The following is a 57030-nucleotide window of genomic DNA, read 5'->3' as shown; positions in this document are numbered from 1 at the left end:
TCATCAACGCCGCATCGCCCATGTTGGGCTCTGCGCCGTAGATCGGTGCGGCAAGCGCGCCCGCAAGCCCCGCCAGCGCCGCGCCGATGGCGAAAGCGACGGGAAAGGTCTTCCACGGGGTGACCCCCTGCAGCCGGGCGACCTCCGACGATTGCGCCACCATGCGCATCGCCAGCCCCAGCCGGCTGTGCTTGAGCAGCCACCAGGTCGCAAACACCAACACCAGCGCAACCCCGGCGGAGAAGAGCTGATCCTTCGGGATAAAGGTGCCGCCGAGATCGAAGGACCCCGAGAAGGGTCGGTCGATCGGCTGGCTGTCGACGCCCCAGATAATCGTCACCGCGCCCTTGATGGTGATCGCGAGCGCCAGAGCGACGATCATACCTCCGGTCTCATCACCGAGGAAACGCTGGAACAGGAAGCGTTCCGAAAGAACGCCAAGTCCTCCGGCGACGACTGCCGCCAGAGGAAGGGCCAGGCCGTAGCTCAGCCCGAGATCGTGTTGCGCGACGAAGACGGTGTAGGCACCGACCAGCAGGAACTCGCCATGGGCAAAGTTGACCACGCGCATGATGCCAAAGATGAGTGTGAACCCGAGGGCCGTCAGCATGTAGCTGGCGGACGACATTCCGGCGACAACGAGAAATTGCTGGAACATGTGCCTGTACCGTCTCTGTCGTTCAGTCGAGCGTGGCTTCGCCGATGACGACGCCGGCGCCGTCCTGGATCTCGACCATGACCACCGAACGATAGATCTGATGATCGACGCCATAGGCCTCGCCGCCGCCCCAGTTCAGCGTCCCGACCGAGCCTTCGAAGGGCACACTCGCCTCGAGCGCTGCAACAACTGCATCGCTGTCGATGCTGCCGGCGCTCTCGATGGCGGAGAACAGCATGTTCGCCGCATCGTAGAACATGACCACGTAGTCGTTCATCTCCGCCTTGTGGAGCTGGGAGAATTCGCCGCCGAGCCGGTTCCATGTCTCGGTACCGGGCGCGGCCATTATCGTGCCCACGACGCCCTCGGCATTCTCGGCCCCGGCCGCTTTCACGATCTCCTCGACGTCATAGCCGCCGAATTTGGTGAAACCGCCGGTATAACCCAGTTCCCGCGCCTGACGGATGATCAGGCCGGCGGTCCGCGGCGGCGCGGTGTCGAGCTCGATTGTGTCCGGGTTCTGCGCCAGCATCTTGGTCAGCATGGCGCGAAAATCGGTCTGGCTGCGCTCGAAATACTCAGCCGAGACCACCTCGAACCCGCCTTTTTCGTAGGCGTCGGCTTGGATCCGCTGGCTGTTCCAGCCGGTCTCGTCATTGGCGGCGATCAGCGCGACGCGGGTGGCATCTGGCCGGTATTCCTTGAGCCAGGCCACGGTCGAAGGCGCGAATTCCTGCGTCGTCGGGCCGCTGCGGAAGATATAATCGCTGTCCTTCAGAACATCCGCCGCCCAGGCGCCGGTGAACAGCAGAACGCCATTGCGCTCGGTCAGCGGTTTGATCGCCAACAGCGAGGCCGAGCCGATCGGGCCGAAGACGAAGCGCACATCGTCCGGCCCCATCAGCCGGTTGATCGCGGTGACGGCCTCGGCGGCCTTGTATTGGTCGTCATAGGAGACGATGTTGAGTTCATAGGTGGTGTCGCCCACCTTCAGCCCGCCGCGCGCGTTGACTTCCACCGCGGCGATTTCCACGCCGCCGGCCATGCCCAGCCCCCAGGCTGCGCCGCCGCCGGTGAGCGGACCGATGACGCCGATGTTCATCGTTTCCTGGGCCTGCGCCATGCCGAACGAGATGGCGAGTGCCAGTGTTGCGGCACCCGCTAGCACGGTTCTGCGTCCAAATTTCATCATGTGGGTTTCCTCCAGTTTACTTTCTTCAGTATTTCCTCAGTGGCGCGTGCTCTTCCGAGCCGGGTCGCCTCGACATGTTTGGTTCCCGTTCCGAATCCGCACGCACCGCCGGAGCGGCCAGCACCGTCATCCTTTCGCCAGGAAGCGTGCGGCGACATTCTCCCCCCAGGCGCCGATACTCAGCGACGGCGGCGCCGCCGTCGGCAGCGGAAAGACCGCCGCATCAACCACGTGCAGGCCGGGCACGCCATGGACCATTCCGTCGGCGCCAACAACGCCGCCTTCCGCAGCCCGGCCAACACACGCCCCGCCCATAGGATGCACCGTCGAAGGGTTGCTGCTGGCATAGATCTTGCGCCCCGAGAGGCGCGCAATATGCTGCATCGCCTCGAAATTCTGCGCATAGACCGGGCTTCCCGCGGGGTCGAACCGGACCCGGAAGCGCCGCCCCTCGAAGCACACCACGCCGTCCATCGCATCTGTGCCCATGCTGCTCACGACCATACCGCGTTTCAGCCGCTCGCGCAGGGCGCGCGGCAGTGGATAGGCGCTCACGCTGGGCATGTTGTTTCGCCCGACCCCGGCCTGGGGCAGCGCCGGGTCGCGTAAGCGGATCGCGCCCTTGCTCGGCATGCCTTCGGTGTTGTCGACCGCGGGATCGTTGAGATCCCAGAACCCGCGGATATCGCCGTTGCCGCTGAAGCGATGGCCAAGGTGCGGCATGCCCCAGAGCCCGCCATGACGATCACGGCTTTCCAGCAGCAGGCGCAGCGTGTTCATTGTGCCGGCCCCGACAAAAACATGATCGGCCTCGATTGATGCAGGCCGGTTGGTCTTGTGGTCGAGGTAGTCGACCCGGAAGCGACGTGTGTCGCGCCCTTTAAGGGCGGTGATCGCGCGAGCCTCGCTGAGCGAGCGCACCTCCAGGCCGTGCTTCATCGCTGGCGCGAGATAGATGAAATCCATGCTCGATTTCGACCCGGATGGCGCGCCCAGGAAACCGTGATCTCCGGAAGAGTAGTCGGTCTCCCAGCGACTTATCCCATGCTCCGTCTGCACCAGCTGCGGCCTGGCCGGGTCGCGCGGGAACAGGAACCCCACGCGGGTCTCATCCTTCGGCACAACCGGTTCGAAATCCGGATGGTTGGCGTAGACATGCGCCGAGGTATGCGGCGGAATGTTGTCGGGCCCCGCGCGACCCGACCCGACCCGGGCGAGAAATGCGGCATAATGCGGGGCCATGGTGGTCTCGTTGAGATCATCGCAATGGCCGTCCCAGAAGTCGGGCGGCGCGGGTCGGCGGTGCAGGGCGGAATAAACATGACTGCCGCCGCCCACGCCCGAGGAACACACGATCTCCATCCCACGCGAGAAATAAACCTCGAACATCCCCTTGCGGTTCACCCGGGTGCGGCCCCAGGGCAGTAGCGGGTGATAGAAGGAACGCAGGGAATGGGTGAAGAGCCGCAGGCCGCGCGGAAACGGCGTGGTGTCGGCGATCCCGATTGAGCGCGTGGGGACCGTGTCCCACCATGGACCGCGTTCGAGCAGCGTCACCCGCGCGCCGCCCTCCGCCAGACGCGCGGCCGTGACGGAACCGCCAAATCCACTGCCGATGACGACCACTTCGGTCCCAGCCGACCCCATCTTCGTTTTCCTCCCCAGGCGCGTGAGCGCATTCGCAACCCGTCGGGTCTTTCCTCCGCGAGCACGGGAAAGTTGGCAAAGGGGGCCCAAAGTGTCAAATTCATTTCTGGACCAGTCAATAAGCAAATGTTATGTTCCTTGTATGAAGCTTAACCCCCGCCAGATCGAAGCCTTCCGCCTGGTCTTTCAGACCGGGAACATGACCACCGCGGCGCAGATGATGGCCATCACACAACCGGCCGTCAGCCGGTTGATCCGCGATCTGGAAGCGACGCTGGAGTTGGAGTTCTTCACGCGCACCGGCGCGGGGATCAGCGCCACTGCGGATGCGATCAACTTTTTCGGCGAGGTCGAGCGCAGCTTCGTCGGCCTGCAGCAGCTCGAACATGCCGCCCAGGCGATCCGCCAGAAACGCGAGGGTCTATTGCATGTCGCCGTCACCGGAGCCTTCGGTGTGCTTTGCCTGCCCCAGGCCCTGGCTTCGGTGCGCACGAAGAATCCCGATCTGCGCATCCGGCTGACGGTGTCGCGCTCCTCGGAAATTCTGGATCTGGTGGCAACCCGGCGCTGCCACCTCGGCATTACAGCCCTTCCGCCCAATGTCGCCGGGATCGACCACGAGGATTTGCCCCGGATGCCGATCGTGTGTCTTTTGCCGCGCGGCCACCCGCTGACTCGGAACGAGGTGCTTCGGCCCCAGGACCTTGCCGGCGAGACAATTTACGGCCCGCCCGAGAACACGCGCCTGCATCAGCAAATCGCCCAGGCCTTTTCCCTTGAAAACGTTCCATATAATATTGTCGGCGACTGCACTCTGGGCGCGTCGATCTGTCAATTCGTCGCCTCGGGAGCGGGGGTTGCGATCCTCGATTCGCTCGCCGCACGCAGCGTCGGCCTGGAGCATATCGCGCTCCGTCCGCTCATCCCCCGGATCGACTGGGAACCCAAATTGCTTTTCCCCGCCGGCAGCCCGCATTCGCACTCCCTGAGCCTGCTGATGCGCGAAATCCGCCACCGTCTCGATGAAATCGGCGCATCCGCAATCCCGGGCTGAGGCGCCTTATTCCCGACGAGGCAGCGGTGTAATGGCGTCGTTCACGCTGAGTGTGCCCGCGTCATTGTCGACGACCACGTAGTTTTCGTAATAGGTCAGCTTCGGCGGTGCGCCGAAGCGCTCTTCGATCTTGCGCGCCCAGTCGTCCGTGTACCAGGCATCGGCGGCGGCGCGCGATTTCCACAGATAGACGCCTCCGCCACCGGCTTCGCCGTTGAGAAAATACTTGCACTTGAGGCCCGGCAGTCCGGCATAGATCGGCACGGAGGTCTGTGCCGACTTGACGGCTTCTTCCTCGCTCCGCTGGAGCCCCGGTATTTGTACGATCGCGATCAGCATGACATCCTCCTTTGGCCGTTCGCCGTTTTCATTTTTCATTCACATCATAATATTATTTTATTGTTACTGCGCCATGATGCGAATGTAATATTCTGCCACTCATTCTGCGCGGCCGACCTGCGACGGCACCCGGAAACCTTCTGTGGTCGCCGCCAATCGCAAAATCTGCAGTTCAAGGAGGGGTGATGCAGATGACGGCCCGCTATCAGAAATGGGCGTCAACATGTTTCTGGCTACAAAGCCAGCAGACCATGACTGGCGGTGTCAGGTTAACCGCAGCTGAAAGATTTGCGGATATCTAGCGGTCATGAGCCACAGTTCTGTCAGCTACAAGCGCCATCGTTTCCCATCATCTGTGATCGCCCATGCGGTCTGGCTGTATTTCCGGTTTCCAATGAGCCTGCGTCTGATAGAGGAGATGCTGTTGGAGCGCGGTATCGACGTTTCCTATGAGTCGATCCGCTGCTGGGCAAAGAAGTTCGGGCCAGTCGATGCTCGCCGCTTGCGCCGCAAAGCGCCGAACCCAACGGATGTATGGCATCTGGACGAGGTCGCGGTGACAATCGGCGGCCGCAAACACTGGCTCTGGCGGGCCGACCAGGACGGCTATGTGCTCGACGGGCACCGTAAACTTAACACCCGATAGGCTCTGGTTTGCCCGGTTGCTCGACTTGTCGACTAAATCCGAGCGATTTCCGCCCATATGCTCATGGCTGAGGCGCGCAGTTCGCGATGGTGGCTGGTGGAAATGTCGTGGCGAGGGATGTGGAAGAGGTTGGCGATCGGATCGTGAATGGAAACGAAGCGTTGCAGATGTCGTTTTGACTTGAAGCGCTTCATGATCCGCTCTCGCCGTCGGACTGGCTGGTGGGAATTCTCCGCCCGATTTTTCAGGCCCTTATGCGAGCGGTGCTCGACGCCGTGCATGATTTTCTGCTTTGCGGCTGCATAGGAGCGAAGCTTGTCGGTGATCATCACGCGCGGCGATCGTCCCTGGCCTTTCAAAAGCTTGCGCATCAGGCGCTTGGCCGCCTTGGTGTCGCGGCGGCTTTGCACCAGGACCTCCAGGACGAAACCGTCCTGATCCACGGCGCGCCATAGCCAATGATTATTGCCCCGGATCGAGATAACGGCCTCACCTAGGTGCCACTTATCACCAAGCCGCCCGGATGACCGGCGACGGATCTCGTTGGCGAAGGTCCGGCCAAACTTCTCCGCCCACAGTCTGACAGTCCGATGCGAGACAATGATGCCACGCGCCGCCAACAAATCCTCTACCATCCGCAGGCTCAGGGGAAAGCGGAAATAGAGCCACACCGCATGGGCGATGATTTCGGGTGGAAAACGATGGCGGCGGTAAAGAGGATCTCGGTCAGTCATGGCCGAGCATCCCACATTCAGGTCCAAGCTTCGTTAAGTTGACGATGCCCCATCCGCTGACCCTTCACAAGTCGATCACCCCCGATCTGATCGCGGAATGGCCGCTGATCGGCCTCAGCCCCGAGGACCGGGCGCGGCAGCGCTTTGACGAGACCATGAAGAAAGCCGGGCACGAGCCAAAATATGTGATCGAGACCCCGAACGCCGCCACCATCTGCGCACTGGCGCAGGAGGGCGACGCCGTGGGACTGGTGAACCCGCTGGTCATCGGCGAAGCGGAAAGCAGAACCGTCGCGCTCCGCCCCTTCGCGCCCGAGGTGATGTTCCGCGTCTACCTTCTCTTTCCCGCCGACATCCAGAAGTCCACCCTCGTCCGCGGCTTCACGGCCGAGCTTTTCCGACTGCGAAACAGGTACGAGACGCCAATCGCATAGGAAAGCGGAAAGCAGCCTTTCCAGCTACATTGCACATTCTGTTGAGCTGCTTCAGGTCGTGACCGTCGAGCCGTGCATTCATGGCGGCCAGCCATTATTGCCGTCCAACTTCGTAAATATCTCCGTCTGTCCTGCGAGTTGTGCGGCTCCCCAAGCATGGTTTCACGGCCGACGTCGCACGAATACGCGGTTGCTGTCCGTTCAGGCAGGATTTACATGCTTCACCCGATCATCATTGCTCTGGCTGCTTTCTTTGCCGGCAACCGGCTTCTCCTGCCCGGCGGCGGGTAGAACAACAACCTTTGCGCCGTCCGGGACGCGGCGATAGAGGTCCATAACGTCCTGGTTCATCATGCGGATACAACCCGACGACATTGCCTGGCCGATCGACCACGGCTCGTTGGTTCCGTGGATGCGATAAAGCGTGTCCTTGCCGTCCTCGAACAGATAGAGCGCGCGGGCGCCGAGCGGGTTCGTTGGTCCGCCTTCCATGCCACCCGCCCACTTCTTATAGGTGTCGGGATCGCGCTTGATCATGTCCTGCGTCGGCGTCCATTTCGGCCATTCGCGCTTGTAGGCGACATTCGCCGTGCCGGACCATGCCATGCCCGCACGTCCTACACCCACGCCATAACGCATGGCCTTGCTGTCCGCCATGACGAGATAGAGGAACCGGTTTTCGGGATCGACGACGAGCGTGCCTGGTTGTTCGCCGGTCGGATCGTCGACAAGCTGACGCCGGAATTCGGGATCGAACTGTTTCAGATTGACAGCCGGCACATTGAACGGCTCGTCGGTGACGGCGGCGTAGCGCGCGTCCTCAAGCACCGGCTTCGGCGCTGGCGGCTGCGGGGGAGCGCCGGTCGACGCACAGGCCGAGAGCCCTGCGACAACGACGATCGGAAGCAACCTGACTGATAGATACCTCATTCGACGCGTTCTCCCGCGGTGTGACGCCGTCTGGCCTCCGCCACCGTTTCCTTGAAGCCGTCATAGTCGAGCGTCGTCGTCATCATCGGGCCGATCAGATAGGTCGGCGTCGAAATCAGGCCGAGCGCATCGCCCTGCTCCATCGTGCGCCCCAGAAGTGCGGCGATCTCGGCGTGGTGGCCGGTCACATCGTCCTGCAATCGCTGCATGTCCACGCTGGTGTCGCGCACGGCTTCGAGCATCTGCGCCTCGGTGACCTTGTGACCCGGCACGCTCATCAGGGCATGATGAACCTCTTCATACTTGCCCTGATAACCGGCGGCGAGCGCCAGTTGGGCGCCATAGACGGAGGCTTCGGAAAGCACCGGCCAGTCCTTGTAGACGAGCCTGATATTGCCATCCTCCTCGACGATGCGGTCGAGGTCCGGGGCCGATTTCTTGCAGAAGGGGCAGTTGTAATCGAGGAAGGCGACGATGGTAACGTCGCCGTCGGGATTGCCCGCCTCGGGCGCGTCGGGATCGTGCAGAATGGCGTTGACGTCGATATTCTGGGCCAGTGCGGGCATGCCGCTGGCAAGGGTGAACGCCGCCAGCGCGGCAGTGGCCAGGAAGGTCCTGCGCTTCATGTCTGTCTCCTTGATTGGTCCTCAGGCGCCGGCCCGGGACAGGTTTTGTGAAATGGTTTCAGGGGTTATGGCGCCGGTGATCCGCGAATTGCCGATCTCCCGGCCGTCGCGATCCACCAGAAAAAGCGTCGGCGGACCAACGACGGAAAACCGGTCCATCAGCGCCCGCGCATCGCCATTCTGGCGGGTGACGTCGACCGTGATCATGGAAACGTCCTGAAGCCGCGCGGCAATCGCCGGTTCGGCCATGATCTTCTCGTTGGACTTGCAGATCGTGCACCAGTCCGCAGTGAACGAGACCAGCACCGGCGTTTGGCCGGAGCGGGCAAGCGCTTCGTCAAACGCGGTTGACGCGGTGACCCGCGTTTCAGCGACCTGATGGCTGGGTTGCGGAGCGCCTGCCAGAAACGCCAACGGCTTGAGCGGGTCGCCCTCGCCTGCGGCCGCGCCGACAAGCATGACGGCGCCGGCAATGAACATCACAAGGCCGCCGGCCTTGGCTGCGCGTTGCCCCCAGCCGCTTCCGGCGGAAATTCGGTCGAAGGCGCCGACGAAGACGGCAAGACCGATGGCCGTCGCGCCCCAAAGGGCAAGCGCGGCGGGCGGCGGCAGAAGCCGCGCGACGAGCATTACGGCCACGCCGAGAAACACGACGCCAAAGACCTGTCGGATCGCCACAAGCCAGGGGCCGGATTTCGGGAGGATACGCGCGCCGAAAGTGCCGAAAGCGACCAGCGGCAGCCCCATGCCGAGACCGAGCGCAAAGAGCGCGACGGCGCCCTTGGCGGCCTCGCCCGTGTTGATGGCATAAAGCATGGCCGCCGCCAGCGGCGGGGTAACGCAGGGCCCAACGATGAGCGCGGAGCCGAAGCCCAAAACCGCGGCCCCCGCCATGGAGCCGCCACGCCCGCGACCGGCAAGACGGGATGTGAGCGCTGACGGCAGCTGAAGCTCGAAGAGGCCGAACATGCCAAGCGCCAGCACGATGAACACGGCCGCCGAAAGGCCGAGTGCCCAGGGTGTCTGGAGTGCCGCCTGCAGATTGGCGCCCGACAGACCGGCGACCAGTCCGACCAGACCGTAGGCGGCGGCCATAGCCAGCACATAAGAAAACGACAGGATGAACCCGCGTCCGGCGGAAAGCTTTGTACCCGCGCCGGCCAGAGTGGCCGACAGGATAGGGATCATCGGGAAAACGCACGGGGTCAGCGACAACAACAGGCCGAAGCCGAGAAAACCCGCCGCCATCAAAAACACATTGCCGTTGAAATAGGATGCTGCCCGCCCGGTCTCGTCCGGCCCGGTGTCCGCAGCATTCGTGTCCGAAACGGCGGGGCGAGCGGGTGAAGCCGTTTGCCAAGGGCCGGATCGGCTGGCGTCGGCACTCAGCCGGTTGCCGCTTCCCGATATCGAAAGGCTCGCCAGGTCGAGCGTCTTTTCGACCGGCGGATAGCAGATGCCCTGTTCGGCGCAGCCCTGATAGCGCACCGTTAGCCTGTCGGCGTCAAGTCCTTGCGGGAGAGCGGCCCGGACATGGTTGTGGTAGACGTCCACACGGCCGAAATTCGGATCGTCCTTTTGGACGCCCTCGGGCAAGGCGAGTGGAACCAGCTTCGCGCCCTCGCTCACCTTGAGGCTGTCGCGATAGAGATAGGTGCCCGGCGCTATCATCCAGTCGAGCGTTACCGCGCCGCTGCCGTCGCGGGCGGCCTGAAGCCGGAATACGTCGTCGGCGGGCGGCGGCATCTGCGCGAAGGCTGTGTACGCCATGCCGACAAGCAGCAGGACGGCGACGAAACAGGAGAACGGAAACCGGATCATTGCAGCCATTTGCGATTCCTGATTATCAAAGCAGCGCGTCAGATCGTCCCGCCAGCTTAAGTCAGCCTTAAGCTGGCGGGAAAACAACGGCCACGTTCAAACGGAAAGAAAGTCCATGCGCATACTCGTGATTGAGGATGATCCGGTTCTGGCTGATGGCCTTGCTGTCGGCCTCAGGCTCAACGGCGACACAGTCGACGCCGTAGCGACCTGCGCCGACGGCGTTGCGGCCATTGAAACCGGCACTTTCGATGCGATCATCCTCGACCTGATGCTGCCGGACGGCTCCGGGCTCGACCTGCTGGCAGAGGTAAGACAGGCCGGAAACCGGACGCCCGTGCTGATGCTGACCGCGCTCGACGAAACAGCGGACCGGATTCGCGGTCTCGATGTCGGTGCCGATGACTATATCGGCAAGCCCTTCGATCTGGACGAACTCGCGGCGCGCCTGCGCGCGGTCATGCGCCGGGGCCATGGGCAGGTCGAGCCGGTTCTGAACGCCAATGGCGTGGCGCTCGACCCTTCGAAAATGCTGGCGACCGTCGAAGGACGGGAGATCGTCCTGTCACGCCGCGAATTCGCGATCCTGATGGCGCTGATGGAGCGCCCTGGCGTTATCCGTTCACGGCAGGCGCTTGAAGACCGCCTGTATGGCTGGCAGGAAGAAGTCGAAAGCAATGCCATCGAAGTCCACATCCACAATCTGCGCGCCAAGATCGGCAAAACCAGCATCGAAACCGTGCGCGGGCTTGGCTACCGCATGAGGCCAGACCGATGAACTCCCTGCGTCGCCGTCTTTTCATTCTGCTTGTCGTCGCTTCCGGCGTCATCTGGGTGGCGGCTGTGATCTGGATTTCGAGCTGGAGCCGTTTCGAGGTTCAGCATGTGCTCGATACCCGGCTCCAGGAAGCCGCACGCATGGTTCACTCGCTGGTTTCCAGCAGCGATATCGACGCTGCGCGGAAAAACGGAACATTCGCCTCGGTCGACTACGACAAACAGTTGTCATGCCAGATCTGGTCGCTCGACGGCGACCTCATGGCCCGCTCCAGCGGCGCGCCGGATGAAAGCATCGCGCTCAACGAAGATGGGTTCGGCGATCGCGAGGTGAATGGCGAGGCATGGCGCGTTTATACCATCATCGACCCCGAAAAAGGCGTGCGGGTGGTCGTCGGTGACCGCGTCGGCCTTCGAGACCGGCTGGTCCGCGACCTTATTGCGGGGCTGCTGATCCCGGCGGCGCTGGTGCTTCCGGTGTTCGGGTTTCTCATCTGGTTCAGCCTCGGTCGCGGTCTTCGTCCGCTGAACCGGATGGCCGGCGACATCACCGCCCGCGACGCTGAGGATATGCGCGCGATTGACGCCGAAGACGCCCCGTCCGAGGTCCGGCCTCTGGTCGATGCGCTCAACGGCCTTTTCGGCAAGGTGGATGCCGCACGCAGACATGAGCGCGAGCTGACGGCCTTTGCGGCCCATGAACTGAAAACGCCGCTTGCGGGCTTGCGCATGCAGGCACAGGTGGCGCGTGCGGCCAAAGACGACGCGATGCGCGATCAGGCTCTCCGGCAAATTCTTGTTTCAGTCGACCGCACCGACCGTCTGGTCCGCCAATTGCTGACACTGGCCCGCCTTGAGGCCCGCTCGGAAAAGCTCAGCCGGGAACCGGTGATTATCGGCGAGGTGCTGCGCGATGTGATCGCGGGCCTGACCAAAGGAGGCAATACGACTATCGACCCGGCGCTGGACCAGCTCAGCGCCAAGACAAATGCCGAAACACTGCATCTTATCCTCAGAAACCTGCAGGAAAATGCGGTCCAGCACGCCGGTTCGAACGGCGCGGTGCACTGGCGCATGACGCCTGAAGGAAACGGACTGGCCATTGAAGATAACGGTCCGGGTGTGCGGGAAGAAGACCTTGAGCTCTTGACCCGCCGGTTTTATCGCGGCCACGACAACAAGGCATCCGGCACGGGTCTCGGCTTGACAATTGCCGCCATGGCGGCAAAACGGCTCGGCGCGTCTTTGACTTTCGAAAACATGGCGGACGGACAGGGCTTCCGCGTCTCGGTCGAACCGCTTTGATTTTGCAGCGCAATCCCCATTGCAAAAATGGCGCTACCTTTTCAGGCCGCGCCACTTCAAATTAGGTCATATTGCTGGTTCTTATCGGACCGAAAGCGGCGCCGTGAAGGTCTTTCCTTCGACATCGGTCAGCGTCAGCACCATATCGCGTTGATATCGGCTCCTGCCGAGACAGCGAAATCCAGTGACGCCTGACTGCCGAGCTGGCAGCGAACGCTGTAGGCAAGCGCCTTGCAGGTCGAATAAGGCGCAAAGCTGTTATCCGCGATCTTGAGGACTTCCTTGTTCAGACGCGCGTAGACGCCATAGTCGAAAACCGGCTGATCGGCATTGTTCTTGTCCCCAAGCGTGGCACGGACAATGTGCCCCCCATGCGTTTCGGGGCCGCGGTCCATGTAGACGCGCACCGAAGCGGTATCGTCGGTCAGCACGCCCTCGCTCATCGTGACGCGGGGATGCAGGTTGTCGAAGCGCTTGCCGAGGGGGCTGTAGATGCCATCGAAGAAGAAACCATAGAAGAACACCGTGAAGACGAAGGACAGAACCCCAATACCGCACAGCTCGCAAGAACGGCTTTGGTCAGGAAGGTCAGAGCCACGCGACGCAGCCGGCAAAAGACCACCGCGCCGGGCCATTTTGCAAAATGACGGCGTGGCGAACCTGCTGTTATGGTATGTCCGGACATAATCGCGTCCACGATCACGAGAGCACCTGGCCTGATGCCAGGTTCATGGACATTGAGATAAGACCCTGACCAAGAAACTGGAGAATGGATTTGAGTGACGTGGTCCGATTTGATGCACAGCGTCGTAGGTCTTGAAGGGATATGAACCGAAGACCCCTCCATTAAAAAAAGATCATGAAGTGGTGGCCATTTCAGAGCGCCAATTTTGCGCCGAACGGTACTGCCGGCCTTATCGCCTCGAGAAATTCGGGCGTTCCGGCGGCGAATTTGAAACGTGTGTCCAGGCCAGCCGCGGTCCAGTCGATCGTGCTGTCGATTCCCAGGGGCTTCAAGATAGCCAGAGCCGCCATCAGGTCCCAGCTAGATTCGCCCATCCCGATATAGCCATCGACCTCTCCGCAGGCGAGTTGCATCAGCGATATCGTCGCCGAGCCGCAGCATTTGAACATCATCCGCGCCTCACGCATGACGAAGTCGAGCACTTCGAGACGTTGCGCCACCGGTATGATCGGATGGAAGCCGACATTCGTTGCCGCCTTGCCCCAGTCCACGCCCTGACGAGCACGCAGCGGAGAACCGTTGAGCGTGGCCCCGCGATCAACGCTGCCGACATAGGTTTCGCCCCGAACCGGCGCATGGATCACTCCGAACTTCGGAGTGCCGTCTTCGTAAAGACCGATGGACACCGCCCATTGGTCTCCGCCACGAACAAAATTGAAGGTGCCATCGATCGGATCCACAACCCAGGTACGGCCGGACGTGCCAGCGATGTTGCTGCCTTCCTCGCCGAAGACGCCATCATCCGGAAACTGCTGCCGCAAGGCGTCGATCAGAAAAAGCTCAACGCCCTTGTCCGCTTCTGTGACCAGGTCAAGGTGACCTTTCGCCTCAACGGGCAGCGCGGCGAGGTTCCTGAAATGGCGCATGGCTATTTCACCCGCCTCGATGGCGATGCCTTCAGCTTCGGAATACATGGTCAAACTTTCCTCGGAGAATTAGAGGCTGACGAAACGGCGATGCACGGCAACGCCCGTCTCGGAAAGCCGATGAATGAAATAGGAATAGGGTTCCGCGACAGTGCCAGGCTCAGGCGCGCCGGGTCTCAGGTCGAGCGCAACCTGAAACGCAGGGCTGCCGGCAACGGCGCAGAATGCCCCGTTCCAGAATGCCTGGTAAGGCCGGTGGATATGCCCTGCGAGAATCGAGAGTTTCCCGGCGCAAGAGGCCACGATCTCCGCAAATCTCTCTGCTCCCTCACCGAGGGCCATTTCATCGAGCCCTGTAATGCCCGACGGGAAGGGAGGATGGTGGAGGAGGACGATGGTTCGCATGCCACTTGCGTGTCGAAGAGCATCCTCGAACCAATCAAGGCTCTCCGATGCAAGGCGCCCCTCCACCCTGCCCTCGATCAGCGTGTCGAGAGCGATGATTCGGAGCCCGGCAAACTCGGCCTCGTAATTTAGAAAACCGGTAGCGGGAAACGGAAGGCGCGAGCGGAACGCCGCGCGCATGGTTTCTCGTCGGTCATGATTGCCCGGCACGACGAAGATCGGGACCTTCAGAGGCGCCAGGATATCTTCGAGCAACTCATAATCTTCCGCTGTCCCGCAATCGGTCAGGTCGCCGGTCAGCATGACGGCATCAACCGCGGGCGTGAAGGCGGCAAGGTCAGCAACCACCTTGCGGGCAGCTTCAGGGGCATCGCGCCGCACAAGGCTTGTTTCCGGGCTATCCGCAAACACATGGAAATCGGAGAGATGGGCGATGAGCAAAGTTAGACCCTCGGATTAGCGGATGCCAGCGCGCATGAAGCTCTGGACGAACTGGCGCTGGAATAGCAGGAATGCGATCAACAGAGGCGCTACCGAAAGGACGGTTGCGGCCGTCACGAGGCTCCAGTCGACGCCCTGCTCAACCGTTGCGAAGACCTGAAGGCCGACGGTTATTGGGCGGGTCTCGACCGAATTGGTGACGACCAGAGGCCACAGGAAATTATTCCAGTGATAGCTCACGGTTACCAGTCCAAAGGCGACGTAGATCGGTTTTGCCAGAGGCACGAACACCCTGAGCAGCACCTGCGCGACGTTGGCGCCCTCAAGTCTTGCAGCCTCCTCCAGTTCCTTGGGAATGCTCATGAATGTCTGCCGGAACAGGAATATGCCGAAGGCGGATGCGAAATACGGCATACCTATGCCGACAAGCGTATCAAGCTGCCCCAGCGCGCCCACGGTCCGGTAGTTTTCGATCAGCAGCGCTTCCGGCATGATCATCAACTGAAGCAGGACCAGGTAGAACAGGATGCGCGAACCGCGGAACGGAAAACAGACGAATGCGTAGGCCGCGAGCGTGCAGATCACGAACTGGACGCACAGGATTATGGTCACCAGCAGGAACGTGTTCCAGAAGTAGCGGCCGAAGGGAGCGACCGAAAGCACGCGCCTGAAATTTTCGAGCGTCCACGGAGCGGTGATGTCGTAGCTGGTCGCATAGGTCGGTGGATGAAAGGCTGTCCAGCAGGCATAGGCGAGCGGCAGGATCCAGATCAGGGCGAGCAGCCAGAGGCCGACATTGGTGAGCAGGGAAAGTGCCTTGTCAGAATCTTTCATCGGTAGTGGATCCTCTTGTCCGCGTAGCCGAACTGGAACAGCGCGATGGCAGCGAGAATGACCAGCAGAACGACCGTCAGGGCCGCCGCGTAGTTGGTATCCCAGTAGGCGAATCCGACCTCGTAAATGTAGTAGAGCAGCAACGTCGTCGCATTGTTCGGGCCACCCTTGGTCATGGCGATGACATGGTCGACCATCCGGAACGCATTGATCACCGCGTTGATGAGAATGAACAGCGTCGTCGGCATCAGCAGGGGAAACACCACGCGGCGAAAACTCTGCCAGCCGTTCGCGCCCTCAAGCTTTGCGGCCTCAAGCAGCGTGGGTGATACCTGCTGCAGCGCCGCAAGATAGAAGATCATGAAGAAGCCGGCTTCCTTCCAGATTGTGATGACGATGAGGGCGGGAAGTGCGGTTTCGGGCGAGCCAAGAAAGTTGTTTCCACCGCCGCCGAACAGGCCGAGAAATTTATCCACCAGACCGTAATCCGGTGCGTAGAAGAACAGCCAGATATTGGCGACCGCCACCATCGGGAGCACCGTCGGGGTAAAAAAGGCAATCCGGGCGAACGTCACGCCCTTGAGCTTTGAATTGACAAGCATGGCCATGATCAGAGCGAGCGCCATGGAAAGTGGAATGGTCAGTCCGGCATAGATGGCGTTATTGGTCAGCGCCTTCCAGAATACCGGGTCGGAGAGCATGTACTGGTACTGATCGGCGCCGACGAAAGCCGAGGGTCGGCGTCCGCGCGGCGTCGAGAAGAAACTGTTGTAGAGCGTCAGCAGAATTGGCTGGAAGGTGAAGACCCAAAGGAAGATTGTTGCCGGCAGCAACAATACCCCCCCGTATAATGCGTTGCGTGATAGTTTCACCTTCACCTCCCAGTATCTGCTGTCCGCCGCCTTAGCGATATGGCTTCAGGATGCGGTCGATCTCCGCCTGAGCATCGCTGAGCGCCTGTTCGGGCGTTTTCGCGCCTGTCAGGGCAGCCGAGAGCGCGTCGTTCAGCACCTTTGTCGTGCGCGCATTCTCATGGGTGGAGAATTCGGGGACCGACACCGGGATCTGATCGCGGGCCACCAATGCTGCGGGAACCTCCTCGGTGTAGGCCATCAGCGCATCGGTCTTCCACGACCCGTCGCGCGGAGCGACATAGCCGGTCTGGATGCTCCAGTCGGCCAGGATCTCGTCCGAGGTCAGGAACTTGACGAACTCGAAAGCGGCCTTCTGCTGTTCCTCGCTCACATCCTTGAAGATGTAGAGATTGCCGCCGCCCAGCACCGAGGCAGGTTCCGGATTGCCGGGGTACGGCGCAAGGCCGAAATCGAAGGTGGCGTTGTTGCGCAGATTGGTCAGGTTGCCTGTCGACGTCCAGATCATCGCCAGCCGGCCCTCGAGGAAGTCAGACGGGGTCGTTCCCCATTCCTGAATGCCGTCCGGATGAACGCCGTATTTCTTGCTGAGATCCACCCAGAACTGCAAAGCCTCGACGACCTTCGGATCGGTCAGGTAGGTTTCTGTGCCGTCTTCATTGGCGAGCCTTGCGCCGTTCTGTGCGGCAAGCGCCCCGAACAACCACTGTGCGGAGCCCACATTGCCCGGAATGCCGACGCCCCACTGACCGGGCTCGCCCTGGTCCGTGATGGCCTTGCCGTATTCGACCATCTCATCCCAGGTTTTCGGATATTTCTCAGGATCAAGGCCGGCTTTTTCGAATGCTTCCTTGTTCCAGTAGAGCACCGCGGTCGACCGCTGGAACGGAACCGCCCACAGATGACCGTCGACCTCGGCGCTTGCAAGGAATGCCGGCATGAAGCCATCGATCCAGGCTTGATCATCGTCCGTGACGAAAGTGTCGATCGGGACGATGACATCTTCATCGATCAGGGTGAATATGTCGGTTGCAAGCAGCACCGCCACCGCTGGCGGATTGCCGCTGCGCGCCGCCGTCAGCGACTTTGTCGTCGTGTCGTTGTAGTTGCCGGAATAGACCGGCACGATGTCGATGTCGGGATTTGCCTCCTCGAACTTCGCGACATAGCCGTCAATGACCTTGGTCAGCGCACCGCCGACCTGAACGGGGTAGTAGAAATCGACCTCTGTCGCTGCGCTCGCACTGCTTGCCAGCGCTACTGACGAGATACCGGCGATCATGGTGCCGGCGATATACCTGTTGACGTGTTTCATGCTCTCTCCTCCTTTGAAAGTCTCTTCTGAAAGTCTGTTGGCGCGTGGTTCAAACGCGCTCGACGACCTTATTCTCGACGCGCTGGCCGGATGTTGTTTCAAACAGATGCGCCGCCTCCCGCGGCCATGAGATATGCACCGTTTCGTTTTCGCCAAAGCGCGCATGGCCAGGTACGCGCACCAGCGCCGCCTGTTGGCCAATCGCGCATGTGACCACGGAATCGGCGCCGAAATATTCGGTGTTGACGACACGGGCGGCATGCCCTTCGCCGCCGATCACCATATGCTCGGGACGTACGCCGAGCGTCAGGCCCGCACGCGCATCCGCCATGGCAGGGTCGACAAGATCTCTCGCATCCGGGGCATCGAGGTCGATCAGGTTCATGGGCGGCGTGCCGATGAAGCTGGCGACGAAGGTCGTGGCCGGCCGTTCGTAAAGAGCGTCGGGCGTTCCCGACTGCTCCATGCGGCCTTCGCGCATCAGGATAACGCGGTCGGCCATGCTCATGGCTTCGGACTGATCATGCGTGACGAAAATCATCGTGATCCCGAGCCGGCGTTGCAGAGAGCGGATCTCGTTGCGCATTTCCGTTCGCAGCTTTGCATCGAGATTGGAAAGCGGTTCGTCGAGGAGGCAGACCGGCGTCCTCGAAATCAGTGCCCGGCCCAGTGCCACGCGCTGTTGCTGACCACCGGAAAGCTGGCTCGGCTTGCGGTCAAGCAGATGGCCGAGCCCGAGGATTTCCACCGTCTCCTTCAGGCGCTCTTGACGCTCGGCGCGCGGAACATGCCGCACGGAAAGACCGAACGTGATGTTTTCGGCGACAGTGAGATGCGGGAACAGGGCATAGGACTGGAATACCATCGACAGATTGCGTCTGGCGGAGGGCGCGTCGGTAACATCCCGTCCCTTGATGGTAATCCGGCCGCTGCTTGTCTGTTCCAGTCCGGCAATCAGCCGCAGCGTTGTCGATTTCCCGCAACCGGACGGACCGAGCAGCGCCACAAACTCGGCATCGCCGGTCTCGAAGCTGACATTGTCGACTGCGACGAACGTTCCCCAGTTCTTGACCAGGTTCTCAACCTTTATAGCGGACATGTTTCCTCCCTCTTTCGCCTCAGGCGAAAATGAACTTCCTTCTGATGTCCGGGCTCGCCTTGGCGACCGAAGGACGTGTGGCCTCGTCGGTGACGAAGTGGTCGATCCGGTCCGCCGAGGCGATGACGGAGAGTGCTGCGCGGTCGAATTTCGAATGGTCCGCGACCACGATCGAGGTCTGCGACATGTCGATCATGGCCTGCTGCACGCAACCGATCTGCGGGTTCAGCGTACACAGGATGCGGCGCTCCAGATCGACGGCCGAAACGCTCAGTATGCACTTGTCGACATGGAAGGAGCGCACCATCTGGGCTGCCATCGGGCCGCCCAGCGAATGGTTGATGTCGATATATTCCCCCCCGATCATATGGACGTTGCGGGCACCGCCGGCGACCAGCGTTGCAAGGACATCACTGCCATTGGTGACAAAAGTGAGTGACGCGTTGGAGGCTAGAAGCCGCGCCACCCTCAGCGAGGTCGTGCCGCTGTCGATCATCACGGCATCGCCCTCGACGATCAGTTCGGCTGCCGCCTCCGCGATCCGCCCCTTTTCCTCCGCGTTTGTGGTTTCGCGCACCGAGGCGACATAGTCACGGGTCACCTGATTGATGACCGTCGCCCCGCCATGGGTGCGCTTGAGGTGACCACGGCCCTCAAGCTCGCTGAGATCGCGCCGGATCGTGGCGATGGAAACGCCCAGTGCATCCTTCAACGCATTTGCGTCGAGATAGAGGTCGGATCGCAGCTTCTCGAGCAGGCGGGCCTGGCGCTGGGCGGCGGAACGGAAGCCGCTTTCGTCATCGTCGTTATCGAATTCAACGCTCATATCATTTTCTCTATGATCGATTTCGATCACATTACGATTGAAAACGATCTTGTCAATCGGCAATCGCAAGTTTATCGTCAATTTTGCGCGAATATTCTCGGATATTCTGAGCGATAAGTGCCAATTTCATGCGCAAACCCACTGATGATGATCGAAGGCGATCATTCGCACTGTTAGCGACATGTACTGCGCGGGAGAATGAAACGTGACGATTCTCGGATTTCTGATCCAGTTGATGAGCGGCGCAATGCTGCTTCTGTTTTCCGTGCGCTTCATGCGGATCGGTATCGAGCGACTGTGGAGCGCCCAGATAAGGCAAGGCCTCAGCGACACCTCGTCAATCGGCGGCAACCTCATCAAGGGGGCAGGACTTGGTTTCGTCATGCAGGGCGCGACGGTGGTCATGTTGATGGCGGCAGGCCTTGCGGGCACCGGCGCGATACCGCTTGTTTCCGCAACCGTGCTTGCGCTTGGCGCAGACATGGGATCGGCGCTTGCTGTGCGTTTTCTGCAGTTGCCGGTTTCTGCACTCGGCCCGTTTGCGGTACTCATGGGCGCGACCGCCTATCTGAGGGCCAAAAACCCGCAATTTCGCAATCTGGGTCGCGTCTTGCTGGGGCTGGGTCTCGTGTTTCTGTCGCTTTCGATCATCCGCAACACCGTGGAGCCGATCAGCGCGATGGAGGGAACCGCTGCGCTCGTCGGCTACCTCAACAAGGATGTCATCACTGCCGTGATTGCCGGCATCGTGCTCACATTCGTGATGCATTCAAGTGTTGCCGCTGTCCTGACAGCCATCGCCTTCGCGGCCCACGCGGCGTTCGCGCCGACAGCGGCGCTTGGCTTCGTTCTCGGATGCAATATCGGCAGCGCGCTGCTACCGCTGTGGTTGCTCCAGGGCGAAGCCGCGGGCGCCAGAGCCGTCGCCGCCGTGGTCGCGATACTGCGGACGGGCCTTGCCGTCGTGCTCGTCGCCCTTCTCGCCATCCTGAAGAACCGCATCGATGCATTCGTCGTGCTGCCCGCCGACGAGACCATGCTCGCAGGCCATCTGGTTTTCAATTTCGCACTGCTGTTTCTGGCACCGGGTTGCGCGCGCCTTTGCCGTGTTTTCGAACGTCGGTCGGGCGTAAATGCAAGCTCCTCATCGCTACCGCCGAAAGCCACGAGCGATATCAGGCTGGCGCTACCGGCATTGAAACGCATGCTCTCGGATATGCTCGACATCGCAACCGCCATGCTGAACGAGGTGACGTCAAATAGATCGGAAGTGACAACGATGCAGGCGCTCGAAACCCGCATGAATGCGGGCCTTGCCGCAATCCGCGACGTCTATGCCCACTATCCCGGCGCCGACGCCAAAGCGATGACGGACATGGAGCAAATCCTTGATTTCGCCATACGCGTGGAGCGCTGCGGGGACGTGTTGTCCGGCAAGCTCCACCGGCTGCACCTCGCCCAGATGCAATCGGGAGCCCGCTTTTCTGACGAGGGGAAGGAGGAAATCGCGGGCCTGGTCGAAGCGGTGCGCGAAACGATACTGATCGCACATGACGCAGCATGGACGGGGGACGCCGCGACCGCCGAACGGCTCGTGCTGCAAAAGCAGAATGTCGCCAGCCTTGAGGCCGCAAGCCGCGGAAGGCATCTCGCGCGTTTGCGCAGCGGAAACCTTGCAAGCCTTGCTTCAAGCGACGAGCATCTGGAGACAATCGCCGCCTTGAAGGAAGTCAACAGCAAATTCGCCACCATCGGTTATGCTGTGCTGGAGCGAAGCGGCGGACTCACGAAAACCCGTCTGAAAAACACAGACCAGATGCCCGCTTCTTAACTACCCGGCGGCGCGCGCCCGCGAAGAGGCGGAAGTTAGATCGATGGATCTACCGCTCCCGCGAACATTCCAGGAAGCGAACGCTGACCAAGCCGTGGCAAAGAAGCCGTAATTGTCAACGGCGGCGTAAAAACCGGCCACGGGGCGGAGCAAAAGTCGGCCACTTTGGACGCCGGTATGAGGCCCGCGGGAGGGCGTAGCCCGAGCGGGGGCCTCATACCGGCGTAGCGATTTTTGAAGGGTTTCAGCTGGCCTTTCGGGCACGGCTTTGGGCGAGACGATAGCTGTCGCCATTCATTTCGAGAATGTTGACATGGTGCGTGACGCGGTCGAGCAGAGCGCCGGTCAGGCGCTCGGATCCCATGATTTCGGTCCATTCATCAAAGGGCAAATTGCTGGTGATCAGGGTGGCGCCCCGCTCATAACGTTGCGAGATCAACTCGAACAGCAGTTCCGCGCCAGTCTTGGAGAGCGGCACGAAGCCGAGTTCGTCGATGATCAGCAGCTTGTACCCTGCCATCTGCTTTTGGAAACGTAAGAGACGCCGCTCGTCACGGGCCTCCATCATCTCACTGACCATGGCTGCGGCTGTGGTGAAGCCAACGGACAGGCCCTTCTGGCAGGCTGAAAGGCCGAGGGCGAGCGCTATGTGCGTCTTCCCGGTTCCGCTGGGGCCGAGAGCGATGACGTTCTCGCGACGCTCGATCCATTCGCAGCGGGCCAGCTCCAGCACCTGCATCTTGTTGAGCTTCGGGATGGCGGCAAAGTCGAAACTGTCGAGGCTTTTGACGACCGGGAATTTGGCTGCCTTGATACGCCGCTCGACCTTGCGGCGATCCCGTTCGATCATCTCCCGCTCGGCAAGCCGGGTGAGGTATCCGATATGATCGACGCCTTCGGTGGCGCAAAGCCGGGCCAGTTTCTGATACTCCCGCTGGAAGGTCGGCAGCTTCAGGCTCTTGAGGTCGTGGGCAAGCAGGATCTCGGGTGCTTCGGTGCTCATGCCGCTTCTCCCTTCCCCGATGACAGCAGGCCCATATACGCCTTCGCCGATGTCGTCTCGACGGTTGCTCTCGGCAGGTAGGGATAGATCGACAGATCCAGTCGAGGCGGCCGGCGCTCCACCCGGCAAAGAATCAGATGTTTGACGGCGTCGAAGCCGATCGCGCCGAGATGAATGGCCTGCTTCACCGCCGCATGCAGGTCGGCCATATCGAAGCTTTCCAGCAGACGAAGAACCTGTACGTATTCCCGCCTGCCATGTTTTGCCATGCGGCCTTCCATCAGACGGCACAGTGTGGCGAATTCCTCCGGCAGATCCCAGCCCTGCAAAGGGGCTGCCTGATCCAGCGCATTGATCTTCCGCTCGATCAGCGGCAGGTAATGCACAGGGTCGAAGATGACATCCTCCCGGTCCCAACTCCGGGGATGGCGGGCAATGATCTCGCCGCGGCAGCCGATCACCACCTTGTCGACATAGCCTCGAACCCAAACGTCCTGATGACCGTAGGCGACAGGCACGGAATAGTCGTTGGTTTTGTAGCGAACGAGAGACTGGGCCGTCACCCTGGCGCTGGCTTGGTCGCAGGCGTCAAATGGCGACGCTGGCAAGGACTGCATGGCAGCCAGATCGCGCTGCAGCCGTTCACCGATCGTCTCGCTCTCACCGCGCAGCCTGTCACGTTGGCGCTTCCGGCACTGTTCTTCCAGAAAGGCATTGAACGCATCCCACGTCGGAAACTGCGGGATGGGGACCATGAAGTTACGCCGGGCATAGCCTACGAGGCCCTCGACGTTACCCTTGTCATTGCCCTTGCCGGGCCGGCCATAGCGATCCCGGATCAGGTAGTGGGACAGGAACCCGCTGAACAGTGTTGCCCGCTTGCGCGTGCCATCAGGCAGGATCCTCGCCACAAGGCAGCGGTCGTTGTCATAGACGATCGATTGCGGCACGGCCCCGAAGAACGCAAACGCATGGACGTGGCCATCGACCCAGGCCTCGGCCACCGCCGCAGGATAAGCCCGCACATAGCAGCCGTCGCTATGCGGAAGGTCGAGCACAAAGAACCGGGCTTTCTGCTCGACACCGCCGATCACCACCGTCGCCTCACCGAAATCCGCCTGCGCATGGCCGGGCGGATGAGAAAGCGGCACGAACACTTCCTGACGGCGCTGTTCCCGCTCCCGGACATAGTCCTTGATAATCGTATAGCCGCCGGTGAACCCGCACTCATCACGAAGCCGGTCGAAAACACGCTTGGCCGTATGGCGCTGTTTGCGCGGCACGTGTCTGTCTTCATCCAACCAGTGGTCGATCGTCGAAACGAACGCGTCCAGCTTCGGCCGCCGGACTGGTGATTGTCGCTGATAGCCAGGAGGCGTCGAATACGACAGCATCTTCGCTACGCTGTCGCGGGATATGTTGAAATGCCTGGCTGCCTGACGCCGGCTCATCCCTTCCGAGACGGCCAGACGAACCTTCAGATAAAGTTCCACGGTGTAGATCCTCTGTCCCTCCTGCGCTCATTGCAGAAGGAAGATAGGTGGCCGGATTTTACTCCGCCCGCGACCGAATTATTCCGCCGCTTCCGTGGCCGACTTTTGCACCGCCGTTCTCACTATGACAAATGGTTCGGAACGTTTCACGATGGAAGCGAAGAGTCCGAAAAGCAGATGATTGCACGATTCAAGCAGAAAGCCGCCAGGGCGCACGCCAGAAGCTAAGCGTGTAAATTGGCATAGGGGTTCGTCGCCGGTCGACACGATAAGTCTTTGAAAGGTCTAAAGTGTGTGGGGACCCGGTACCACGCCGAATGACATCCACCGATCGGTCGCCGAACTCGAGGCCGACATCATCGCATTCATCAACGCACATAACGAAAACCCAAAGCCTTACCGTTGGGTAAAATCCGCCGACGAAATCCTCGCATCCGTTCAACGCTGCTGCCGAAAAACACTGACAGGAACTTCAGATTCAGGTGACTAGACAATGCTTGAATTCACACCGCCAACGACCCTCCGGGCTATCCGGCGAAACTCCCGCCCTGCGGCAAAATCCATCAGCGAACTCCGGTACCATAGCCCGCTCCTGAACGCCTGAACCACCGGGGCGCCCGCGAGCGCATTTATGCCAAACTTCGAAAGAAAGGCTTTGGCCGCTATCGGAAAAGTGGTCAGGGCGTCACTGCTTTCGACGAGCAGTATTCCCGAGGTCCAGCTGCTGGTAATAATCGAGGGTTTCGGTGGGGCGATGCCATCTCGCCGAAACATGTCCGACAGGCTGGCACGATAGTCTTCTCGTGGCTCGAATGCCATCCAATCGAATTTTAGAAAGTCTGCGGCGCTGATGGTTGACTGCCGCGACAGCGGGTGGCCGAGACGACCGAAAATTGTTGTTTCGACATTGGCAAGATGCTCTTTCTCGACAAGCGCGCTCTCGACCGTGACGTCAGTGCCGCATATTGCGATATCCAACTGACCCGACAGGAGCAAATCGACCAGCCGCTCCTTGGCATGGACATGAATTTCGAGCCGGACGTGAGAAAATTCGCACCGAAAATCGGAGAGTATTCGCTGAAGGTAAAGCACAGACCAGATCGGTCCGGCTCCAATTCTGAGTACTGGCGACCCGGTCTTGTTGGCCTGTTCGATCAGCTGTTTCAGAAGCTGGTACTCGGCACTGAACACCCATTTCTCCCAATGACCGGTACCGCAATATCGAAAACGGATAACACCCCGTTCCGGATTGCATTTCCCCCTGAGACCGAACCGTATCATGTGATACTAATGGATAAAACGAGTATCACTCCTATCGTAAACGGAATGCCGTGTCCTTCGCGACAGAAGCTGTGGGAGAGGGATTCGAACGGAGCCTCATCGTCCGCCCGGCAGGCAAAAGTGGCTCCGCCTTTCACCGAAATGCGGGGCCACCTGGTCTATCCATCTCAAGACATTTTTTTCGCTGGCGGGTGGCCTCAGCCGAGTTCCGCCGCGCGCGCAAGCGCCTTGTACATGCCGATCCGCATCAGGAAATCCCGGCGCTTTGTTGCATCTTCCATGCGTTCGCGCATGGCATCGCGATAGACGGTACGGTCGGATTCCGTTTTTGCCTCAAGGTCGCGCTTGTTCTGGATCGTGTTGACCTGAACATGCTCCTCGGTAACCTTGCGGCGCTGGAGGTCGTAGCGCGAAAGCGTTTCCTCGCCCGCCTCGCCGTTCCACACCGCAATCATCCGGCCGGTCAGGTTGACGGCGTCATGAATGCCGCCATTCATGCCCATCCCGCCCAGCGGATTGTTGATATGGGCGGCATCGCCCGCAAGGAAGATGCGGCCACGCTGGAAGGTGTCGGCAACGCGCTGGTGCACCCGGTAAAGCGTGCGGTGCTCTACCGGAAGCGCGGTTCCGGCTTCGGGCAGTACCCTGCGCAGCAATCCGTCGCCATAGGCCGGCGCAAGCGCCTCCTCATCAGCCATCTCCTGCGGAACCGGGAACATCACCCGCCAGGCGCCGGGAATTTCGAGGAAGAAGTTCCACTGCTCGGGATCGGCGACATAGGTGACGGTATCGAGATCTGGGATCAGCGCCCTGAGATCGGCAGGCGTCGTCAAGACGAGAAAACGCTCCGCCCAGGTGAAGCCCTCGAAACCGATGCCGAGGCTCTGCCGCACCACCGAGCTTGCGCCATCGGCCCCGATCAGCCAGCGGCCGCGCCGGGTTGTCGCCGCATCGCCCTCGCCAAGCGTCACGATCACGCCGTCAGGTCCCTGCCCGATCGCCGTTACCGGACTGTCGAAACGGATCTCGAAATCCTTCTCGTCCTTCAGCTTGTCGTAAAGCGCCTCGCAAAGCCGCCACTGCTCGCATTGCAGGCGGTAGGGATGGTTCGTCAGATCGGCGATCTCGCCGAAATCGAAACGTCCCAGAAGCCCGTCGGCGCGCGACCGGTACTGCACATAGGGCGCAACAAGACCGGCCTCGATCAGCCGCTCGCTGACGCCGAACTCATCCAGCATATCGAGTGTCGGCGGATGAAAGGTGGATGCCCGCGACTGTTTGGAAAGCGCGCTGCCCGCCTCGAAAACGGTGACGGGAATGCCCGCGCCAACGAGCCGCGCGGCCGCGACCATGCCAACCGGCCCTGCGCCGGCGATGAGAATTCTATTTTCGCTCATGTCTTCCTCGTGGACTCAGTTGGAAAGGATGGGGGCCAGATACTGCGCCAGACCAAGAATGCGGGCGTCCTGCCCGCGTGCACCTGCGACCGAAAGACCGACCGGAGCGCCGGAGCCTGTTGCAAACAGCGGCAGCGACGCCGCGCAGCCGTCCAAAATGTTGATGGCCGTCGGGTTGCGCAGCATCAGGAGGTTGGCTGCGCCATAGGCCGCATCGTCGCTGGCAAGCGCTTCGATCAGCGGCGCAACGACCGGCACTGTCGGCATCAGCAGACCGTCGACGCCGGTCAGTTCCTGCTCCAGAAAGGTAATATAGGCCTTGCGGCTCGCATCAAGCCGGGTCGCGCTGTCGGCGGGCAATGCGCCAGCGGCGATAATGCGGGCGGCAACGCGCGGGTCGAATTCATCGCGCCGGGCTGCAAGGCGCGCGCTCTGGGCGGCAAAGGCTTCAATCCCCGGATAGGCCCCGGCTTTCGCCATTTCCGGCAGCATGTCGAACGCCTCGACATGACGGCGGACCAGCGTGACGCCTGCCGCCGAAAGCCGTGAAAGCGCATCCTCGAATGTGCGCGCGACCGTATCGTCCATGCCATCGGTGACATAATTTTCCGGCACCAGAAAACGGGGCGGCGCTCCCGTCCAGACAGCGGCAACCTCCGTGCCGCTCAAAACGGCGTAAAGCAGGGCGCAATCTTCGATGGTCCGCGCGATCGGGCCGATGGAATCGAGCGTCGGCGACAGCGGATAGACACCCTCGCGCGACACCGCCGCCTGTGTCGGCTTGAAACCGGCCAGACCGCAAAGGGCGGCGGGAATGCGCACCGAGCCGCCGGTATCGCTACCAAGCCCGGCCGCGCACATGCCATCGGCAACAGAAACGGCCGCGCCGGAGGAGGAGCCGCCGGGAATATAGCGCGCGGCCCGGTCCCAGGGATTGGCGGGCGTGCCGTAATGGGGGTTGAGGCCAAGACCGGAAAAGGCAAGCTCGGTCATATTGGTGCGCCCGACGATGACCGCACCGGCGGCGCGCAACCGGGCAACCGGCTCGGCATCGGCTCTGGCCGGGGCCTCGTCCGCCAGCACCTTCGAACCGGCGCGGGTGACACGGCCTTCAATGTCGAACAGGTCCTTGACCGATACCGGAACGCCTTCCAGCGACCGGGCGTTTCCCGCCGCGCGGCGTCTGTCGGATTCGGCAGCGGCGGCCATGGCCTCGCTGGCAAAGACCTCGGTGAATGCGCGCGCCCCCTCCCCGGAAGGATCGGCGATCCGCTCCAGCGCGGTGCGGACCAGCTTTTCGCTGGTCGTCTGTCCGGCGGCAAGCGCTTCGAGGCAATGGATGACACCCTGGCTCAACATCTCAGATCACTTTTAAAATGGTTCGTCGGAAGGATTTGATATGGTCTTCGGCCGCCCGGCGGGCGGCTTCGGGATCGCGCGCGCCGATGGCCCGGAGGATTGCCTTATGCTCCTTGTGAACGCCTTCGGCGTGGGGAATATCGCTCAGGGAAAGAAACCAGAAACGCGCCGAACGATTTTGAAACTGGTCGAGAACGTCATAGAGAACCCGGTTTCCGGCAATGCGGTTGGCCCAGGAGTGAAACGCGCCGTCGAGCTTCATCAGCGCCTCGGTCCGACCCTCGCCAACAAGCTCGGCCTCGGCTTCGGCCAGAATCCGTCGCGGCTCCTCAAGCTCGGCCTCGCGCACCCGCTCGGCGGCCCGCGCCGCGCAATAGGGTTCCGTCACCAGCCGGGCCTCGATCAGTTCGGCGATCTCGTCCTGAAGCACGGGGCGCACCCGCACGCCCTTGCGCGGCAGGATATCGACAAGCTCCTCCTGCGCGAGACGGTGCAGGGCGTGGTGAACCGGCGTGCGCCCGATGCCCAGTTCCTCGGAAAGCTGAACTTCGTTAAGGCTGGCGCCGGGAGCGAAAGCCGTGGTGACGATGCCGTGCTTGATGCTGGCATAGGCCTGCTCCACCAGCGAGGCGGGTTTTGCCTCACGATCCGGCCGTTCTGCGCCGTTTGCGGGAGAAGCCATGCCTCAGTCCTGATAATAGTGGATTTCGAACAGGACGCAGCCATTTTCGGACTTGAACGGCCCGTGATAGGCGCCGGGCGGCCGCGAGGCGTAGGTGGGACCGGCGAAGGATTCGCCGCCATTGCCGTTTTCATCATTGCCGACGGTCAGATCGCCGGAAACCAGAAACACTTCCTCGAAATACTCATGCACGAAGGGCGCCGTGGTGTAGACGCCGGGAGCAAAGCGCAGCAGGCGCGAACGGTTGCCGCGGCCGTTTTCCTCATCCAGCGCGCCGGACAGGATCTTCTGCTGGATGCCCTCGGGATAGCCCGGCGGCACTTCCCAGCCCTCGTCCATGGAGACGCGGTAAAATTCCAGATGCGGTTTGGTGGTCATTCTGCTCATCGTTTTTCCTTTCGGTCTCCGGCGGCAAGGCCGGTATTTACGCGCATTCTGCCGCCCGCTCAGTCGGCAATCTCAAGCGCGCGCACGTGAAGTTCGTGGCGCAATGTTCGGCCAAGCACCGGATCGGACAGTTCAAGAGCCATCTTTTCGGCGAAGTAGAAATCACCGATGATCGGAACCGTCCCGCAAAACATCACATCGCCCTCGCCGAACCGGCCGCCGTCGTCTTCATATTGGCGCAGCAATTCATCCGGCGTCATCAGCGAATCGAGCGTGCCTTCCTGATAAAGCCGCCATTCGCCGTCGCGCCAGACCTTAGAGCGCAGGATCAGCTTGTCCCAATGGCCGCGCAGATCGTCAAGGCTCCACAGATCGGGACCGACCGGCTTGCCGCAGATCTGCTTCGACAGGGTGACGCCGACGGCTTCGAGCTTGCGGTCGGTATGGTCGGAGCCGATGCCGACATGAAAGGCATCGCCGGACCTGATCAGCACCACTTCGGCCTCGCCCGTCGCCGCCTCGCCGACCACCTCGATCTCGTCATCGGCCGTCAGCAGCGCTGCGCTCAGGCGGTAGAACATCGGCGTACGGCGCGGGCGGGCAACCCCGATCTCCTCGAGCTCGCGAATATGCTCCTCGACAGCCTCCACGTTGCGCCCGGCCCAGCCCGCGATAACCAGCGCGCGCGGTGCAACCTGCATGGGCCGGGGCTGGCCATCGACGGGGAGGTTTCGGAACTGCAGGGATTTGGTTGTCATGGGAAACTCGCCTTAACTGTGATGCATCAACTTATGAACCTGAACAGATATACAGTCAATATTCGACGTGAAACAACCCGGTTTCCGCATCGGACAGGACATATTTTTCGAATTTCTGTACACTGAAATTCACAAAAAATTGGCGCTATTGCGCTATTTATCCCCAAAAATTGGCATCTATAAAAAAGTTTTCCAATGCTCTTGCGTAAGGAGAGTCAATTCGGCAATCTTGTGAAGCATCACGAAAGGCATTCACCTAAGATTTTGCCAAACAAGCAACAGGAAGGCTCTTCCCATGTCTCTCAAATCCCGCTGCGTCGCCGGCATCGCCGCCCTTGGCATCGCTGCCGCCCTCACCGGCCACGCATCCGCACAGGAGCCGGTCGACCTGACCATTGCCTCGTTCAAGTCCGGTTCGAGCTGGTTCGTCTATTCCGCCACCATCGGCGAAATCCTGCGCAAGTTCCTGCCGGAGGGTTCCACCATCGACACCCCGCCACTGGGCGGCGGCTATGCCAATGTTCGCCTTGTCAGCGCGGGCAAGGCCGATATGGCGCTCAGCCACGGCATGACCAACCGCTGGGCCGAGGAAGGCATCGTCGCCTATGACGCGCCGATCAAAAACATTCGCGGCCTTCTGGGCGGTCTCGACACCTATTACCTCAATATCACCGCCGCCGATGCGGAACCGGGCACCAGCGTGAAAGCCTATTTCACCGAGGTCAATCCCAGGGCCGTCGTCGGTCTCAACCCGCCGGGCAGCATGGCCACCTTCGCCGGAGAGATGCTGCTTGCCGAAGCAGGCGCGTCCCAGGAACAGCTTGAGGCCACCGGCGGGCGTTACAGCTATATCCCGATCCCCGACATCATCGCCGGTTTTGCCGACGGCACGGTCGACGCCACGCCGCAAATGATCACGGTCGGCCATCCTATGACCACAGAGATTTCGCAAAAAGCCGATGTGGCGCAGCTTTCCCCGTCACCGGAACTGCTCGACGTGATGGCACAGAAATACGGTTTCGGCACGGCCGTGCTGCCCGCGGGCTCGTTTCGCGGACAGGATGAGGACATAACCCTGCCCTCCACCAACACCACGCTGATCGCCTCGGCGGACATGTCCGACGATCTTGCCTATGCAATCGTCAAGGGCCTGATCGAAAATGCCGAGCAGTTGAAAAGCAGCCACGGCGCGCTGGCCGACTTCAACCCTGAAGATGCCTGGAAGCCGGAACTGGTAAACCTACCGCTGCATCCCGGCGCTATCCGCTACTTCAAGGAACGCGGCTGGATGGAATAATCCGGCCCCGGCCCGCGGCGTCTGATGCTGCGGGCCAGCACCACTTGCAGGACAAAACAGGCCCGGAGCGCCGACATGAAACGTATTGCCACCGCCCTTGCCCTTTGCTGGGCGCTGTTCCAGGTCTGGATCTGGTGGGACAAGGAGCTGGATCTCGTCTTCGTGCGATCCGCGCATCTGTGTTTCGCCATGGCCACCGGCGCCGCGGTTACGGCAGCCCGCAGCAAGCGACTTTATGAGCGGATCGTGCTGTTGGCGGCGGCGGCCCTGTCCTTCGTCCCGCCGGTGTTTCACTATCTCGGCCATGATCGCTGGCTCAGCAGGATTTCCGGGCTTGATCCGGTCTACACATCCGATCTCGTTGTCTGCGCGATCCTGTTCGCCACGCTCGGCCTTCTGGGCTGGCGGCTGGTCGGCAAGGGCATGATCTTCGTCGTCGCGGTTTTCGTCGCCTACCAGCTTCTCGGCGGCGGACTGCCGGGCGAACTCGGCCACAGACAGGCCGGCCTGTCCGATTTCGTCGATCAGCAGCTTTTGACCATGGAAGGCCTTTACGGCATTCCGCTCGGCATTTCGGTATCCGTGGTATTCTACTTCATCCTGTTTGCCGCCGTGTTCGAACTGTTCGGCGGCGGGCGGATGATCGTCGATCTCGCTCTGGCCATGACCGGACGCTATCGCGGCGGCCCGGCCAAGGCCGCCGTCGTTGGCTCCGCGCTGACCGGCCTTGTCTCCGGCAGCGCCGTCGCCAATGTGATGAGTTCCGGCATTTTCTCGATCCCGCTGATGAAGCGGGCCGGATACAAGCCCACCTTTGCCGCCGCCGTCGAGGCCGTGGTTTCGACCGCGGGCCAGATCATGCCGCCAGTCATGGGGGCCGCGGCCTTCATCATGGCCGATATGCTGCGCATTCCCTATACCCAGATCATTACCGCCGCAGCGCTTCCGGCCTTGCTTTATTTCACCTCCGTTTTCATTACCGTCGATTTCACCGCGCGGCGCGATGCGCTGCCGCTGCTGCCGTCTTCCGAACTGACGCCGGCGGGCCAAGTGCTGCGCGATCACGGGCACATGCTGGCACCGCTGGCCTGGCTCGCCTGGCGCATTGTCAGCGGCTACAGCGTTTCCAGCGCCTGTCTGGAAGGCATTGCCGCCACCATCATCATCGGCAGCCTGCGGGCCAATACCCGGCAGAAGCCGCGCGACATCCTGCTGAGTTTCGCCACCGGGGCGCAGCGGGCTGTGACGGTTGCCATTCCCTGCGCGCTTGCGGGCGTGATCGTCGGCGTCGTCGCCTTTACCGGGCTTGGCACCAAATTCACCGGCATGATCGTCGATCTTTCCCATGGCTCGGTCGTTCTGGCAGTTCTGCTGACCATCGCCGCGGCCATCGTTCTGGGTTTCGGCATGCCGACGACCTCTGCCTATGTCATGTCGGCGATCCTACTGGCCCCGGCAATGGTCAGCATCGGCTTCGCCCCGATCGCGACCCATATGCTGCTGCTCTATTTCGCGGTTCTCGCCATGGTCACGCCGCCGATTGCGCTCGCCGCCTATGCGGCAGCGGGGATCGCCGAAGCGCCATCGTCGAAAACCGGCTGGGTGGCGTTCGGCCTCTCGATCCCGGTCATGCTGATCCCGGTGATGTTTCTCTATCGCTCCGAGCTTCTGATGGTCGGCTCCGTTCCCGCCATCATCGGAGCCGTGGCGATCACCCTTCTGGCGCTGGTGGCCTCATCGGGCGCTGCCACGGGCTGGCTGATCGTCCGCCACAAGATGCCGGTCCGGCTGGCGCTTGCCGTAAGCGCCATCCTGATGGTGCTGCCGCGCGACGTAGTTTCGTTCTGGATGTTCGGCGTCGCGATCATCGCCGCAATCGCCCTGTGGAGCCGGTGTGTTCTGAAAACACGCTCCGTCAAAGTGGATGCCGGCTATACTTCCGGGCATATCTGAAAGATTTGCAGATATCTAGCGGTCATGAGCCAAAGTCCTGTCAGCTACAAGCGCCATCGTTTCCCGCCGGCTCAACAATCACACCAAAAAGTCTCATCTTCGTCTACGGAAACGGGAGCGAGTGATGCAGCGGTTCCGCTCCCCAAGCGCGCCGCAACGCTTCATCTGCGTCCACTGCGCGGTCCAGAATCTGTTTGCGCCGTCCCACCAGCAGCATTTGGCAATCGAAGTCTATTTGCATCGACTTAGAGCCTGACCGAAAAAGAGTTGAGTGATTTCAGCAGGATGTGATTCCATCGGATTTGCGGAGAAACGATGGAGCACACGATGGCCTGGACCGAAATCACCCGGCGGCAATATGTCCGCAAATCAGCCCGCTATGCAAGCGATGTGACGGATCGGGAATGGGACTTGATTTCATCGTTACTGCCGAAAGGGCGACGGCTCGGCAGGCCCCGCAAGACCTGCCTGCGTGACGTCATCAACGCGATCTTCTATATTGCTTCGACCGGCTGCCAATGGCGAATGCTGCCGAAGGACTTCCCACCCTATTCGACCGTACAGGGCTATTTCTACGAGTGGCGGGCAATGGGTCTGTGGACACGGATCAATCATTATCTGGTCATGGATGCCCGCGAACTTGAGGCCCGTGAAGCCTCGCCATCGGCAGGCGTGATCGACAGTCAAAGCGTCAAAACCACGGAAAGCGGCGGCGTTCGTGGCTATGATGCGGGCAAAAAGATCAAGGGCCGCAAGCGCCACATCGTTGTCGACACAATCGGCCTGATGGTTGGCCTCACGGTCCATAGCGCTGACATTCAGGATCGCGATGGCGCGCCTGATCTTCTACGGACAATCAAGCATCGCTGGCCGTGGCTTCTTCATGTCTTTGCCGATGGCGGCTATGCGGGCGACAAATTGAAAGGCCGCTTGAAGAAAGTCGGCAAATGGACGCTGGAAATCATAAAGCGAACGGACAAGGCCAAGGGTTTTGAACTTCTTCCCCGCCGATGGGTCGTGGAGCGGACCTTTGCATGGCTTGGCAGAAGCCGCAGACTGGCCAAGGATTGGGAAAAGTCCATCGCCTCAGCCGAGGCATGGATCATGATCGCCCACATCCGCATCATGACAAAACGGCTCGCAAGGTATTGCTATCGATGAATTCTTTTTGAGTCAGGCTCTTAGGGAAATCGCACATTGGAGGAGCGTTAGCTGGGATAGCCGCATGATCGCTCTGAGCCAGCCCGGCGCACTCCTTCCGATTAACCTGACATGCCCCTTAGCCGCGGCCAGTTTGCGAAGGCTTTTGCTGACGAGGCTCGTGTTCCATTCCGTAGCGCCAAAAGCCCAGAATATCCTGAAGGTGATCCGCCATCTGTTGCCCGCGGAGATTATCGACCCATACGAGGCGGAGAACGAGGTTGAACCGGTCGGCAAGAGGACAGGCAATGACATCGTCATTCGAGATCCTGAGATTGGCGGGCAGTATCGAGCAATAGCCATGATTTGCGACGAGGTCGACCGATACCGGGATACTGTCGATCTCGGTAAAGCGGATCTGCGACAGCCAGTTGCTTCCCAGGACGTGTTCAAGAACCTCCTCGGCCACCTGCCGCAGCCCAGCTGCACGCGAAGGCAACACTAGATGGCCGTTGAGTAGCGTTTCCCGGATCAGGCTCTGCTCGTCATGCCAGTCCCTAACCTCAGCTCCCGTGCGGCGAACGAAGAAACTGAGGCTGCTGCGGTGAATCTCGCGGCTCTTCAGGCGCGGCGATGTGGCTGGGGAATCCACCAGGATCGCGTCATAGCGTTGCAGCTCGAGGCCTTCGAACAAGGCATTGGCAAGTCCCGGCTGGAGATAGATCTGCGAGCCGAAACGGCTGCTCCAATTGGCGATGATATGCCCCAGTATCCTGGCAGAGGGGCTGTCCGGCGTCGCTGGCGGAACGCCGCCAAGCGACCAGAACTTCAGGTGACGGCGGAAACGGCTTTCCGATGCGGTGGAAAGCCGCGTCCATATATCCCTGAGTTTTTCGACATGCGGCAATATCCTGAGCGCCAGCCGGGAGGGCGTTGAACCGTCGCGGCCGCGCATGAACAGCGCGCCGCCGAGACTCTTCTCAGTGGCCGAGAGCATGCGCGTCAGTTGCGGCTGACCGATCTGCAGCCGGCGAGCGGACTTCCTGATTGATCCCGTTTCCATGACGTCGGCAAACCGAAAAAGAGCAGAAAGCGAAATCGGGCTTTCGACGATCGTGCGTTCCGAAGCATCCTGACATTGCGCATAGATCGCCCGGATCGCGTAGGCCGCTTCATGCAGCAGCGGTCGGAGGCGGGCGCCTTCTGCCGTCAGGGTCACCCCTTGCACGCCCTGCTGAAACAATTGCACCGAAAGCGTTTTCTCCAAACGCTTTATCGCGTCGGAGACCGTCGAGGCGGGCATGTCCAGGCTGCGCGCGGCCCGCAATACGCCGCCCCTCGAAATGGTCTGATCCGCAACGAAAATGGTCGAGATTTTCACGTCCACTCTCCATGCAAACGCAATGGGTAGGGCAATACGACATATGGCATCCGGTTTTTGGGATATAGCATGTTCCAGAAACCGCCGCATAGTCACATTCGACACGGAGGGAATGCATGACTGACTTCGACCTGGTTCTCACAGGACGCCTCGTTCTCGCGGATCGTGAGATTCCCGAGGGTTTCGTCGCGGTGGCGGACGGCAAGATCGCGATGATCGGGCAAGGCAAGCCGCCTGCGGCCGCCGAACGGCACGATTTCGGCGACGGGTTAATCCTGCCCGGCGCGGTGGATGCCCAGGTCCATTCCCTGTCCCAGCGCGGAACCGAGGGGTTCGCAGCCTCGACGCGCGCGGCCGCGGCAGGCGGCGTGACCACAATCGTCGATATGCCCTATGACGAGGGCGATCTGATCTGCTCCGCCGAGGCTGTAACGCGCAAGGCCGCGACCGCCGATCGTGAGGCGCGGGTCAGCGTCGCGCTCTACGGCACTATCCGTCCCGCAGATGGCGCCGCGCGGATTGCAGAACAGGCAGCGGCCGGCGTATGCGGCTTCAAGTTTTCAACCTTTGGCACGGATCCCGAACGGTTTCCGCGCATCCCGCCCGCATTGTTGCGCGCCTGCTTTGAAGCCGTCGCGCGCACCGGCCTTGCCGCCGGCGTTCACAACGAGGATGACGATTATGTGCGCGCCGCTATCGCCGAGGTCGAGGCCGCGGGCATAACCGATTGGCGCGCCCACGGCCTCTCGCGTCCGCAGCTGGCCGAAACGCTGGCAATGCTGCAGATCTACGAAACCGGCGCGGAGACAGGCTGCCCGGCCCATGTCGTGCACTGCTCGGTCGCGCGCGGCTACGAGATTGCCGAGAGTTACCGCCGCCAGGGCTTTTACGCGACCGCCGAATGCTGCATTCACTATCTGACGCTGGACGAGGAAAACGATGTCGCGCGTCTGGGCGGTCTGGCCAAGATCAACCCGCCGGTGCGGCCGCGTCGCGAGGTCGAGGCGATTTGGCGTCATGTCGCCGAAGGCCGCGTTTCCATGGTCTCGACCGACCATGTGAGCTGGGCGCGCGAGCGTAAGACCAATCCGGCCATGCTCAAATGCGCCTCCGGCGTTCCCGGACTTGAGGTTATGGTTCCGCTGTTCGTCAGGGGTGCGATGGAACGCGGCGTGCCGCTGTTCTGGGCTGCCCGCCTGATGGCCGAAAACCCGGCGCGCCATTTCCGCCTCGATCATCGCAAGGGCGGCATCGAAGTCGGCCGCGACGCCGACCTGACCGTGCTTGTCGACCGGCCCGCCGTCTATGAGGCGGCCGCCAGTGCGCATTCGGTTGCCGACTGGTCCCCCTATGACGGCATCGCCTTGCCTTGGACCGTGGCCGCTGTCTGGCATGAAGGCAGGATGGTGTTCGACGGTGAAGCGGTTCTGGCCGCACCGGGCAGCGGCGGCTTTGTCCGCCCGTCCGAAACGCTGGGCCTGCGCCGGGAGTTGCACGCATGAAACGCAATCTTCACGCCTCGCGGGATCGAATAACCGCTGACCTGACGGCGCTTGCCGCGATCACCGAGCCCGAAAGACCATGGACGCGGCGCGCCTTCTCGCCCCTGTTCGACGAGGGGCGCCGCTTCCTGTCGGAACGCTTCAGGGCGGCAGGCCTTGATATCTCGCTCGACGCCGGCGCCAATCTGGTAGGGCTTCGCCAAGGACGCGAGCCCCATTCCGGCACGATCATGCTGGGGTCTCATTCTGATACCGTTCCCGATGGCGGGCGCTTCGACGGCGTCGCCGGCGTCGTCGTCGCGCTTGAGGTGGCTCGCGTTCTTGCCGACAGAGGCGTGATGCTGCGCCACAACCTCGCCATCACCGATTTTCTGGCCGAGGAGGTGTCGATTTTCGGCGTTTCCTGCATCGGCTCGCGCGCCATGGCCGGGGTTCTGCCGCCCGCCTGGCTTGAGCGCCAGAGCGCCGGTCGCGATCTTCGCCGGGCCATCGGCGATGTCGGCGGCAATGCGGAGGCTCTTACAGTTCCGCTTCGCCATGATCTCAGAGCCTTTCTGGAAATGCACATAGAACAGGGACCGATACTGGAGCGTGAAGGTCTAAGCCTCGGCATGGTGACCACGATCGTTGGCATAACCCGGGTGGAGGTCAGCATTACAGGACGACCCGACCACGCCGGCACGACCCCGATGGATGGCCGCGCCGACGCTCTGGCCGCCGCCTCCGAACTGGTGCTTGCAATCCGCGCGAAGGCCGTTGAGATGACGGCGGCGGGGCGGCATTTCACCGCGACGGTGGGCGAGTTCGAGATGAAGCCCAATGCCGCCAATGTCGTTCCCGGCCATGTCCGCATGCTGATCGATATCCGCGCCGAGACCGAGGCCGACATGGAGGCCTTCCTGCGTTGGGTCAATGATCGTGAGCGGGATGAACATGAAAATGGTATTGTGGTCGAGACCCGCAAGATTTCTGAAAACGACCCGGTGCGCCTTGATGACGCCCTTGTCGACGCCTTGTCCGACGCGGCTTCTGCGCTGGATATCGGCCACCGGCGCATGGTTTCCGGCGCCGGCCACGATGCGGCGTTCATGGCCCGGCTCTGCCCGGCGGCAATGGTGTTCGTACCCTGTGCCGGCGGGCGCTCGCATTGCCCGGAGGAATGGGCGGATGCCGCCGATCTGTCTCTTGCCGCCGAGGTCCTGGCGGATACCGTAATCTCGATCGACGCGAACAAGGAAGGATAACAGATGGCACGCGTTCTCACCGAAAAGGATGTGGAACCCGCCGTGCGCGGCGGCGCGGTCTATGCTGCAGGCGGCGGAGGCTGGGTGCATCACGGGCGCATGCTTGGCCGCGCGGCTGTCAATGCAGGCGCGCCGGAATTGGTCTCGGTCGAGGAGCTTGACGATGATGACTGGGTCGCCACCGCCGCCGCCATCGGCGCGCCCGCCTCCACCACGCCCTGGGAGATGCGCGGCGTCGATTATGTGAAGGCGGTTGAGCTCCTTCAGGAGGCGCTCGGCGCGCGCGTCGCGGCGCTGATGATCGGGCAGAACGGCAAGTCCTCGACCCTCAACGCCTGGCTGCCTTCCGCCATTCTCGGCTGCAAGGTGCTCGATGCGGTCGGCGACATGCGCGCCCACCCGACCGGCGATATGGGCGCCATCGGCATGGCCGGACGGCCGGAAGAAACGATCCAGACCGCCGTCGGCGGCAATCGCGCGCAAAACCGCTATATCGAGCTTGTCGCCAGAGGCGCCACGGGCCGCGTCTCGCCGGTTCTGCGCACCGCCTCGGATATGTCCGGCGGCTTTATTGCCTCGGCGCGCAACCCGGTGCGTGCATCCTACGTCGCCCGCAATGCGGCCCTTGGCGGAATTTCGAAGGTGCTGGAACTGGGCGAGGCGATTCTGGCGGCCGAACCCAGGGGCTCCTCCGCCATGCTCGATGCCATCGCCCATACAACTCGCGGAACCTATATCGTCGAAGGAGAGATCACGGCAAAGAACGTGAACTATACCAACGAGGCCTTCGATGTCGGAACCGTGACGATTGGCAGCGGCGACCGCGCCGTCACCTTGCATGTGATGAATGAATATATGGCCGTCGACGCGGCAGACGGACGCCGTATCGCCACTTTCCCCGACGTTATCACCACGCTTTCGCCCGACGCGGAACCGCTGTCAGTCGGCGAGCTGAAGGTTGGTATGAAGATCCATGTCCTGCACGTGCCGAAAGCGCTTCTGCCGATCAGCGCCGGCGTTCTCGATCCCGCCGTCTATGTTCACCCGGAAAAGGTCATGGGCATCGACCTGACCTCTTATGCATTGGAGGGCTGACATGCCGAAGGACAATCCCCGCCATCCGGCTTTTCCGATCCCCTCCGGCCCGACACTTCGCGCCAAAGGCTGGCGGCAGGAGGCTCTGTTGCGTCTGATGGAAAACGTTCTGGCCGTCGGCGAGGACCCGGAAAATCTGGTGGTCTATGCCGCTCTGGGCAAGGCCGCGCGCAACAAGGCCGCACATGATGCGATCCGTCAGGCACTGATCGGCATGGACGAAGACCAGACCCTGGTGATCCAGTCGGGAAAGCCCGTAGGCCTGATGAAAACCAGTCCCGAGGCGCCGATCGTGATCATGGCGAACTGCAACATCGTCGGGCAGTGGGCCAGGGCCGAAAACTTCTATGACATGGAACGCAAGGGGCTGATCTGCTGGGGCGGCCTCACCGCCGGGGCATGGCAATATATCGGCTCGCAGGGCGTTATTCAGGGGACCTATGAGATATTCATGCGGATCGCCGAGCGCCGTTTTGCTGGCAGTCTTTCCGGCCGTTTCATCTTGACCGCCGGTCTCGGCGGCATGGGCGGCGCCCAGCCGCTGGCCGGACGGATGGCGGGCGCTGCGATCCTATGCGTTGAGGTCGATCCCGCCCGCGCGGAAGCGCGGAAAAAAATCGGTTATCTCGATGAAATTGCGCCGGACCTCGACGCAGCACTCGCGCGGATCGAGCAGGCCCGCGCCGAAGGTCGTGCGGTCTCGGTCGGGCTCGTCGGCAACGCCGCGGAGATTTACCCCGAGATCGCCCGGCGCGGCATCACCCCCGATATCGTGACTGATCAGACCTCGGCGCACGATCTGGTCTATGGTTATATCCCCGAGGGGTACGACATCGAGCGCGTGCGCCGCCTACGCTTGCAGAACCCGGACGAACTGATCGAGGCCGGCCGCGCTTCAATCACACGACATGTCTCGGCCATGCTGGATTTTCAGAAGAGCGGCGCCGAAGTGTTCGACAATGGCAATCTGATCCGCACGCAGGCGCAGATCGGCGGCGTGGAGAATGCCTTCGACATTCCGGTCTTCACCGAAGCCTATCTGCGGCCGCTGTTTTGCCGCGCGATCGGTCCGTTTCGCTGGATGGCGCTGTCGGGCGAGGCTTCCGACATCGGCAAGATCGACGATCTCGTGCTCGAAATGTTTCCCGACAACAGGATCGTCACCAACTGGATCCGGCTTGCGCGTGAAAATGTTCCCTTTGAAGGACTGCCCGCCCGTATCGCCTGGCTTGGCCATGGAGAGCGCAGCGCGCTGGCGCGCGCGGTCAACCAGATGGTCGCGACCGGCGCGTTGCAGGGGCCGGTTGCGTTTTCCCGCGATCACCTTGACTCGGCCGGGATGGCGCATCCCAATATCATGACCGAGAACATGCGCGACGGCTCCGATGCGATCGCCGACTGGCCGCTTCTGGACGCGATGCTGTTATGCTCGTCCCGCGCCGATCTCGTCACCGTGCATTCCGGCGGCGGCGGCTATGCCGGCTATATGACCTCGGCCGGCGTCACGATCGTCGCCGATGGCACCGAGGCGGCCGATCGTCGCCTCGAAATCGCGCTCGACAATGACACCGGGCTCGGCGTCATCCGCTATGCCGATGCCGGCTACCAAGACGCGCTGGACGAGGTAGCGATGAAGAAAATCAACCACATTCCCGTCTGATCCTCCGGAGTGACGGGAGTTGCATGCACAACCGAAAAATACCAATCAAAGAGGGAAATGATCATGAAACTGAAGAACATTCTCACAGGCGCATTGCTATCGGTCACGCTGGCCTCTGCCGCCTTTGCCCAGGAGGCGACCGATGAGCTCAAATTCTCATCCTTCCTGCCGGCCTCGACCGTGAACAACGCCGTATCGGTTCCGGCATTCATCGAACGCGCCGAAGAGCTTTCGGACGGCGCCTTGCAGATCAAGCTTTATGCCGGCGGCTCGCTGGTTTCGGGCGGCGAGGTGCAGCTCAAGATCGTGCAGGACGGCATTGCTGATATCGCCGAAATCCCGATCCCCTACACGCCCGGTCGCATCGAAGGCATGGATGTCTTCGAGCTTCCCAATCTCGCGCGCTCCAATTCCGACGGTTCGCTGGCGACGCTGGCGCTGATCGAAGAGGGCAAGATCACCGGACTGGACGATCTCGTGGTGCTCGGCGTGTTGCAGGCCGGCCCCTATTTCATCCACACCAGCGAGGAAATCGACAGCCTGCGCGACCTGCGCGGCAAGAAGCTCAGGGTGTCGGGCCAGATGCAGGCGCAGATCGTCTCCCGGCTGGGCGCGGTCCCGGTCTCGAACATTCCGGCCACCGGGCTGGCGGAGAATATCAGCCGCGGCCTGATTGACGGCGCGCTGGTCGATACCGGCAATCTCTACAATTTCGGCATCGGCGACCTCGTGCATTACCATGTCACCAACCTTCCGCTGGGTTCGTTCACGGTGTTGTGGGCAATGTCGCGCGATCGCTATGAAAGCCTGTCGCCGAAATCACGCGAGGCAATCGACGCGCTGCGCGGCGAGTGGTTCACCGAAGTGCTGGGCGCAAACATGGACAAGCAGACCGATGAGGTGACAGCGCGGCTGGAAGCATCGGGCGATCACCATTTCGTCGCCTTCAGCGAAGCCGATATGGAGCGGGCCGACAAGGTGCTGCAGCAGGTCGTCGACAACTGGGTCGCCGCCGACCCGGCCAATGCCGATACGCTGGAAGCCGCGAAGACACACCTGGGCAAATGATCGCCCAGCCGGGAGAAGGAACGCGAAATGGCCAGGCTGTCCAATATGCTTGCGGTGGTGGGCCTAAGCGCCCTTCTGGCGGTGACCGCCCTGACCCTGTTCGATATTGCGCTGCGATCGGACATCGTTTACGGCCTGCGCGATCTTTCCCCCGGCTTCGACAATTTCGTGATGAACTCCGGCATTGACGGCTTGTCCGATCTATATGCCCCGCTCGGCATCGTCGCCATCGCCTTTTGTTTTCCGGCGATGGCGGCGGGCCGCAGCGCGATCACGGTGCGCTTCCTAATTGACGTCTTGCCGTGGCGTCTGCGCGAGACGCTGGATGTCTTCGGACACCTGTGCCTGCTGGCGATGTTCGCGCTGATGGCGTGGTGGGTCAGCGACTATACGTTCGACATCTGGCGCTCGGGGGAAACGACCTGGCTTTTGAACCTGCCGCGCTGGCCGGCCTGGGCGCTTGCCTCCCTCGCCCTTTGGATGTCGGCGCTGATCCAGCTCGTCGTTCTGGCCGGGCAATGCGACCGGGCGCTTTCCGCGTCCGAACCTGCGCCGCTGGACAAAGCCCCGGAAGGAGCGGAATGATGTCGGACATCATGATTGGGGCGGCAGGTCTCGTAACCCTCTTGGCCTTCATTCTGGTCGGCGTCCCCATCGCCGCATCAATGGCTATTGTCGGCACGCTCTTCACCCTGCTCCTGGCCTTCGACGTCTCGGTCTTTTCGATCTTCGGCGTGGCGACGGTGCAATCGCTCTCCTCCCAGGAACTCCTGATCATTCCGCTATTTATCCTGATGGGCGGCTTTTCCATCATTGCCGGAATGTCCTCGGAGATCTATCGGCTGGCGCATGCCTGGGTCGGGCATCTGCGCGGCGGCCTGGCGCTGACGACGGTCGGCAGCAGCGCCGCATTCGGCGCGATCTGCGGCTCGTCCGTTGCCACCACCGCGACCATGGTCCAGATCGCCCTGCCGGAAATGCGGCGGCGCGGCTATTCCGACTCGCTCATCGCCGGTTCCATTGCCGGCGGCGGAACACTTGGTTCGCTGATCCCACCCTCGGTGGTGATGGTCGTCTATGCCATCCTCACGCAGCAAAGCGTGCTCTCGCTGTTTCGCGCGGCAATCGTGCCCGCCATTGTCGCAGTGCTGTTTTACGCCATCGCCGTGCGCGTCTTTATCGCTGTGCACGGAGATACGTCGGAAGCGCTGGCTCCCGCCACCTGGCGCGAGCGCGCCAGGGCGACGGGACAGGCAAGGCTGACCATGCTGGTCGGCGTGATTATGCTCGGCGGCATCTATAGCGGCATCTTCACCGTCAACGAAGGCGCGGCGGTCGGCGTCGCCCTGGTGTTCGTGACGTGCATCGTGCGGGCGCGCCTGACCCGCAGCAACTTCATCGACACGCTGAAGAAGGCGGCGTCCAACGTCGCCATGATCTATCTCATTCTGATCGGCGCGGAGATCTACAAGAGCTTTCTCACCCTGTCGGGCTTGCCCGAGGCCGCGATCGCCTGGGTCGGCGGCATGGGCCTGCCGCGCGAGGCGGTGCTTATCATTGTGATCCTGCTCTATATCGGCCTCGGCTGCGTATTCGACGCGATGGCGGCGATGATTTTGACGATGCCATTCATCTATCCGCTGATCGTCGGTCAACTTCAATACGATCCGATCTGGTGGGGGATCATGAATGTGATGATCATCGAGATCGGTATGATCACGCCGCCCGTCGGCATCAACCTCTTCGTGCTCAACGGCATCCAGAAGGACCTCAAACTACGCGATATTTACCGCGGCGCGTCGTTCTTCATCGCCGCCGACGTGCTGCGCATCATTTTCTTCCTGCTGTTTCCCGGTCTCGTTCTGATCTTTGTCTGAGCCAGATGACAGCGAGTGCCGTCACCGCGGCACCTCAGCATATACCGGTCGCGGTAAGACCGGTCTGCCATTCAATCAAAACAGAGGGTGACCAAGATGAAATTTATGTTCAGAATTTCGAGACGCCTTATCACCGGTAGCGCCGGCCTGCCCCCTGTGCATTATTGGGACATAGATTCACGGTAGGAACCTGCTGGACGGTACCAACGCGGTCGGGCAACAAGCGACGCCATCCGGGACGTCCCTGAGGCAGGTCATTGCTTCTGAAACCAGACGCTGCAGGTGGCCGACGTCACCGCGACCTATCATACCGGCACGTCGCGACCGGAGCAGAATTTCGCGCATGCGGCGACAACTGCGGAAGCATCTTCACCAGCGCCCATCACGAGGGCTGAAGCACGATTTCGCTGCCACGGACGTCCTAGATGAAAAAGGCCCGGTACGGGAGAAAGGCCGCCTTCTTGCAGAATGCTTCCGTTGGAACGGGTACTGCCTGGAATCTGGAGCCATGCGCTATCGTCTCGATATCCGATGCACCAGATGACGGAATCGATCACCCGTTTCGATCCATCGGCAAAGAATGCGAGGCGGTCTTGTGAAGAGACTAAGCGTTTCGCGACGGCTACGCCCCTTCGTTCCAAGTCGTCAAGGCTCCGATCCCTGTCAGGAAAGGGGTCCGCGCGCCGCATCACGCGTCCTATCGTCGATTCGGGCCTTGCTCTCATCAAGCCCAATGTGTGCAGCCACCACCATGTACTCTGGCCCAGAATGCGCTCGGGAAACAGACGGCGGCTGCGTCCAGCCGCAAGCACCACTTCATGGGTCAAAGCCAGCTCGGCTGCGATGTCGCGTCCGCTTGCTCCATCTCCGACAATAAGGACCATGCCAAGCGGGAGATCACTGGGATTGTGATAACTTTCCGGTGTTAGTTGCTTGACTGCGCTGTCGAAGCCGGCAGCAATCGTTGGGATTATCGGTTTCTGAAACGCACCCGTCGCGACGATCACTGCCTTCGCTACTATGTACCTGCCATCGTCGAGTTGCGCGGCGAACCGCTCATCGGCCCGGCGTTCGAGCCGAGCCACACCATTTCCGGAATGCACCGGTAGGTCGAAATGGCTGGCGTAGGTTTCGAGATAATTCGCAAACTCGTCTCGCGTTGGATAGCCTTCTGGGTCCCCATCGAGCGCAAGACCAGGCAGCGAACTAAATGCGCGCGGAGTGAACAGGGTCAGGGAATCGTAGCGATGGCGCCAACTGTCGCCGACGCGGGCATGGCGATCGACGATTTGGAATGAAAGCTCTGGTCGGGCAAGATAATAGCCGGCTGCGAGTCCCGCTTGACCCGCGCCGATCACTAGAACGTCTATTTCCTCCGAACCATGGCTCACGGATAGCTGGCGAGGGCTTCTGTTCATGCAGCCTTTGCTTTGCCTTTTACCAGAATGCTCTCCATCAGCAAAAGCCCTACCCCACAGACAATCGCCACGTCGGCAAGATTGAAGGCGGGCCAATGATAGCTGCCGATGTAAAAATCCAGGAAATCCGTCACGGCACCCTGCCGGAGCCGGTCGAGCAGATTGCCGAGCGCCCCCCCAACCACGAGCCCGAGGGCGGATGCCGTCAGGCGGCTGTCGCTTCGATGGATCCAGATAAGGAGGCCGGCGACTATAGCGAGCGGGAACGCCATCAGGAGCCAAACCGGCGCCTGGCCGAACAATCCGAAGCTCACGCCGGTGTTAAAGCCGAGCACGAGATTAAAGAAGCCGGTGACGGGAATGACCTGAGGTGGATTCATAACATGGTCCATGACCCACCACTTCGTCGCCTGATCAATGAAAAACCCGCCAAGGGCGAGTGGAAGGCCGAGCCTGAGCATGTCCGAATGTCCTTTAAACTCCGGCTTAGCCGATCCGACCGAGGGCCGGGAACGTCTGGAGCAGCCATATTGCAAAGCTAGAGAGATGGCCGGTGATCATGGCGATGCCCATCACCACCATCACCCCACCAACGACGATTTTGAGCACCCGGCCGGTGCGGCGCATCGACATCATCCGCGCCATGAACCCGCGCATGAATAAAGCCGCCAAGATGAAAGGGAGGCCAAGGCCCAGGGAATAGACGGCGAGCAGCGTCGTTCCGCTTGCAACCGTGGCGTTGGCAGCGGAGAGGGTCAGAATCGCACCTAGCACTGGTCCGATGCAGGGAGCCCAGCCGAACGCAAAAGCGAGACCCAGGAGATAAGCGGCCCCAGCGCTTCCGCTGCCCGGATTGGCATGGAACCGGGCTTCACGATTGAGCCAGGGCATTGGTACGAGGCCGGTCGTGAATAGGCCGAAGACGATAACGATCCCTCCGCCAATCAGGTTCGCTTCGAAAAGATACATGCGCAAGAGCCGGCTCAACACGGTGGCGCTGGCCCCAAGGATGACAAACACGGTCGTGAAGCCGAGCACGAAGCAGAGGCTGAGGCCGAGAGTTCGGCCCGCTGCCCTGAATTCTGTATCGGCCGCAATTCCGTCCGGGCTAATCGTGCGGCCTGCAACGTAGGAAATATAGCCCGGCACCAGCGGCAGAACGCAGGGCGACAGGAAGGATATAACGCCAGCGGCGAAAGCCGTCGCCATTCCGATACTGGAGAACTCCATCAGCCAATCTCGCCCACTAGACGGCGGAGCTTCTGCAAGCGAATCTCACGCGGCTCGTGCATGTCGAGCGTGCCGACGAATTGGCTCTCGGCATCCATCATGTAGACGCCTGCGGTGTGATCCATCGTGTATTCGCCCCCCTCCAGAGGCACTTTTCGCGCGTAGGCCGCAAAGGCCTTCACCACGGCGTCCGTTTCCTGTCGATTTCCCCGCAATGCGAGGATGCGATCATCAAAGGCTGTCATGTATTGAGCCAGCAGCTCTTGGCTGTCTCGTTCGGGATCGACGGTGAAGAACAGTACGTTGAACTGGTCGGCCACCGGCCCGAGCTCGTTCATGAGATCGCTGAGTTCGTAGAGCGTCGTCGGACACACATCGGGACAATGGGTGAAGCCGAAGAAGGCGAGATAAGGCTTTCCAGCAAGCGCGGCATTGTCGATCGTCCCGCCTTGATGCGATGTGAGCTGGAACGGGCCGCCGATAGCTGCGATGCCTGTCGAAGACGCGACCGCCGCATTTTGCTGCTGCCAAGGCTTGGACACTGACAAGCCGATGAAAAGCCCACCGACAGCGGCGACGGCAACCCATGCAACAAGACGGAAAAGTTTGACGCCGCTCATTGGACAGCCTCTCCGTGCCCGTCATGTTCGTTCGCAAATTCCGGACGAGCACCCATGTTCTGCACAGCGAACTCAACGTCGATGGTACCGGCCTGCTCGAACACCAGTGTTGCGGCAAACCGCTCCCCTTCCTTCAAAGGACGCGATGGCTTCAAAAACATGATGTGTATACCGCCAGGTTGAAGTTCGACCGTCTTGCCAGCCCCAATTTCGATGCCATTTTGCACCGGCCTCATGCTGGCAACCCCGTCGATCACGGTCGACTCGTGGATTTCCGCCCGTTCTGACAGAGGTGATGAGATCGAAACCAGACGGTCGGCCATACCGCCATCGTTCGTTAGCGTCAGATAGCCGCCGGCTACCGGCGCGACCGGCGGAGTCGCGCGCGACCACGGATGATTGATGGTGATCGAACCGGCTTGGAAGTCGTGACCAACGGCAGGAGAGATCAATACCGCAAGGGTAAGGAAGGCGGCGGATAGGGCTCGTGAACTAATCATGTTGATTAACTTTCTCTCCAGCTTCCCCGGCCTTTTCAAGAATTTCCAAGCCGCTTCTGACAACGACAACAACCACGCCCAGGCCGATGATCAGATCCGGGTAGGGCGAATTGAAAAGGATTACGGCCAGACCCGAAAGCGCGATGGCTGAGTTCACGAGCATGTCGTTTGTCGTGAAAATCCATGAGGCTTGCAGATGCACGCCGCCTTCCCGATGAGAATTCAGGAACCACATGCAGATCATATTCGTAAGCGCGCTCGCGATTGCCACGGCAATCATGACCGGCCCTATCGGATCGGAGCCAGTGAAGAAGCGACGACCGACTTCAAATAGAAGAAGACCAGCGAAAACCATCAGAAGGATACCCGACAGCCGGGCAACTCGAACCTTCGCCGCCAAACCGCGACCTACGACGAAAAGGCTAATAGCGTAGACACCGGCATCGCCAAGATTATCGAGTGCAGAGCCCATCAATCCTGTTGACTGAGCCCACCACCCTAATCCCCCCACAATGGCTGCCTGGGCCGTATTGATCGCAAGCACCCATGCGAGCGCCCATTGTTCGCTCTTCTCGGATGAAGTGGCACTGCCCTTGGACTGATTACTCATAAATTACACCTCGGCTTTCTTGGCGAGAAGTGGAAGCCGCGACCTGCCTTCGCGCACTGCTTGGGCTCATTTGTCGCGGGTGCCGCGCCAGGTCAGCAGGCGCAGCGCATTGGCTGTAACGAGGACCGTAGCGCCCGTATCGGCGAGAATCGCCATCCAGAGCGTGGTAATGCCGAATAGAGTCGTCACGAGGAAGACGGCCTTCAGACCAAGCGCTATGGCGATATTTTGCCAAATATTGCCGAGTGTCGCCTGTGACAACCCGATGAGATCGGCAACACCCGTCACCCGGTTTCTGAGCAGCGCGGCATCTGCGGTCTCCAGAGCAACGTCGGTGCCTGCACCCATGGCAACGCCAACGGAAGCGGCTGCGAGCGCCGGCGCGTCATTGATACCGTCTCCCACCATGGCGATCGGGCCATTAGCTTTGAGGCGACCGATCTCGGCGAGCTTGGCGTCGGGCAACAATTCGGCGCTTGCCTCAAGGCCAAGATGGGCCGCAATGGCGTCGGCCGTGCGCTTGTTGTCGCCGGTCAGCATCAGTGGCCGCACACCTCGATCTGTCAGCCGCTTCACACCTTCGATAGCGTCGTCGCGCGGTTCGTCGCGCAACGCGATCAATCCCTCGATGGTCTTGCCCTTTATAAGCACGACGACCGTCTTGCCCTGGCTCTCCAGTATGGTGATCGTCTCGGCAATGTTCTCTTCGAGGGCAGCCTGTTCGGCGGCATGACGGGGAGACCCGACCGAAGCGAAGCCGTCCTTCAACCGCGCTGTGACCGCTTTGCCGGGTGTGGCAACGCCGCCCCCGAAGGTGACGGGCAGTTCGAGCCCCCGCACTTTTGCCGCCTCCACGATTGCAACCCCGAGAGGATGGCTGGTGCTGCGCTCGACGGCCGCTGCAATGGCAAGGACGGCGTTCTCGTCCCCATTGATCGGCACAATGTCCGTCACCTGGGGATGGCCACGCGTCAGCGTTCCTGTCTTGTCGAAGGCAACAGTTACGACCTTACCGAGTATTTCCAGTGCCGCGCCCCCCTTAATCAGCAATCCCTGACGCGCGCCGGCGGCAAGACCCGAGGCAATAGCCGCCGGCGTGGAAATCACGAGCGCGCAGGGGCAAGCAATCAGCAACGTCGCAAGACCCCGATATACCCATGTCATCCAGTCACCGCCGAAGGCGAGCGGCGGCACCACGACGATCAGAGCCGCGACGACCATAGCGCCAGGCGTATACCAGCGGCTGAAACGGTCGATCATACGCGCCGTCGGGGCCTTTGATTCCTGAGCTTCCTCGACCATGTGGATGATGCGGGCAATGGTATTGTCGGCCGCGACATGACTGATCGACACTCGCAACTCGCCATTTGCATTGATGCTGCCGGCATAGACGTTTGCGCCGGCTTCTTTAAGCACGGGCATGGATTCGCCTGTCACGGGCGCCTCATCGACCTCAGATGCACCATCAATCACCGTGCCGTCAGACGGCACACGGTCCCCAGGCCGAACAACGACGACATCACCAATAGCCAACTCTTCGGCAGCGACCTGCTCAATGACACCATCACGCTCGCGGAACGCGACCCGGGGCACGAGATCGATCAGCGCTTCAATGCCTGCCCGCGCACGGCCTGCCGCCACGGTTTCAAGCAGCTCGCCCACTGCGAACAGGAAGATCACGACAGCAGCTTCTTCGGCCTCGCCGATGGCGACCGCGCCGAGTGCCGCGACCGTCATCAACGTCTCGATGGTGAAGGGTGAGCCGGACATCGCACCGGCGACCGCCCGCCGCGCGAACGGGATAACGCTGATCAGGGCCGCACCTGAATAGAGCCATTGCTCCCAATCCGGCAGGATACGCGCAATGGCGAAGGCAAGCATGAACAGTGCGCCGGTCAGCAGTACAAGCCGACCCTTGCTGCCTTTCCACCACGCCTCTGTGATGCGCTTCCGAGGCGGCCCCCCCTTCGTCTCAGCCTGCTCGATCACTGGCGTGTACCCGAGCGCTCGGATCTTTTGCTCAATAGTGCCGAGGGCCGTCCGGTCTTCATCGAGTTGCAATGCTAGCGTCTCGTTGGCGTAGCTGACATTGATGTCGCTAACGCCCGGCAGGCGTTGCATCGCCGTCTCGATTTTCAATGCGCACGAGGCGCAGTCCATGCCTTCTATACGCAGTCTGTAAGGGCTCGCTGCCGCCATGGTGTCACCTCGATGGTTTAATGTGACACCGCAGATAGACCCTGTAGCAACTATAGGGTCAAGAGTGGACTTCGTTTATTTGATTTCGCGCTGCGATCCACGTGCAAATTCGCGGTACAACTTCATTAAGGAGCCTTGACCCTGTAGTGGGTACAGGGTGCAGAAATAGTTGAATGCAAAGGTAAATGGAGCGAAGCGAAACGATGGCGAAAGGGAGTGCTATGACCACCGGGGCGGGCACGACTGCAAATACCTGGGCGTTCGTCTTCTCGGCATGGCTCATTGCGCTTGCCGCCTCGCTCAGCGCTCTCTTCATTGGTGAGGTCATGGGACAGACGCCGTGCAATCTGTGCTGGCATCAGCGCGCTTTCATGTTTCCGCTGGCGGTCATTCTGGCTGTCGCTAGCTTTCGAGGTGATGCCAGCGTTTCCCGGTACGGACTTCCACTGGCTGCCCTAGGTGCCGCCATCGCTGCATTCCACTCCCTCCTTTATGCGAGGATCCTTCCAGCAGCCATCGAGCCTTGTACACAAGACGGCCCGTCATGTTCTGGCGTCGAGATGACGGTCCTTGGCATTTTGCCGCTCCCTTACCTATCGCTCGCCGCCTTTGGGAGCATCGCTCTTCTTCTCGTTCTCGCGCACCGGAGACGTTCAACATGACCAGACGGTCCATCGTACTTCTCACTGGCCTTGTCGCACTGATTGTCTTTGCAGGCGGTGCCTTTATCTACGACCGGTACGGCGGCCTCTCGGCACAGCCCGTTGCACCGGCGCAAGGTGATGCGTTGGTCAGGGCGCATTCACCCGTAATCGGCCCAGCGGATGCGCCGGTGACGATCGTGGAATTCTTTGATCCGTCCTGCGAGGCGTGCCGAGCTTTCTATCCAGCCGTTAAGCAGATCATGGCGAATTTCCCTGCCGAGACGCGCCTGGTCATCCGATACGCGCCCTTCCATGACGGATCTGACGAAGCCGTCAGGATTCTGGAAACAGCCCGTCTTCAGGACAGATACGAACCGATACTGGAAGCCCTGCTGGCGCGACAGCCGGAATGGGCCGTGCATGGTGCACCCGATCTCGAGAAAGCCTGGGAAATCGTGGCGGCGGCTGGGTTGGATGTTGAGCAGGCACGGCGTGAGATGTCCTCGGCCGAGATTGACGCCGTTCTTGAGCAGGATATGGCCGATGTTCAGAGCAATAATGTGCGCCAGACACCGACCTTTTTCGTGAATGGCAGGCCGCTGGAATCCTTCGGACCGCAGCAACTCCACGACCTGGTGCGTGAAGAGGTGGAGAGCGCCAGAGCGGCGCACTAGGCGAGCCATCGAGATCGACAAACGTCCAAATAGAACCTACATGACCCTGTATACGCTATAGGGTCATAAAATGAACTCTTCAATTCTGACGATCGGTCATCTTGCAAGGCAAACCGGTACCAAGGTCGAAACGATCCGCTTTTACGAGAAGAACGGTCTACTGCCCGAGCCCTCGCGTACCGAAGGCAATTATCGGGCGTACGAGCCAGACCATCTGAACCGGCTGAGCTTTATCCGCCGGGCACGTGACCTGGGCTTCTCGCTCGACCAGATCAGAGCGCTTCTCACGCTATCCGACAATCGCGGACAATCCTGCGCAGCAGTTGATGCCATCGCTAGCGAACATCGTGCAGAGGTCGAAAAGAAGATCACTGATCTCATGGCGCTCAAGGCCGAACTCGACAGAATGATCGACCAGTGCGAGTGCGGCATCGTCGACGATTGCCGGATCATTGAAACCCTGTCGCCGAAATGATCGGAGGTCCATGCAGCTTTGCCGACGATCCATGTCTTGATCGACTGCAATTGGTAGGTCGTTCGACATCTTCCGCTTGGAAGGGTTGGCTGCTGAAAGCGGCCTTTCCGCTTTCCACCCCATGGAGGTCATCGGATCCAAGTCATGCCAAGGCCTCATGGGCTTCCCGCTGACGATATTCGGCAACGATTCTTGAGACGGTTGGCTCGCTCACGTCATAGAGCCGCGCCATCTCGGCGCCGGACTTGCGCCCCGCAACAACGGATTCGGCGATCTCACGCCGTTTCTTATCGTCAAGTTTGCGCCGCCGACCACCGAGCCGCCCTTCCAACCGCGCCTGCGCTAGCCCTGCGCTAGTCCGCTCGCGGATCATGGCGCGCTCGAACTCGGCGAATGAGCCGACCATCTGCATCATCATGCGGCCTGCCGGTGTCGTCGTGTCGATCGCTTCGGTCAGCGACCGGAAGCCGGCCCCCGCCGCTTCGATCTTTTCCATCAAGTGCAGCAGGTCTTTCAGGCTTCGCGAAAGCCGGTCGAGCTTCCAGACAACAACGACATCGCCATCCCGTAGCTGGCCGATCATCTCCTGGAGCCTCGGCCGGTCCCATCGCCCGCCGCTGGCGGATTCTTCGAAGACGCGTTTACAACCCGCTGCCGTCAGCGCGCGCAACTGTGCTGCGTTCGACTGGTCGTCCCCCTTCGACACGCGAGCATAGCCGATCAAATAAGGTGCGGTGCTCAATTCGATCCTTTCACAAACGGCCGTCTACGGAAGCAGGATGACCATGACCGCAAATCAAGGCTCAATGCCTTTCACAATCCTCTTGCAAAACTGTATCAAAAGGCAAGTGATTTTTGAAAGGGATAACCGATGCCAGCACGCATTTACATGACCGGCCCTCAGCGCGACGCTTTGTTGGCGCTGCCCGAAGACGAGACGACGGTCGTCCGCCATCACAGTCTGGACGTAAACGACCTAGCTGCCATCAACAGCGCCCGCACGCCTGAGACCCGGCTTGGCTATGCTTTGCAGCTTTGCTGTCTGCGTTATCCGGGGAGGCATCTCCGACGCGGCGAATTGCTGCCCGCTGTCATGCTCGACCATATCGCTGAGCAGATCGGGATCGATGCAGAAGTGATCGGCGGTTTCGCACGACGGACGCCCACACGCTACGATCAGCTTCTCGCGATCAAGGCGCGTTTCGGGTTCACCGACCTCACCAAGCCGATGCGCGCAACGCTTCGAGCGTGGCTGGAAGCCGAAGCTGTCGGCCTGACCAACGGACGCGTCTTGTTGGGCAACTTCCTCGACGAACTGCGCTTCCGTAAGATAGTCATTTCCGGAATCACCGTGGTCGAGCGCATGGCCGCCGAAGCGATGCACGCGGCCGAAAACCGGATCATCGCCGACATCGACAATCGTCTCGATCCGGCCACCCATAGCCGACTTGACGCGCTTATCGCCGAGAAAACGCACGATAGGCAAAGCCGATTTTCCTGGCTACGGGAACCCACCCCGCGCGTCGCCTCTGCCTCGCTCGTCGGTATTCTTGACAAGATCGCACTGGTTCGCGGCATCAGGACGCCCGCCATCGATAGACGATACGAACCCCGAATGGAGCAATTTGCGCGCGAAGGGGTCCGCTACACCGCGCAGGCATTCCAGCAGATGGGGTCGGCGCGGCGGCATGTTATTCTTGTGGCGACGCTGCGCGAGTTTGAGGCCACGCTGACTGACACAGCTATCGGTATGTTCGACTCGCTCATCGGGCGAGCGCATCTGCGTGCCCGCAAACGCCTTGAACAGACGGTTGCCGCTTCTGCCGACCAGGGCCGCGACCGATTAATCCGTGTCGCCGACGTGCTTGAGGCGGTCAGCAAAGCCGCACGCGCCGGCGGCGATATTGCAGCAGCGGTCGCAGCGGTCGCCTCGCTCGATACGATCGATGCCGACGCTGCTCTTCTCCGGCGAACCACGAGGCCGGGACGAGATAATGCCATCAGTGAAATCGGGCCAGAATATCGGACGTTCAAGCGGGCGGGGCCGCGCTTCCTGAAAGCGTTCACGTTCGAGGGTCGCAAGGGTACCGCGCCGCTCCGTGCAGCGATGGCGATCCTGGCCGAACTCGATGGCGACTGGCGCACGGCGCTCCCTGATGGCTTGCCGCTCGGGCATATCGAGCGGCGATGGCAGCGCTATGTCGTCACGGACGACAAGATCGACCGAACCCATTGGGAGCTGGCGACCTATTCCGCGTTGGCTGGAGCACTGGCGGCGGGCGACATCTGGGTGCCAACCTCCCGACTGCACCGCTCTCTGGAAACGCTGCTTTCACCGAGTACGGATCCGGTCCCGGCACAGGTCTCCGATATTCCTGATCCTCATGTGTGGCTCGATGCCCGCGCGGCCGAACTGGATACTGCGCTGCTCAAGGTATCAGGGGGGCTGACCAGCGGCGATCCCGCGCTGTTTTCCGGTGACCGACTGCGGTTTCCGAAAGAGCCGAAAACCGATCTTGCCGAACGCGACGATGGCAGACAGTTCGTCCGGACCTGCTACAATCTCGTGCCGACGACGCGCATCACCGATGTTTTGTCTCAGGTCGAACGTTGGACCGGTTTCACCAGCCATTTCGGTCATGTCTCGACCGGGTTGCCGCCCAGCGATGAACGATCCTTTCTCGCAGCTATGATTGCGGAAGCGACGAACCTCGGCCTGTCACGGATGGCTGAGGTCTGCGGCGTGGCATCGCGGCGCACGCTCCTGCGCATGCAGACGTGGCACATGCGTGAAGAGACGTTTCGCGCCGCGCTCGGCTGTCTGACCGACGCCATACAGGCCGAACCAATGGCGGCCTGGTTCGGTGAGGGCTGGCGCGCCTCTGCCGATGGGCAGGCTTATTATCTTGGTGGCGCCGGGGAGGCTGGCGGTCAGGTCAACGCGCATTACGGCCGCGACCCGATCGTCAAAATCTACACCACCATCACCGACCGCTACGCACCGCTCCATCAAACCGTGATCGCGGGCACTGCCGGCGAAGCGATCCATGCCCTCGACGGCATTCTCGGCCACGAAAGCAACGCCAACCTTTCCGCGCTGCACGTCGATGGCGGCGGCGTCTCCGATATCGTGTTTGCGGTCATGGACCTGCTCGGGCTTGATTTTGAGCCACGTATTCCGCGCCTCTCCGATCGCCGCCTCTATTCCTTCGAGCCGCCCAAGCGTTACGGACGCCTCGCGCCGCTGTTCGGGAACAGGCTCAACCGCGATCTGATCGTCAATCACTGGCCCGACATTCATCGCGTCATTAGGGCGATGCGCGACCGAACCATCACCCCATCGCTGATCCTGAAAAAGCTCTCAGCCTACCGGCAACAAAACAGCCTTGCCGCTGCCCTTCGCGAGGTCGGCCGTATCGAGCGCACACTCTTCACATTGCGATGGTTCAAGGATCCGGCGCTTCGCCAGCTTGTCACGGGTGAACTCAATAAGGGCGAAGCGCGAAACAGTCTGGCGCGCGCGGTTGCGTTCCACCGGCTCGGCCGCTTCCGGGATCGCGGTATCGAAAATCAGCAAATGCGAGCGGCAGCACTCAATCTCGTCACCGCCGCAATCATCCTGTTCAACTGCCGCTATCTCGACCGCGCCGTGAGTGAACTTGGAAGTCGCGGAGTGAAAATTGATCCCGCTCTACTCTCGCAGCTTTCACCTTTGGGCTGGGACCGGATCAACCTCACCGGCGATTATGTCTGGTCAGACGGCATTGAACTCGATGCCGACGGACTCATGCCCCTTCGAATCCCCGATAGCTACCGTGAATCTATGTCCCGATAATGCACAGAGGCCTACCACGAAAGCGCGATCGATCTTCCAGGGCCAGAAGCTGAACGTCTCGGCGAGATCGCGCGCGACAACGGCGTTTATCTGACACCGGCGTTGTCGAGAGCGACGGCGGAACGCTGTACTGCAGCACGCTGACCTATGGATCCACGGGCGCCCTGCTTTCAAAGCACCGAAAGCTGATGCCGACGGCGCTGGAGCGTCTTGTCTGGGGCTTCGGTGATGGATCGACCATTGGCGTGGCCCAAACCCCGCTCGGGCGCATCGGCAGTGTGATCTGCTGGGAAAACTACATGTCGCTTCTGCGCATGGCGATGTATGCCCAGGGCGTCGAACTCTACTGCGCGCCAACGGTCGATGACCGCGATACCTAGCTGCCGACGATGCGGACGATCGCCACCGAGGGTCGCTGCTTCGTTCTGTCGGCCTGCCAGTATTTTACCCGCGGAGACGGACCGGCGGACTACGCACCCGTTCAGGGCGATGACGCAGCGACGGTGCTGATCCGCGGCGGTTCGTGCATCATCGATCCGCTCGGTAATGTTCTTGCCGAGCCGGACTTTTCGGGTGAGATGATCAGGATTGTCAACGGCGGAGTAAAATCCGGCCACGGGGCGGAGCAAAAGTCGGCCACTTGTGGCGTGCGCATGAGACCGCCGGGAGGGCGTAGCCCGAGCGGGGGTCTCATGCGCACGTTGCGATTTTTGAGGGGTTTCAGCCAGCCTTGCGGGCGCGGCTTTGGGCTCGAAACGGTTATCCGCCGCGCGGCGCCTAAACGGCAGCGAAGCGGAGATGGTGTTGAAAAACTCCACTTGAGTGATGGCTTGGCTGCTGATTCACTTCTC

The 57030-nt window shown here is 61.2% G+C and carries 53 protein-coding genes and 3 pseudogenes (1 of these 56 only partly in view); 23 read left to right on the top strand and 33 right to left on the bottom strand.

The genetic code is table 11. From position 1 onward, the window contains the following. The 3 genes from V6767_RS17415 to V6767_RS17405 all read right to left on the bottom strand — a co-directional run. On the bottom strand, positions 1–658 hold the 5' portion of the coding sequence (locus V6767_RS17415; protein WP_448474607.1) for a branched-chain amino acid ABC transporter permease. 191 nt of this gene lie to the left of the window's left edge; only the first 658 of its 849 coding nucleotides appear in the window; the start codon lies at positions 656–658; the stop codon falls past the left edge of the window. 22 nt (positions 659–680) lie between these two features. After that, positions 681–1850 (bottom strand): ABC transporter substrate-binding protein, encoded by a 1170-nt coding sequence (locus V6767_RS17410; RefSeq protein WP_448474606.1) that lies wholly within the window; start codon positions 1848–1850, stop codon positions 681–683. Positions 1851–1976: 126 nt separating this feature from the next. Continuing rightward, complete coding sequence (locus tag V6767_RS17405; protein ID WP_448474605.1) at positions 1977–3497, bottom strand: GMC oxidoreductase; 1521 nt, start codon at positions 3495–3497, stop codon at positions 1977–1979. Here V6767_RS17405 and V6767_RS17400 point away from each other — a divergent pair. Continuing rightward, complete coding sequence (locus tag V6767_RS17400; RefSeq protein WP_448474604.1) at positions 3466–4551, top strand: LysR family transcriptional regulator; 1086 nt, start codon at positions 3466–3468, stop codon at positions 4549–4551. The genes V6767_RS17405 and V6767_RS17400 overlap by 32 nt on opposite strands. Before the next feature lie 6 nt (positions 4552–4557). Here V6767_RS17400 and V6767_RS17395 read toward each other — a convergent pair whose 3' ends face one another. Continuing rightward, positions 4558–4890 carry a hypothetical protein gene (locus V6767_RS17395; protein WP_448474603.1) on the bottom strand — a complete coding sequence of 111 codons (333 nt, stop codon included), beginning with the start codon at positions 4888–4890 and terminating at the stop codon, positions 4558–4560. Between the two features lie 307 nt (positions 4891–5197). On the opposite strand from V6767_RS17395, the pseudogene V6767_RS17390 reads away from it, so the two are divergent. Next, positions 5198–5509 (top strand): annotated as a pseudogene (locus tag V6767_RS17390) (IS6 family transposase); the annotation flags it as partial. Positions 5510–5568: 59 nt separating this feature from the next. On the opposite strand, the gene V6767_RS17385 reads toward V6767_RS17390, so the two are convergent. Further along, positions 5569–6270, bottom strand: a complete 702-nt coding sequence (locus tag V6767_RS17385) for an IS6 family transposase (RefSeq protein ID WP_448474602.1) — start codon at positions 6268–6270, stop codon at positions 5569–5571. 44 nt (positions 6271–6314) lie between these two features. Here V6767_RS17385 and V6767_RS17380 point away from each other — a divergent pair, with 44 nt between their 5' ends. Further along, positions 6315–6704 (top strand): LysR substrate-binding domain-containing protein, encoded by a 390-nt coding sequence (locus V6767_RS17380; protein ID WP_347443791.1) that lies wholly within the window; start codon positions 6315–6317, stop codon positions 6702–6704. A gap of 201 nt (positions 6705–6905) precedes the next feature. Here V6767_RS17380 and V6767_RS17375 read toward each other — a convergent pair whose 3' ends face one another. Genes V6767_RS17375 through dsbD form a run of 3 tightly spaced genes read right to left on the bottom strand, consistent with a single transcriptional unit; the run spans position 6906 to position 10090 of the window. After that, complete coding sequence (locus tag V6767_RS17375) at positions 6906–7634, bottom strand: L,D-transpeptidase (protein WP_183491156.1); 729 nt, start codon at positions 7632–7634, stop codon at positions 6906–6908. Continuing rightward, on the bottom strand, positions 7631–8260 hold the full coding sequence (locus V6767_RS17370) for a DsbA family protein (protein ID WP_347443790.1): 630 nt from the start codon (positions 8258–8260) through the stop codon (positions 7631–7633). Before V6767_RS17370 ends, V6767_RS17375 begins: the two co-directional genes overlap by 4 nt. Positions 8261–8281: 21 nt before the next feature. Continuing rightward, on the bottom strand, positions 8282–10090 hold the full coding sequence (gene dsbD / locus V6767_RS17365) for a protein-disulfide reductase DsbD (protein ID WP_347443789.1): 1809 nt from the start codon (positions 10088–10090) through the stop codon (positions 8282–8284). A gap of 106 nt (positions 10091–10196) precedes the next feature. On the opposite strand from dsbD, the gene V6767_RS17360 reads away from it, so the two are divergent. Both V6767_RS17360 and V6767_RS17355 read left to right on the top strand, forming a co-directional pair. Further along, complete coding sequence (locus tag V6767_RS17360; protein ID WP_347443788.1) at positions 10197–10859, top strand: response regulator; 663 nt, start codon at positions 10197–10199, stop codon at positions 10857–10859. Further along, positions 10856–12163: an ATP-binding protein gene (locus V6767_RS17355; RefSeq protein ID WP_448474601.1), complete on the top strand. Its 1308-nt coding sequence runs from the start codon at positions 10856–10858 to the stop codon at positions 12161–12163. The genes V6767_RS17360 and V6767_RS17355 overlap by 4 nt, the downstream gene beginning before the upstream one ends. A gap of 134 nt (positions 12164–12297) precedes the next feature. Here the strand turns inward: V6767_RS17355 and V6767_RS17350 are convergent, their stop codons facing one another. From V6767_RS17350 to V6767_RS17315, 8 genes are all read right to left on the bottom strand, one after another. Then, the gene (locus V6767_RS17350) at positions 12298–12777 is read right to left on the bottom strand and encodes a hypothetical protein (RefSeq protein WP_448474600.1); all 480 of its coding nucleotides are present in this window, start codon (positions 12775–12777) and stop codon (positions 12298–12300) included. 262 nt (positions 12778–13039) lie between these two features. Beyond that, complete coding sequence (locus V6767_RS17345) at positions 13040–13822, bottom strand: inositol monophosphatase family protein (RefSeq protein WP_448474599.1); 783 nt, start codon at positions 13820–13822, stop codon at positions 13040–13042. Between the two features lie 21 nt (positions 13823–13843). After that, the gene (locus V6767_RS17340) at positions 13844–14620 is read right to left on the bottom strand and encodes a metallophosphoesterase (protein ID WP_448474598.1); all 777 of its coding nucleotides are present in this window, start codon (positions 14618–14620) and stop codon (positions 13844–13846) included. 15 nt (positions 14621–14635) lie between these two features. Next, positions 14636–15454, bottom strand: coding sequence for a carbohydrate ABC transporter permease (locus V6767_RS17335; RefSeq protein WP_448474597.1), 819 nt, complete (start codon positions 15452–15454; stop codon positions 14636–14638). Continuing rightward, positions 15451–16287: a carbohydrate ABC transporter permease gene (locus V6767_RS17330; protein ID WP_448474596.1), complete on the bottom strand. Its 837-nt coding sequence runs from the start codon at positions 16285–16287 to the stop codon at positions 15451–15453. The genes V6767_RS17335 and V6767_RS17330 overlap by 4 nt, the downstream gene beginning before the upstream one ends. 70 nt (positions 16288–16357) lie before the next feature. Next, positions 16358–17641, bottom strand: a complete 1284-nt coding sequence (locus V6767_RS17325; RefSeq protein WP_448474595.1) for an ABC transporter substrate-binding protein — start codon at positions 17639–17641, stop codon at positions 16358–16360. A gap of 49 nt (positions 17642–17690) precedes the next feature. Beyond that, complete coding sequence (locus tag V6767_RS17320) at positions 17691–18740, bottom strand: ABC transporter ATP-binding protein (RefSeq protein WP_448474594.1); 1050 nt, start codon at positions 18738–18740, stop codon at positions 17691–17693. A 19-nt stretch (positions 18741–18759) separates the two neighbouring features. Continuing rightward, positions 18760–19566, bottom strand: coding sequence for a DeoR/GlpR family DNA-binding transcription regulator (locus V6767_RS17315; protein WP_448474593.1), 807 nt, complete (start codon positions 19564–19566; stop codon positions 18760–18762). A 205-nt stretch (positions 19567–19771) separates the two neighbouring features. Between V6767_RS17315 and V6767_RS17310 the strand changes: the two genes are divergently transcribed. Then, positions 19772–21397: a Na/Pi cotransporter family protein gene (locus V6767_RS17310; protein WP_448474592.1), complete on the top strand. Its 1626-nt coding sequence runs from the start codon at positions 19772–19774 to the stop codon at positions 21395–21397. A 244-nt stretch (positions 21398–21641) separates the two neighbouring features. On the opposite strand, the gene istB is transcribed toward V6767_RS17310, so the two are convergent. Then, positions 21642–22400, bottom strand: a complete 759-nt coding sequence (gene istB, locus V6767_RS17305) for an IS21-like element helper ATPase IstB (protein WP_448474591.1) — start codon at positions 22398–22400, stop codon at positions 21642–21644. After that, complete coding sequence (istA, locus tag V6767_RS17300; RefSeq protein WP_448474590.1) at positions 22397–23893, bottom strand: IS21 family transposase; 1497 nt, start codon at positions 23891–23893, stop codon at positions 22397–22399. Before istA ends, istB begins: the two co-directional genes overlap by 4 nt. Positions 23894–24215: 322 nt before the next feature. Here istA and V6767_RS17295 point away from each other — a divergent pair. After that, positions 24216–24383 (top strand): annotated as a pseudogene (locus tag V6767_RS17295) (IS630 family transposase); the annotation flags it as partial. Here V6767_RS17295 and V6767_RS17290 read toward each other — a convergent pair. The 6 genes from V6767_RS17290 to V6767_RS17265 all read right to left on the bottom strand — a co-directional run bounded on the left by V6767_RS17290 (position 24380) and on the right by V6767_RS17265 (position 29757). Further along, positions 24380–25084: a substrate-binding domain-containing protein gene (locus V6767_RS17290; protein WP_448474589.1), complete on the bottom strand. Its 705-nt coding sequence runs from the start codon at positions 25082–25084 to the stop codon at positions 24380–24382. The pseudogene V6767_RS17295 and the gene V6767_RS17290 overlap by 4 nt on opposite strands. A 287-nt stretch (positions 25085–25371) precedes the next feature. After that, complete coding sequence (locus V6767_RS17285; protein ID WP_448474588.1) at positions 25372–26571, bottom strand: FAD-dependent oxidoreductase; 1200 nt, start codon at positions 26569–26571, stop codon at positions 25372–25374. 15 nt (positions 26572–26586) lie between these two features. Further along, positions 26587–27930, bottom strand: a complete 1344-nt coding sequence (locus V6767_RS17280; protein WP_448474587.1) for an amidase — start codon at positions 27928–27930, stop codon at positions 26587–26589. 1 nt (position 27931) lies between these two features. Then, positions 27932–28612, bottom strand: coding sequence for a GntR family transcriptional regulator (locus V6767_RS17275; RefSeq protein WP_132314297.1), 681 nt, complete (start codon positions 28610–28612; stop codon positions 27932–27934). A 3-nt stretch (positions 28613–28615) separates the two neighbouring features. Further along, complete coding sequence (locus tag V6767_RS17270; protein ID WP_448474586.1) at positions 28616–28999, bottom strand: cupin domain-containing protein; 384 nt, start codon at positions 28997–28999, stop codon at positions 28616–28618. Between the two features lie 59 nt (positions 29000–29058). Next, the gene (locus V6767_RS17265) at positions 29059–29757 is read right to left on the bottom strand and encodes a DUF2848 domain-containing protein (protein ID WP_448474585.1); all 699 of its coding nucleotides are present in this window, start codon (positions 29755–29757) and stop codon (positions 29059–29061) included. A 295-nt stretch (positions 29758–30052) separates the two neighbouring features. On the opposite strand from V6767_RS17265, the gene V6767_RS17260 reads away from it, so the two are divergent. The 4 genes from V6767_RS17260 to V6767_RS17245 all read left to right on the top strand — a co-directional run bounded on the left by V6767_RS17260 (position 30053) and on the right by V6767_RS17245 (position 34168). Next, positions 30053–31054: a TAXI family TRAP transporter solute-binding subunit gene (locus tag V6767_RS17260; RefSeq protein WP_448474584.1), complete on the top strand. Its 1002-nt coding sequence runs from the start codon at positions 30053–30055 to the stop codon at positions 31052–31054. A 75-nt stretch (positions 31055–31129) separates the two neighbouring features. Then, the gene (locus V6767_RS17255) at positions 31130–33007 is read left to right on the top strand and encodes a TRAP transporter permease (protein ID WP_448474583.1); all 1878 of its coding nucleotides are present in this window, start codon (positions 31130–31132) and stop codon (positions 33005–33007) included. A 37-nt stretch (positions 33008–33044) separates the two neighbouring features. Next, the gene (locus V6767_RS17250; protein WP_448474627.1) at positions 33045–33263 is read left to right on the top strand and encodes a DDE-type integrase/transposase/recombinase; all 219 of its coding nucleotides are present in this window, start codon (positions 33045–33047) and stop codon (positions 33261–33263) included. Positions 33264–33334: 71 nt separating this feature from the next. After that, positions 33335–34168, top strand: a complete 834-nt coding sequence (locus V6767_RS17245) for an IS5 family transposase (RefSeq protein WP_448474626.1) — start codon at positions 33335–33337, stop codon at positions 34166–34168. Positions 34169–34286: 118 nt separating this feature from the next. Here the strand turns inward: V6767_RS17245 and V6767_RS17240 are convergent, their stop codons facing one another. Further along, positions 34287–35528, bottom strand: coding sequence for a LysR family transcriptional regulator (locus V6767_RS17240; RefSeq protein ID WP_448474582.1), 1242 nt, complete (start codon positions 35526–35528; stop codon positions 34287–34289). 116 nt (positions 35529–35644) lie between these two features. Here V6767_RS17240 and V6767_RS17235 point away from each other — a divergent pair, with 116 nt between their 5' ends. The 7 genes from V6767_RS17235 to V6767_RS17205 all read left to right on the top strand — a co-directional run bounded on the left by V6767_RS17235 (position 35645) and on the right by V6767_RS17205 (position 43974). Beyond that, complete coding sequence (locus tag V6767_RS17235) at positions 35645–37030, top strand: dihydroorotase (RefSeq protein ID WP_448474581.1); 1386 nt, start codon at positions 35645–35647, stop codon at positions 37028–37030. Next, entirely contained in the window at positions 37027–38274 is a 1248-nt protein-coding gene (locus tag V6767_RS17230) for a Zn-dependent hydrolase (protein WP_448474580.1), read from the top strand. The genes V6767_RS17235 and V6767_RS17230 overlap by 4 nt, the downstream gene beginning before the upstream one ends. A gap of 3 nt (positions 38275–38277) precedes the next feature. Further along, positions 38278–39369, top strand: a complete 1092-nt coding sequence (locus V6767_RS17225; RefSeq protein ID WP_448474579.1) for a DUF917 domain-containing protein — start codon at positions 38278–38280, stop codon at positions 39367–39369. Between the two features lies 1 nt (position 39370). After that, complete coding sequence (locus V6767_RS17220; protein WP_448474578.1) at positions 39371–41029, top strand: urocanate hydratase; 1659 nt, start codon at positions 39371–39373, stop codon at positions 41027–41029. A gap of 63 nt (positions 41030–41092) precedes the next feature. Continuing rightward, positions 41093–42097: a hypothetical protein gene (locus V6767_RS17215; protein WP_448474577.1), complete on the top strand. Its 1005-nt coding sequence runs from the start codon at positions 41093–41095 to the stop codon at positions 42095–42097. 27 nt (positions 42098–42124) lie between these two features. Continuing rightward, positions 42125–42682, top strand: a complete 558-nt coding sequence (locus V6767_RS17210) for a TRAP transporter small permease (protein ID WP_448474576.1) — start codon at positions 42125–42127, stop codon at positions 42680–42682. Then, positions 42682–43974, top strand: a complete 1293-nt coding sequence (locus tag V6767_RS17205; RefSeq protein WP_448474575.1) for a TRAP transporter large permease — start codon at positions 42682–42684, stop codon at positions 43972–43974. The genes V6767_RS17210 and V6767_RS17205 overlap by 1 nt, the downstream gene beginning before the upstream one ends. 305 nt (positions 43975–44279) lie before the next feature. On the opposite strand, the gene V6767_RS17200 is transcribed toward V6767_RS17205, so the two are convergent. The 7 genes from V6767_RS17200 to V6767_RS17170 form a co-directional block, all read right to left on the bottom strand. Next, positions 44280–45392, bottom strand: a complete 1113-nt coding sequence (locus V6767_RS17200) for a flavin-containing monooxygenase (protein ID WP_051085129.1) — start codon at positions 45390–45392, stop codon at positions 44280–44282. Next, complete coding sequence (lspA, locus tag V6767_RS17195; RefSeq protein ID WP_009452631.1) at positions 45389–45853, bottom strand: signal peptidase II; 465 nt, start codon at positions 45851–45853, stop codon at positions 45389–45391. Before lspA ends, V6767_RS17200 begins: the two co-directional genes overlap by 4 nt. Before the next feature lie 25 nt (positions 45854–45878). Beyond that, a complete protein-coding gene (locus V6767_RS17190; protein WP_448474574.1) occupies positions 45879–46622 on the bottom strand; it encodes a cytochrome c biogenesis CcdA family protein in 744 nt (247 codons plus the stop codon). Then, the gene (locus tag V6767_RS17185; protein ID WP_009452629.1) at positions 46622–47242 is read right to left on the bottom strand and encodes an SCO family protein; all 621 of its coding nucleotides are present in this window, start codon (positions 47240–47242) and stop codon (positions 46622–46624) included. The genes V6767_RS17190 and V6767_RS17185 overlap by 1 nt, the downstream gene beginning before the upstream one ends. Further along, the gene (locus V6767_RS17180; RefSeq protein ID WP_009452628.1) at positions 47239–47742 is read right to left on the bottom strand and encodes a copper chaperone PCu(A)C; all 504 of its coding nucleotides are present in this window, start codon (positions 47740–47742) and stop codon (positions 47239–47241) included. Before V6767_RS17180 ends, V6767_RS17185 begins: the two co-directional genes overlap by 4 nt. Next, positions 47735–48352 (bottom strand): cation transporter, encoded by a 618-nt coding sequence (locus V6767_RS17175; protein ID WP_018065776.1) that lies wholly within the window; start codon positions 48350–48352, stop codon positions 47735–47737. Before V6767_RS17175 ends, V6767_RS17180 begins: the two co-directional genes overlap by 8 nt. A 66-nt stretch (positions 48353–48418) precedes the next feature. Further along, complete coding sequence (locus tag V6767_RS17170) at positions 48419–50551, bottom strand: heavy metal translocating P-type ATPase (protein ID WP_024706424.1); 2133 nt, start codon at positions 50549–50551, stop codon at positions 48419–48421. A gap of 185 nt (positions 50552–50736) precedes the next feature. On the opposite strand from V6767_RS17170, the gene V6767_RS17165 reads away from it, so the two are divergent. From V6767_RS17165 to V6767_RS17155, 3 genes are all read left to right on the top strand, one after another. Further along, positions 50737–51213 carry a disulfide bond formation protein B gene (locus V6767_RS17165; protein WP_009452625.1) on the top strand — a complete coding sequence of 159 codons (477 nt, stop codon included), beginning with the start codon at positions 50737–50739 and terminating at the stop codon, positions 51211–51213. Further along, entirely contained in the window at positions 51210–51869 is a 660-nt protein-coding gene (locus V6767_RS17160; protein ID WP_028793180.1) for a DsbA family protein, read from the top strand. Before V6767_RS17165 ends, V6767_RS17160 begins: the two co-directional genes overlap by 4 nt. A gap of 70 nt (positions 51870–51939) precedes the next feature. Further along, entirely contained in the window at positions 51940–52344 is a 405-nt protein-coding gene (locus V6767_RS17155) for a MerR family transcriptional regulator (RefSeq protein ID WP_009452623.1), read from the top strand. Between the two features lie 142 nt (positions 52345–52486). Here the strand turns inward: V6767_RS17155 and V6767_RS17150 are convergent, their stop codons facing one another. Continuing rightward, positions 52487–53086 carry a recombinase family protein gene (locus V6767_RS17150; RefSeq protein ID WP_009452622.1) on the bottom strand — a complete coding sequence of 200 codons (600 nt, stop codon included), beginning with the start codon at positions 53084–53086 and terminating at the stop codon, positions 52487–52489. Positions 53087–53215: 129 nt separating this feature from the next. Here V6767_RS17150 and V6767_RS17145 point away from each other — a divergent pair, with 129 nt between their 5' ends. After that, complete coding sequence (locus V6767_RS17145) at positions 53216–56179, top strand: Tn3 family transposase (RefSeq protein WP_009452621.1); 2964 nt, start codon at positions 53216–53218, stop codon at positions 56177–56179. A gap of 125 nt (positions 56180–56304) precedes the next feature. Next, positions 56305–57030: pseudogene (locus V6767_RS17140) on the top strand (nitrilase-related carbon-nitrogen hydrolase); the annotation flags it as partial.

Source organism: Martelella sp. FLE1502 (assembly GCF_053484255.1).
The sequence above is the reverse complement of the archived record's forward strand: the minus strand, read 5'-3'. Positions and strand labels throughout refer to the sequence as shown.

What these genes read in the sequence shown, in the direction of transcription:
- V6767_RS17205 (WP_448474575.1), top strand. Translation starts at nt 42,682, where the DNA reads ATGTCGGACATCATGATTGGGGCGGCAGGTCTCGTAACCCTCTTGGCC.
- V6767_RS17315 (WP_448474593.1), bottom strand. Translation starts at nt 19,566, where the DNA reads ATGAGCGTTGAATTCGATAACGACGATGACGAAAGCGGCTTCCGTTCC.
- V6767_RS17410 (WP_448474606.1), bottom strand. Translation starts at nt 1,850, where the DNA reads ATGATGAAATTTGGACGCAGAACCGTGCTAGCGGGTGCCGCAACACTG.
- V6767_RS17220 (WP_448474578.1), top strand. Translation starts at nt 39,371, where the DNA reads ATGCCGAAGGACAATCCCCGCCATCCGGCTTTTCCGATCCCCTCCGGC.
- V6767_RS17345 (WP_448474599.1), bottom strand. Translation starts at nt 13,822, where the DNA reads ATGTATTCCGAAGCTGAAGGCATCGCCATCGAGGCGGGTGAAATAGCC.
- V6767_RS17270 (WP_448474586.1), bottom strand. Translation starts at nt 28,999, where the DNA reads ATGAGCAGAATGACCACCAAACCGCATCTGGAATTTTACCGCGTCTCC.
- V6767_RS17245 (WP_448474626.1), top strand. Translation starts at nt 33,335, where the DNA reads ATGGCCTGGACCGAAATCACCCGGCGGCAATATGTCCGCAAATCAGCC.
- V6767_RS17210 (WP_448474576.1), top strand. Translation starts at nt 42,125, where the DNA reads ATGGCCAGGCTGTCCAATATGCTTGCGGTGGTGGGCCTAAGCGCCCTT.
- V6767_RS17360 (WP_347443788.1), top strand. Translation starts at nt 10,197, where the DNA reads ATGCGCATACTCGTGATTGAGGATGATCCGGTTCTGGCTGATGGCCTT.
- V6767_RS17375 (WP_183491156.1), bottom strand. Translation starts at nt 7,634, where the DNA reads ATGAGGTATCTATCAGTCAGGTTGCTTCCGATCGTCGTTGTCGCAGGG.
- V6767_RS17355 (WP_448474601.1), top strand. Translation starts at nt 10,856, where the DNA reads ATGAACTCCCTGCGTCGCCGTCTTTTCATTCTGCTTGTCGTCGCTTCC.
- V6767_RS17200 (WP_051085129.1), bottom strand. Translation starts at nt 45,392, where the DNA reads ATGAACAGAAGCCCTCGCCAGCTATCCGTGAGCCATGGTTCGGAGGAA.
- V6767_RS17325 (WP_448474595.1), bottom strand. Translation starts at nt 17,641, where the DNA reads ATGAAACACGTCAACAGGTATATCGCCGGCACCATGATCGCCGGTATC.
- V6767_RS17155 (WP_009452623.1), top strand. Translation starts at nt 51,940, where the DNA reads ATGAACTCTTCAATTCTGACGATCGGTCATCTTGCAAGGCAAACCGGT.
- V6767_RS17235 (WP_448474581.1), top strand. Translation starts at nt 35,645, where the DNA reads ATGACTGACTTCGACCTGGTTCTCACAGGACGCCTCGTTCTCGCGGAT.
- V6767_RS17165 (WP_009452625.1), top strand. Translation starts at nt 50,737, where the DNA reads ATGGAGCGAAGCGAAACGATGGCGAAAGGGAGTGCTATGACCACCGGG.
- V6767_RS17160 (WP_028793180.1), top strand. Translation starts at nt 51,210, where the DNA reads ATGACCAGACGGTCCATCGTACTTCTCACTGGCCTTGTCGCACTGATT.
- V6767_RS17265 (WP_448474585.1), bottom strand. Translation starts at nt 29,757, where the DNA reads ATGACAACCAAATCCCTGCAGTTCCGAAACCTCCCCGTCGATGGCCAG.
- V6767_RS17230 (WP_448474580.1), top strand. Translation starts at nt 37,027, where the DNA reads ATGAAACGCAATCTTCACGCCTCGCGGGATCGAATAACCGCTGACCTG.
- V6767_RS17320 (WP_448474594.1), bottom strand. Translation starts at nt 18,740, where the DNA reads ATGTCCGCTATAAAGGTTGAGAACCTGGTCAAGAACTGGGGAACGTTC.
- V6767_RS17385 (WP_448474602.1), bottom strand. Translation starts at nt 6,270, where the DNA reads ATGACTGACCGAGATCCTCTTTACCGCCGCCATCGTTTTCCACCCGAA.
- V6767_RS17185 (WP_009452629.1), bottom strand. Translation starts at nt 47,242, where the DNA reads ATGAGCGGCGTCAAACTTTTCCGTCTTGTTGCATGGGTTGCCGTCGCC.
- V6767_RS17175 (WP_018065776.1), bottom strand. Translation starts at nt 48,352, where the DNA reads ATGAGTAATCAGTCCAAGGGCAGTGCCACTTCATCCGAGAAGAGCGAA.
- V6767_RS17285 (WP_448474588.1), bottom strand. Translation starts at nt 26,571, where the DNA reads ATGAGCGAAAATAGAATTCTCATCGCCGGCGCAGGGCCGGTTGGCATG.
- V6767_RS17280 (WP_448474587.1), bottom strand. Translation starts at nt 27,930, where the DNA reads ATGTTGAGCCAGGGTGTCATCCATTGCCTCGAAGCGCTTGCCGCCGGA.
- V6767_RS17190 (WP_448474574.1), bottom strand. Translation starts at nt 46,622, where the DNA reads ATGGAGTTCTCCAGTATCGGAATGGCGACGGCTTTCGCCGCTGGCGTT.
- V6767_RS17170 (WP_024706424.1), bottom strand. Translation starts at nt 50,551, where the DNA reads ATGGCGGCAGCGAGCCCTTACAGACTGCGTATAGAAGGCATGGACTGC.
- dsbD (WP_347443789.1), bottom strand. Translation starts at nt 10,090, where the DNA reads ATGGCTGCAATGATCCGGTTTCCGTTCTCCTGTTTCGTCGCCGTCCTG.
- V6767_RS17260 (WP_448474584.1), top strand. Translation starts at nt 30,053, where the DNA reads ATGTCTCTCAAATCCCGCTGCGTCGCCGGCATCGCCGCCCTTGGCATC.
- V6767_RS17405 (WP_448474605.1), bottom strand. Translation starts at nt 3,497, where the DNA reads ATGGGGTCGGCTGGGACCGAAGTGGTCGTCATCGGCAGTGGATTTGGC.
- V6767_RS17275 (WP_132314297.1), bottom strand. Translation starts at nt 28,612, where the DNA reads ATGGCTTCTCCCGCAAACGGCGCAGAACGGCCGGATCGTGAGGCAAAA.
- V6767_RS17400 (WP_448474604.1), top strand. Translation starts at nt 3,466, where the DNA reads ATGACGACCACTTCGGTCCCAGCCGACCCCATCTTCGTTTTCCTCCCC.
- V6767_RS17380 (WP_347443791.1), top strand. Translation starts at nt 6,315, where the DNA reads ATGCCCCATCCGCTGACCCTTCACAAGTCGATCACCCCCGATCTGATC.
- V6767_RS17255 (WP_448474583.1), top strand. Translation starts at nt 31,130, where the DNA reads ATGAAACGTATTGCCACCGCCCTTGCCCTTTGCTGGGCGCTGTTCCAG.
- istB (WP_448474591.1), bottom strand. Translation starts at nt 22,400, where the DNA reads ATGAGCACCGAAGCACCCGAGATCCTGCTTGCCCACGACCTCAAGAGC.
- V6767_RS17180 (WP_009452628.1), bottom strand. Translation starts at nt 47,742, where the DNA reads ATGATTAGTTCACGAGCCCTATCCGCCGCCTTCCTTACCCTTGCGGTA.
- V6767_RS17225 (WP_448474579.1), top strand. Translation starts at nt 38,278, where the DNA reads ATGGCACGCGTTCTCACCGAAAAGGATGTGGAACCCGCCGTGCGCGGC.
- V6767_RS17145 (WP_009452621.1), top strand. Translation starts at nt 53,216, where the DNA reads ATGCCAGCACGCATTTACATGACCGGCCCTCAGCGCGACGCTTTGTTG.
- V6767_RS17395 (WP_448474603.1), bottom strand. Translation starts at nt 4,890, where the DNA reads ATGCTGATCGCGATCGTACAAATACCGGGGCTCCAGCGGAGCGAGGAA.
- lspA (WP_009452631.1), bottom strand. Translation starts at nt 45,853, where the DNA reads ATGCTCAGGCTCGGCCTTCCACTCGCCCTTGGCGGGTTTTTCATTGAT.
- V6767_RS17335 (WP_448474597.1), bottom strand. Translation starts at nt 15,454, where the DNA reads ATGAAAGATTCTGACAAGGCACTTTCCCTGCTCACCAATGTCGGCCTC.
- V6767_RS17215 (WP_448474577.1), top strand. Translation starts at nt 41,093, where the DNA reads ATGAAACTGAAGAACATTCTCACAGGCGCATTGCTATCGGTCACGCTG.
- V6767_RS17370 (WP_347443790.1), bottom strand. Translation starts at nt 8,260, where the DNA reads ATGAAGCGCAGGACCTTCCTGGCCACTGCCGCGCTGGCGGCGTTCACC.